Below are 55737 nucleotides of genomic sequence, written 5' to 3'. Positions count from 1 at the left end.
TTCCTCGGGCGCGAAATCCAGCAGCATCGACAGAGAGTTGATCAGAAGCTCGTCCTCGGCATCCTTCAGCGTGTCCCAGTCGGCCGAGAGCCCGCGCGCGTCGAAATAGCGGTCGAGGAGCTTCAGGAAGGCCCCGCGGTCAAAGCTGTCGTCGCTGTCGGCATGCGGATCGAGGTCCTGCTCGAACCCCGCCCAGCTGACCTTGCAGCGGCGGTAGGGGGTGAAGCCGTCGACTTCCTCCATCACCCGGAAGCGCGACAGGCCCGAGAGCGTGATCATGTAGCGCCCGTCCTCGGTCTCCGAGAACTGGGTGATCCGCCCGGCGCAGCCGATGCGTTGCAGCGAAGGCCGCTCGTCCGAGCCGTTGGCCGCCGGCTGCACCATGCCGATGAGCCGTGCGTCGGTCTTCAGCGCATCGTCGAGCATCGCCAGGTAGCGCGGCTCGAAGATGTGCAACGGTAGCCGCGAACGCGGCAGCAGCAGGGCTCCGGGCAGCGGAAAGACCGGGATCATTCCCGGAAGATCGGTTCGTCTCACCATGACCTGCGAGCTAGGGCGCATCGGCGTTCAGGCAAATATCATCGAGCTGAGTTTGCGGCGGCCATTGAGCACCACCGGGTCGTTTGGCTTGAGCGCCTCGAAGATGGTGAAGAGCTGGGTCTTTGCCGCCCCCTGGTTCCACTCGCGGTCGCGGCGGAAGAGGTCAAGAAGCTGGTTAACCGCCTCTTCGGTCTGGCCATTGGCGTAGAGCGCCTGCGCAAGATCGAAGCGCGCCTGCAGGTCCGACGGGTCGGCCTCGACCTTGGCGGTCAGCTCGGCGACGGGGCCGGCGTTGCTTGCCTGCTTGGCGAGCTCGATCTTGGCGTGGGCCGCTTCCAGCTCGGGCGCCCTGGAGATATCTGCCGGGACGCCGTTGAGCACCGCTTCGGCCTGCTCGATCTCGCCGAGCGCGAGGTAGCACGACACCATGCCCGCAAAGGCCTTGGCGTTCTTCGGATCCTCTTCGAGCACCGCCGCGAAGACCTGCGCCGCATCGGCGGCCGCGCCCTGCTCGAGCATCTCCTCGGCCGTGGCCACGGCCTCGTCTAGCCCGCCCGAGGCGTCGCCGCCCGAAGCCTGCACGACGCGGTCGATGAAGGCCTTCAGCTCCGAGGCCGGAAGCGCGCCCTGGAAGCCGTCGATCGGCTGGCCCTTGTAGAAGGCATAGACCGTCGGGATCGATTGGATGCGCAGCTGACCGGCGATCATCTGCGCCTCGTCGACGTTGACCTTGGCCATCTTCACCGCGCCGCGCGCCTCGGTCACCGCGGCCTCGAGGGCCGGGCCGAGTTGCTTGCAGGGGCCGCACCAAGGCGCCCAGAAATCGACGATGACCGGCACCTCCTGCGAGGCGTCGACCACCTCGGCCATGAAGTCGGCTTCGCTGACGTCCTTGATGAGATCGCCCTTGGGGGCCTCGGTCTTGCCCAGTTCCAGCATGTGATCCTCCGCTGCGGCGGTTAGCTTGGAGTGTTACATGGCGCAGGACATGGCGTGATGCAAGACCGCCCCCCGACGCGGGCCGTCACGGGATCAGCCGCGGCGCGAGAGCTGCGCCCAGATCGGCAGGTGATCCGAGGCGCGCCGTGCCGCGCCGCCCTCCTCGACCCCGGCGTCGTCGAGCGCCAGCGCGGAGCCGTAGGCGATGCCATCGAGCGCCACGAAGGGCCGCGAGGCGTGGTAGCTGCGGCCCGGCAGCGTGAGGGTGAAATCGCGCTCCCATGGCTCGTAGCCGCGCACGTCGGACCATTCGTTGAAATCGCCGAAGATCGCCGCCTCGGCGCGCAGCGCGCCAAGCTGGTCGCGGATCTCGGACATCTGCTTGAGCCGGTAGCGGCGCAGCAGCCCGAGGTGCGCGCCGACAACGTTCACTCCCTCGACCCGCGCCATTACCGCGCCGCGCGGCTCCAGCCCCGGGAGCTCGAAGCGCCGGGTCTCGGTCACCTCGAGCCCCTTGCGCACGAAGATCGCGTTGCCGTGCCAGCCGAGGCTGACGTCGTTCCGGGCCAGGTCGACAACATCGTAGTCGGTCTCCTGCGCAATCAGGAAACGCGGGATCGCGGCAGGCCGGGGCCCGAGCCGCAGGTCGGCCTCCTGCAACACCACCACGTCGGCGCCGATCTGGTTGACCACCTGCAGGATCCGCGCCGGATCGCGGCGGCGGTCGATACCCATGGCCTTGCGGATATTGTAGCTGGCAACCTTCAGCGCGGGCTTCGCGTCGCCGGTCACTGCAGGCTTGGGAGAGGCGGAGAGGGGCATAATGGCGGGCACCTTCACAGGATCGGAGCCATCAACCGCGCGAAGGGCGCGGCGGCACGCACCCACAACGGGTGCTCGTGCAGCGGCTTGTCCATCTTGTAGGCGCTGGTGAAATCGGCCTCCAGCATCTTCGCCACCCGCGACGCGAAGCCGCGGTCGAAAATCACCGCCATTGTCTCGAAATTGAGCCGGAACGAGCGATTGTCGAGGTTGGCCGAGCCCACCGCGGCCAGATCGTCGTCGACCAATACCACCTTCTGGTGCACGAAACCGCCCTCGTAGCGCAGCACCTCGACCCCGGCGGCGCGGACCTCGTCGAAGAATGCATGGGCGGCGAGCCAGGGCAGGTAGTGATCGATGGCATCGGGCACCAGCACCTTGACGTCGCAGCCGCGCAGCGCGGCGCTGACGAGGGCCGAGAGCACGTCCTGATCGGGCACGAAATAGGGCGTGGCGATCCACACCCGCTCGCGCGCCTCGGCCAGCGCCGAGATGAAGAAGAGCGCCCCGGTGTCCATGTCGTCGGCAGGTCCAGAGGGCAGCACCAGACCCGAGAGGTTCTCCTCGGCACTGTCGGGCCGCCAGTTGAGCCCGCCGCCGATGCTCTCGCCGGTGGCCCAGTGCCAGTCCTCGGCGAAGACCAGCTGCAGTTGCGCCACCATGGGTCCACGCAAGTGCAGGTGGGTGTCACGCCAGGGGCCGAAGGTGGGGTTCTTGCCGAGGTAGTCGTCCTTGACGTTATGACCGCCGATGAAGCCCTCCTGCCCGTCGATGATCACCGTCTTGCGGTGGTTGCGGAAGTTGATCTGGAAGCGCGAGGTCGGGCCCGGCGCATTCGCGGGATCGACCACTTGCACCCCGGCGTCGCGCAGGGCGTTGAGGTAATGCGCCGGCAGCCCGTAGCTGCCCACCCCGTCGAAGATCAGCCGCACCTCCACCCCGCGGGCCGAGGCGGCGATCATCCGCTCGGCCATCTGGTTGCCCACGCCGTCCTCGGCGATGGTGTAGAACTGCACCAGAAGGTAATGCTCCGCCCGGTCCATCGCCTCGAAGACCGCGTCGAAGGTCGCCTTGCCGTCAACCAGGAGATCTGCCGAATTGCCGCCCACCGTGGGCATCGCCGCCAGCCGCTCGAAGGCGCGGTAGCGGGCCTGGTCGGCGACGGCGGGAGGATAGTCGGCGCAAAATGCGTCCATCTCGCGCCGCACGAGACGGCTGCTGCGCCGGGTGACCCGGTAGCCCTTCAGCTTGTGTTGCCCGAAGAAGAGATAGGCCGGCAGTGCGAACCACGGCGCGGCAAGCAAAAAGACGGTCCAGGCCGCGGCCCCTTGCGGCGTGCGGGCGGTCGAGATCGCGCGCCAGACGGCAAAGGCCACCACAGCTGGCAGGACGACCGCCAGAAGGACGGCAAAGATCGTGGTATTCGAGCCCATGCGTGGCGCTCCGATGCTGCGTCCGGGAACCATGTCCGGGTCCCGCCTCAACCAGAGCGCATCGCGGATTGTTCCGCAAGCGCCCGGACTTGTCGCAAGACCGGGCGCCGCTGTGGCTTAGAGGTCGAAGCTCGCGAAAACCGGCACGTGGTCCGAGGGCTTCTCCCAGCCGCGCGCGCCCCGCAGGATGCGCGAGCCGTGCCCGGCGTTCGAGATGTCCGGCGTTGCCCAGACGTGGTCGAGCCGCCGGCCCTTGTCCGCCGCATCCCAGTCCCGCGCGCGGTAGGACCACCACGAGTAGAGCAGCCCCTCGGGAATGTCCTGGCGGGTGATGTCGACCCAGCCGCCGGCATCCTGGGTCTGCGCGAGGTGCTCGACCTCGATCGGCGTGTGCGAGACAATCTTCAGCAGCTTCTTGTGGCTCCAGACGTCATCCTCGCGCGGGGCGATGTTGAGATCGCCGACGAGGATCGACTTCTCGGGCTTGTTGGCGTGGAACCAGTCGCGCATCTCGGTGAGGAAATCGAGCTTCTGCCCGAACTTCTCGTTGATCTCGCGGTCCGGCTCGTCACCGCCCGCGGGCACATAGAAGTTGTGGATAGTGACGCCGTTCTCCAGCTTGGCCGCGACGTGGCGGGCATGGCCGAGCGCCGCGAAATCCTGGTCGCCGGCGTCGAGAAGCGGCAGTTTCGACAGGATGGCGACGCCGTTGTAGCCCTTCTGCCCGCGCGCCACGACATGGGTGTAGCCAAGCGCGGCGAACTGCTCGAGCGGGATCTTGTCGACCGGGCTCTTGGTCTCCTGCAGGCAGAGCACGTCAGGCCCCTCTTCGGCGAGCAGCTTGAGGACGATGGGCTCGCGCAGGCGGACCGAGTTGATGTTCCAGGTGGCAAGGGTGAAGGACATGAGGCGGGCTCCTTTTCTGGCGCGGAAAATGTCAGCCTCCCCCGCCGGGCGCAACCCGCATCCCGCGCAACCCGCGGCTCAGAGCACCAGCACGAGGATCAGCACCGACAGGCACAGAAAGCCGATGCCCGCCAGCTCGCGGCGAGTGATGCTCTCCTTGAACACCAGCACCGAGGCCATGAGCGAGAAGATCAACTCGACCTGCCCCAGCGCCTGCACATAAGCGGCGGTCTGCAGGGTGAAGGCGGTGAACCACGACAGGCTCCCGGCCATCGAGGTGAGGCCGAGCCAGATCGCGGTGCGGCGGGCGCCCCAGACGGCAGTGATCTGGCCGGGCTCGAAAAGGCGCAGCCAGAGCGCCATGCCGAGTGCCTGCGAGAGCACCACGCAGACCAGCGTCACCCCGGCGCGCAGGAAGGGCGCATCCGAGGCAATCTCGAGCGAGGCGCCGCGGTACCCGACGCCGGAGATGGCGAAGAAGAACCCCGAGGCGATGCCGAGCGCCACCGCCCGGCTGCCCATGCGGCGCAGCCAGTTGCCCGAGAGACCGGGCGTCTCGGAAAGCAGCAGCACCCCGACAAGGCCGATGAGGATCGCCCCCCAGCCCGGCGCCGAGATGTTCTCGCCCAGCACCGCAAGACCGACGAGCGCGGTCTGGATGACCTCGGTCTTCTTGAACGTGATGCCGACGGCGAAGTTGCGCTGCCGGAACAGCGCCACGACGAAGACCGTGGCGAGGATCTGCCCCAGCGCGCCGAAGAGCGCATAGGCCCAGAAAGCGAGGTTCAGCTCCGGCCAGCCCTGCCCCGTGGCGATGAGGTAGCTCGCCACCACCAGCACGGCGGCGGGCGCCGCATAGGCAAAGCGGGCGAAAGTCGAGGAGGTTGCGGTCAGGCCACCCGTGCTCAGCACCTTGTGCAGCATGAAGCGCAAGGTCTGGAAGAAGGCGGCGCAAAGGGTGACGGCAATCCACAAATCCATGGCAGTGCCATGGCATGAGGAATGAGGATTGACCATATGTCATCAGGGAAAAACAAAGCGGGCCGGAGGTTTCCCCCCGGCCCGCCGCTGGCTCGGCCAAATTCGTTCCGGTCGAACCTGCAAATCTCTTCGAAGAGATTTGCCCGACCTCAGATCTCGCGCTTCAGCGCCTCGGCGAGATCGGTGCGCTCCCAGGAGAAGCCGCCATCCGCCTCGGGCGCCCGGCCGAAGTGGCCATAGGCCGCGGTGCGCTGGTAGATCGGCTTGTTCAGCGCCAGGTGGGTGCGGATGCCGCGCGGGGTCAGGTCCATGACCTTGGGGATCGCACGTTCGATCGCCTCGGCCGCCAGATCGCCGGTGCCATGGGTGTCGACGTAGATCGACAGCGGCTTGGCAACGCCGATGGCGTAGGAGAGCTGCACGGTGCAGCGCTCGGCGAGGCCCGCCGCCACGACGTTCTTGGCAAGATAGCGCGCTGCATAGGCTGCCGAGCGGTCGACCTTGCTCGGGTCCTTGCCCGAGAAGGCACCGCCGCCATGCGGGGCCGCGCCGCCGTAGGTGTCGACGATGATCTTGCGCCCGGTGAGGCCCGCGTCGCCGTCCGGCCCGCCGATGACGAACTTGCCGGTGGGGTTCACCCACCATTCGGTCTCGGGGCTGATCCAGCCCTCGGGCAGCGTGCTGCGGATATAGGGCTCGATGATGGCGCGGATATCGTCCGAGCTCTGGCCCTCGTCGGTGTGCTGGGTGGACAACACGATCGAGGTCACGCCGACCGGCTTGCCGCCTTCGTAGCGCACCGAGATCTGCGACTTGGCGTCCGGCCCCAGCATCGGCTCGGCCCCGGACTTGCGCGCCTCGGCGAGCCGCTTGAGCACCGCGTGCGAGTAGAGGATCGGCGCCGGCATCAGCTCGGGCGTCTCGTTGGTGGCATAGCCGAACATGATGCCCTGGTCGCCCGCGCCCTCGTCGCGGTCGCCCTGCCCGGTCACGCCCTGCGCAATATGCGCCGACTGCTCGTGCAGCAGGTTGGTCACCTCGCAGGTGGCGTGGTGGAACTTGTCCTGCTCGTAGCCGATATCCTTGATGCAGGCGCGGGCGATATCGGGGATGCGCTCCATGTACTCATGCAGCTTGTCCTGGTCGGTCAGCCCGATCTCGCCGCCGATCACCACACGGTTGGTGGTGGCGAAGGTCTCGCAGGCGACGCGGGCCAGGGGGTCCTCGGCCAGCAGCGCGTCGAGCACGGCGTCGGAAATGCGGTCGCACACCTTGTCGGGGTGCCCCTCGGAGACGGATTCCGAGGTGAAGATATAGTTCTGTCGGGACATAAGCGCTCCATTAGGTACCAGCTGTCACGCCAGGAAGCCGTTGTGACAGGGATGTGAACCTTCTCGCTACGCGGCAACGAAAGCGGCGTCAATCCGAATTGCGCCGCGAATTGCGCAGGACCGGCCGGAAGACGAGCAGCATGAGCACGGCCAGCAGCCCGAGCAGGGGCAAATCGCCGGTCCGGCTGTAGAGCGTCACGCGCAGCGGCGGCGGCAGGCGGGTATCGATGAAGCCGGCTTCACCCAGCGGCAGCGACTTCAGTACACGCCCTGCCCCGTCGATCACCGCCGAAACCCCGGTGTTGGCGGCGCGGAGCATCGGCAGCCCCTGCTCGATCGCCCGGATCCGCGCCTGCGCGAGGTGCTGGTAGGGGCCCGAGAAATTGCCGAACCAAGCATCGTTGGTGATCTGCAAAAGCAGCTCGGGCCGCGGCGCGCCGCGCAGGTCCTGCGGGAAGACCGCCTCGTAGCAGATCAGCGGCAGCGCATAACCCATCTCCCCGCCCAGATCGAGCAGCTGCGGCCCCGGCCCGGCCGAGTAGCCGCCCTCGGCCCGCGCGGCGATGCCGCTGACATTGATGTGCCGGAAGAGCTCCTTGAAAGGCATGTACTCGCCGAAGGGCACGAGATGGTGCTTGTCGTAGACCGCCTCGACCTTCGGGCCATGCGCCACCAGCGCCAGCGAATTGTAGTAGTCGAACCCCTCGCTGCGCTGGATGCCGAGCACGACGCGGGCCGGCAGAGCGGCATCGGTGATCACCCGCAGCTCGCCCTCGGCATTCTCCAGCAGCCGCGGCACCGCGGTCTCCGGCCAGACAATGAGGTCGGGGCGTGGCAGCCCCTCCTGCGACGGGGCGGCGCTGAACTCGACCTGCCGCTCGAAGAATATCGGGATATAGGCGCGGTCCCATTTCTGGGTCTGCGGCGCGTTGGGCTGGACAAGGCGGACCACCGGGCGGCCATCAAGGTCCTGCAGAGGTGGCACCATCTGCGCTCCGCCCGCAAGCAGCCCGACCACAAGGACAAGCCCCAGCCCACCCGCCCGCCAGGAACCGCCCAGCCCGCGAGCCAGCAGCGCCGCCAACGCAAGGGTGACGAGCGTCAGCCCGAAAGAGCCGGTCCAGGCCACCCATTGGATCGCACCCGTCGGCTCCCAGAGGTAGCCGACGAGCCCCCAGGGAAATCCGGTGAAGAGATAGCCCCGCGCCAGCTCGGCCAGCGCCCAGGTGACGGCAAGAGCGAAGAGCCGCGCGCGCGGCGCCTGCGCGGCGCCCCAGAAGGCGAGCCCCCAGAAAAGCGCCAGCCCGGCCGCCATGAAGACCAGCGCGAAGGGCGCCATCCAGGCGGTGACTGCGGCATCGACCTGGAACGGCTCGGTGAGCCAGTTGAGCGCCAGGCCGAAGTAACCCGTGCCGACGCCGCAGCCGATGGCGAGCGCGGCGCGCGGCGTGCGCTGCAAAGCGAAGAGCGCCATGGAGAGCACGAGCCCAGCCAGCGCCACGTACCACAGGTTCCACGGCGCCTGGCCCAAGGCCATGAGCCCGCCGCAGGCGAGCGCCGGGAGAACCGCGGCACGCCCGGTCAGCAGGCGTACGGCCCGCGCGGCAAGGGGGGCCATCATCTCGCGATGGTCTCCCGCATGTCCCGCATCGGGCCGCACCTCCGGTTCAGCCACGCCCGACCCCGGTATCGCCGCTGCTCAGCTGGGCTGCGCTCTCGGGCTTCGCCGGGGGCAGCAGCGCGGGAGAGGCGATCGGCGCGTCGGTGGTCGGGGTAGAGGGGCGCACCCGCAGCCGCTTGATGCGGCGCGGATCGGCGTCCACCACCTCGAAGTCGATGCCGTCGGGATGCGGGATCACCTCGCCGCGCGCCGGCACGTGGCCGGCGAGCATGAAGACCAGGCCGCCGAGCGTGTCGATCTCCTCCTCGTCGATCTCGTCGGGGTCGGTGAGCGCGATGCCGGTCTCGGCCTCGAATTCCTCGAGCGGGGTCTTGGCCAGCGCCAGCCAGCTGCCCGATTTCTCGCGGAAGAAGTTGCGCCCTTCCTCGGTGTCGTGCTCGTCCTCGATCTCGCCGATGACCTGTTCGATCAGATCCTCGATGGTCACCAGGCCGTCGACGCCGCCGTATTCGTCGATCACCAGCGCCATGTGCCGGCGTTCGGTCTGCATCTTGGTGAGCAGCACGCCGATCGGCATCGAGGGCGGCACGAAGAGCAGCGGGCGCAGCATCTTCTTCATGTCGAACTCCTCGCCGTGGCCGTTGAAGCCATGCAGCAGGGCAAAGTCCTTGAGGTGCACCATGCCGACGGGCGTGTCGAGCGTGCCGGAATAGACCGGCAGGCGGGTCATGCCGCTGTCGCGGAAGACCGTCACAAGCTCATCCATGGCGAGTGTGTCGGGCACGGCAACGATCTCCGCCTTGGGAATCGCCACATCCTCCACCCGCATGCGGCGGAGGTTCATCATGCCATGTACCGGTCGCTCGTAAGCGGCCACGAGACCCTGCCCCGCTTCGGCTGCAGCCTCGGTTCCGTTCACACGGCCCGAGAAGATGCGTTTGAAGAAGCCCGGAGGCCGGTCAATCTGCTCGTTTTCCTGCGCGCCATGCGCTGCATTAGACGAGTCGTCGGTGTCTCCCATCGGTCCTTTTGATCCTGTGTCTCTCAGAGGTCAGTCGAATATGGGTCCGCGATACCCATCTTGCCAAGTATTTCCGTCTCTAAATTTTCCATGAGCGTCGCATCGCCGTCTCGCACGTGATCATAGCCCAGAAGATGCAAGGTTCCATGAACAACCAGATGGGTCACGTGGTCGGCAAACGCTTTGCCCGCCTCCTGCGCCTCGCGGGCGCAGGTCTCATAGGCGATGGCGAGATCGCCGAGTTCGGTGGCAAAGGGGCCGTCCTCGCTCTCGGGCAGTTCGGGCGCCTCTCCCTCGACCCCGGCGCCGCGTTCCTCGGAGGGCCAGGAGAGCACGTTGGTCGGCATCGGCTTTTCGCGGAACTCGGCGTTCAGCTCGGTGATGCGCGCATCGTTGCAGGCCAGGACGGCGATCTCGAAGCCCTCGGGGTCGAGGCCGAGATGCACCAGCGCGGCGCGGGCCGCGGTCTCGGCAAGCTCTTCAAGCCCGGCCTCCTCCCAACGGTCGTCCTCGATGATCGTGTCGGTGAGCTGAGCCATATGTGCAAGCCGGGGGCGCTGCCCCCGGACCCCCGGGATATTTGAACCTAGAAGAAGGAGCGGGGGCCGTCAGGCCCCGCGCTCCGCGTCCTTCTCGTAGGCCTCGATGATCTTCGCCACAAGGGGGTGCCTCACCACGTCGGCGGAGGTGAAGTAGTTGAAGCTGATCTTGTCGATGTGGTTGAGCAGGCGCTCGGCGTCCTGCAGGCCCGATTGCACACCGCGCGGCAGGTCGACCTGGCTGCGGTCACCGGTGATCACCATGCGCGAGCCCTCGCCGAGGCGGGTGAGGAACATCTTCATCTGCATGGACGTGGCGTTCTGCGCCTCGTCGAGCACCACGAAGGCGTTCGACAGCGTCCGCCCGCGCATGAAGGCGAGCGGTGCGATCTCGATGGTCTTTTCCTCCATCATCTTCGCCAGCTGCTTGCCGGGCAGGAAGTCGTTCAGCGCATCGTAGAGCGGCTGCATGTAGGGATCGACCTTGTCCTTCATGTCGCCGGGTAGGTAGCCGAGCTTCTCGCCCGCCTCGACCGCCGGGCGGGAGAGGATGATCTTGTCGACCTGCCCGGTGATGAAGAGGTTCACGCCGACGGCGACGGCGAGATAGGTCTTGCCGGTGCCAGCCGGGCCAATGCCGAAGGCCAGCTCATGCTCGAAGAGCGCGCGGACATAGGCCTTCTGCGCGTCGGTGCGCGGTTCGATGAGTTTCTTGCGGGTCTTGATCTCGACCTTGCCGCCCGAGAACATCTCGAGCTGGTCGCCCGGCTCCTGTTCCTCGGGGGCGAGTCGGAACTCGCGGTCGATGTCGCCGCGGCCGACGGTGCGGCCCTGCTCCAGCCGCTGGTAAAGGGCATTGAGCACCTCGCGCGCGGCCTCCTGCGCCTCGGCCGGGCCGTGCAGCGCCAATTGGTTGCCCCGGCGCAGGATCTGCACGCCGGTTCGGGCTTCGATGTCGGTGAGGTTGCGGTCGTATTCCCCGCACAGATCGATGAGGAGGCGGTTGTCCGGGAATTCCAGGATGGCTTCGGTCAGGATGCCTGTGTTCACGCATGTCTCCTGCGCTTGAGTGCAAGGTCATCGTGCCAAGCCGCAGGGGCTCAGGTCAAGCAGCTTCGGCCCGGCACCGGGATGAAAGAAGCAAAACGGCCGCGCGGTGGGCACCGCGCGGCCGTTGGCATCGGTATGTGGGAGCCCCGTTCAGAGCGGGTCCCCGATCACCGAGGTGGCGCCTTGCTTGAAGTCGCCGGTGGCCACCGTGGGCGGGGCAATGCCAGAGCAGACCGGCTTGCCGTACTTGTCGAGACGGCGGGCGAGGTAGCCCTCGACGCCGTCGTCGGCGATCCAGTTGTCGCAGCCGTCCGGGTCGACCCAGACACCCCAGCGGATCTGCGACAGGTCGTTGCGGTCGATCAGGTTGACGTCCTGGCTCTTGTCCTCGCCGATCGGCATGTCGCAGGCGGCGAGGCTCGAGGCAGCGGCAAGCACGAGGGCGAGTTTCGCGAGTTTCATCTGGCCGGTCCCCCTCAGCGCACGCACAGGATTTCGACACGGCGGTTCTTCGCCATGCCCTCGACGGTGCTGTTGGTCGCCACCGGGTAGGTCTCTCCGTAGCCGCGCACGTCAATGACGCGGGCGCCGCTGGCATGGGCCACCGCCGCCACCGAATTGGCGCGGTTGAGGCTCAGCCGGTCATTGTAGGCGTTGCTGGCGCGGGAGTCGGTGTGGCCGACGATGATGTAGCCGAACGCGGTGGAGTCGCGGAAGAACTCCTCGAGGCGGCCGCGGCTCTGCGGGTAGATCCTGTAGCTGTCGGTGGCGAAATACTGGTCCGCCTTCAGCGTGCCGCAGATGTTGATGTCGTGGCAGACCGGGCGCCCGTCGCGGGTGACGCGCGAGACGGCATAGCCCTCGGCGCCATCATCCATGACCCAGATCTCGCAGCCATCCGGCGAGAGCGAGATGCCCGGGATATAGCGCTCCCCGCGGATGGTGCGGGTGTTCTGCGTGGAAATGAGCGGTGTGTTCAGACCGTCAGCGGCGGCTGCCGCCGGAGCAGCGATGCCGGTCAGGGCAAGCGCGGAAACCGCCGCCACCCCCAGAACGCCGCGGAGGGCCTTGGAAAAGCGTGTCGCCACAGCCTCTGTCCCTTTCGATGTTGATACCATTGGCCGCCGAACGCGGAACGATCCGCACCGGGCCAAACCCCTTACGCGACGGGAGACTAGCAGCAATTTCCACTCTGTGAAGGGGGAACTACCACATATTGTGTCCATTCAGCGATCATCGGCGACGATGAGCGCGGATTGTCGCTACGTGCAGATCAATGCTCCGCGTTTTACCGGGACCTGTGGCAAAAATACGGCGCAGCGTCGCGGTCAGACCAGCTCGCCCATCAGCGAATTTGCACCGGACTCGAGGATGCGCACCCGGCGCAGCTCGCCCACCGAGAGCCCCTCGCCCATCACGTGCACGGCGTGCAGGTAGTCGGACTTGCCGCCCATCTGCCCCGGCCGCCGGCCGGGCTTCTCGAAGAGCACGCCGACCTCGCGACCGACCATGGCATCCTGCAGCGCGCGCTGCTGGCGCAGGAGCACGGCCTGAAGGCGCTGCAGCCGGTCGTCCTTTTCCGCCTCGGAGACCTGCGGGCGCTCGGCCGCCGGGGTGCCCGGGCGCTCGGAGTACTTGAACGAGAAGGCCGAGCCGTATTGCACTGCCTCGACGAGATCGAGCGTGGCCTGGAAATCCTCTTCGGTCTCTTCCGGGAAGCCGACGATGAAATCGCCCGAAAGGTGCAGGTCGGGCCGCGCCGCGCGCAGCCGCTCGACCACCCTCAGGTAACTCTCGGCGGTGTGCTGGCGGTTCATCCGCTTGAGGATCCTGTCCGAGCCCGCCTGCACCGGCAGGTGCAAGTAGGGCATCAGCTTCTCGACCTCGGCGTGCGCCGCGATCAGCGCGTCGTCCATGTCGTTAGGGTGCGAGGTGGTGAAGCGGATGCGCTCGAGCCCATCGATCTTCGCGAGGTCCCGGATGATCCCGGCAAGGCCCTGCGCGTGACCGTGGTAGGCGTTGACGTTCTGACCCAACAGGGTGAGTTCGCGCACGCCGCGCTCGACCAGGTCACGCGCCTCGGCTAGCACGCGCTCGGCCGGGCGCGAGACCTCGGCGCCGCGGGTGTAGGGCACCACGCAGAAGGCACAGAACTTGTCGCAGCCCTCCTGCACCGTCAGGAAGGCGGTCGGGCCGCGCCTGGCCTTGGGGCGCGATGTCAGCTTCTCGAACTTGTCCTCCTCGGGAAACTCCGTGTCGAGCGCCTTCACCCCCCCGCCCGGCCTTCGCCTCAAGCTCGGGCAGGCGGTGGTAGCTCTGCGGGCCGACCACCAGGTCGACCAAGGGCTGGCGGCGCATGATCTCCCGACCCTCGGCCTGCGCCACGCAGCCGGCGACACCGATCTTCAGATCGGGCTTCTCTTCCTTGAGATGACGGAGGCGCCCCAACTCGGAGTAGACCTTCTCGGCGGCCTTCTCGCGGATGTGGCAGGTGTTGAGCAGGATCATGTCGGCGTCGTCGGGACTCTGGGTCTCGACGTAGCCCCGTCCGCCAAGCGCCTCGACCATGCGCTCGCTGTCGTAGACGTTCATCTGGCACCCGTAGGTCTTGATGAAAAGCTTCTTCGGCTCGGTCTTCGACTGGGACATGTGAGGACTCCGGTGCGGCGGTTCAGGGCGTGCGCATAGCGCAAAACCGCCCCATCTTGCAATGCAGACGCTTTTCCCCGACTGTCCGGGCAAAACGCCGGGCGAAGAGCGGATGCAGTATAGCGGGTTGGACGAGTTCCTGAAACGGCAGGCGGCGGAGCTGGGCAAGGCGCCCGGCGACCGGCCGCTGGCGATGATCTTCTGCGAGGACCAGGCCGAGGTCGACACCACCGCGCGCCACCACATGCAGCTCGGCTTCGCCCCGGTTCTGCTGTTCATGCCGCGCCACCTGGAACTGGCCGCCGACGTGGCGGAACGCGCCCATCGCATCGACTTCGATCCCCATGCGCCCGGCGCGGTGCCGCGCGCGGTCTCGCGCATGGCCGGGGCGGTGCCGGGGCACTGGATGTACTATTGCTACAACGCCGAGTTCCTCTTCTTCCCCTTCTGCGAGACCCGCAGCATCGGCGAGATGCTGGCCTTCCACGCCGAGGAACGGCGCGACGCCATGCTGACCTACGTGATCGATCTCTACGCCGGGGATCTCGGCGCGGCGCCAAGCGCGGTGTCGCTGGACGACGCCTGGCTCGACCGCTCGGGCTACTACGCGCAGGCCCGGCCCGATCCGGCGAACCACGATCACCCGAAGGAGCGGCAACTCGATTTCTTCGGCGGCTTGCGCTGGCGCTTCGACGAGCACGTGCCGAAGGAGCGCCGCAAGATCGACCGCATCGCCCTCTTCCGCGCCGGGAAAGGCCTGATGCTGCGCGACGACCACACCTTCAGCGACGAGGAATACAACACCTACGCCTGCGCCTGGCACCACAATCTAACAGCGGCGATCGCCTCTTTCCGCGCCGCCAAGGCTCTGAAGCGCAACCCTGGCTCGAGTGACGGGATCGCGACATTCCGCTGGCACAACTCGACGCGCTTCGAATGGCACTCGCAGCAACTGTTGGATCTGGGGCTGATGGAGCCGGGGCAATGGTTCTGAGCACCCCTGCCGGGGGATCAATCAAACTCCTCGGTGACAATGCGCCCCTCGTCCACACCGATGCCGCGCAGCGCCTCGGCCATGTCGTCGAGCATCGCATCCGGCCCGCAGACGTAGCAGACGTCCCGCCCCGGCGTGACCACCTCGGCCAACAATGCGCCGTCGATCTTTTCACGGTGCAGCGGGCTCGCCGCCTCGTCGGTCACCACGAAGACCGTCTTCAGCCCTGGCATGCCCTCGAAACTGTCGCGCAGGATGATGTCGGCCTCGGTCTTGTTTGAGAAGACCAGCGTGTTGCCCTCGAGCGTGCCCGCCATCTCCAGCTTCTTGCGCAGGATGGCGATGAAGGGCGTGACCCCGGCGCCGCCGGCGATGAAGACTCCGTCGCCCTTGTCTTCGATCGCGCCCCAGGGCTCTTCCACCAGCACCGTGTCGCCGGGCATCATCCGGCCGATGCGCTCGGTCACCCCGTCATGACCCTCGGCGCTCTCGGGGTAGGACTTGATGACGAATTCCAGCCGGTCCTGGCCCGGCAGCGAGGTGAAGGTGAAGGGCCGACGTTCCTCGCGCCAGCCGTCGAGGTCGAGCGCCAGGTCGATCGCCTGCCCGGGCACGAAGTCGAGCCCCTCGGGCCGGTCGAACACCAGGTGGTGCACGTCATGGGTGAGCGGTTCGATGGATTGCAGGGTCAGCTTGCGGCTCATGGGAAGCTCCTATTCCGGTTTCCCGAAAAAACGCCGCCGCCGAGTGCAGGGTTCCAGCGCGCCCCTCGAGGCCGCCGCAAGTTCTTCTAGGTTAAAATATCCCGGGGAGTCTGCCGCAGGCAGACGGGGGCCGCGCCCCCTCGCAGGTCACCGGCAGCGCTGCATTACTTCTTGCGCAGGCGGATCACCACGTCGACCGAGGCGATCTCGGCCCCGTCGGGCGCATTTGGCAGCTTCGAGATCACCAGTTCCTCCGACGGAGCGTCGGTCAGGTGCCCCTCGTCCTCCCAGAAGAAATGCGGGTGGTCGTGGGTGTTGGTGTCAAAATAGCTGCGGCTGCCGTCAACCGTGACTTCCTGGATCAGGCCGACGTCGCAGAAGGCGCGCAGCGTGTTGTAGACCGTGGCCAGCGACACGCCCTCGCCCTCGGCCTGCGCCGCGGCGTAGAGGCTCTCGGCGGTGACGTGGCGGTGCTTGCCGTCGCCCACCAGCAGCGCCGCCAGCGCGACGCGCTGCCGCGTGGGTCTGAGCCCTGCCTGGTTCAACCAGTCGCTGCCTCTCTGAATGGGGTCGCTCGTCATTGCTCAGTCCAGTGCCCTAGCTCCATGAGATGTATATAATGGTGCACAGTCGCCCTTTTCAAATGGAAATCCGAGGCTGGCATGGTCCGCGCCGCAAGGTGACGCCGCAATGCGCAGGCTTGCATGGCGCGGTTTCGCGGTGATAGAGGGGGCGCAACCTGACACAAAGAACAAAGGGGCGCGCCTGCATGGCCGATTATCCCACCAGCTTCGGCAAGGAAGATCTTCTGAAATGCGCGCGCGGCGAGCTCTTCGGACCGGGCAATGCGCAGCTTCCGGCGCCGCCCATGCTGATGATGGATCGCATCACCGAGATCTCCTCGGACGGTGGCCTGCACGGCAAGGGGCACGTGGTCGCGGAATTCGACATCACCCCCGACCTGTGGTTCTTCGACTGCCACTTCCCGGGCAACCCGATCATGCCCGGCTGCCTCGGCCTTGACGGCCTGTGGCAGCTGACCGGCTTCAACCTCGGATGGCGCGGCTGGCTGGGCCGCGGCTACGCGCTCGGCGTGGGCGAGGTGAAGCTGACCGGCATGGTGCGCCCGGATCGCAAGATGCTGACCTACAAGGTCGATTTCACCAAGGCCGTGCAGACCCGCCGTCTGACCATGGGCGTCGCCGACGGCATCGTCGAGGCGGATGGCGAAGTCATCTACCAGGTCAAAGATATGAAAGTCGCTCTTTCCGAGAGCTGAGAGGGAGGTCTCCCATGCGTCGAGTCGTCGTCACGGGACTGGGCATCGTTTCGTCCATCGGCACCAATGCCGAAGAAGTACTCGCCTCGCTGAAAGCGGGCCGCTCCGGCATCACAGCCAACGAGCAGATGAAGGAACATGGCTTCCGCAGCCAGATCGCCGGGGCCATCGACCTCGACGTGTCCGAGCACGTGGACAAGCGCACGCTGCGCTTCATGGGCCCGGGCGCGGCCTATGCGCATATCGCCATGCAACAGGCGATCGCGGACTCGGGGCTCGAGGAGTCGGACGTCGTGAACCCGCGCACCGGCCTCGTCGCCGGTTCGGGCGGCCCGTCGACCTCGGCGCTGCTGACCGCGCATCAGACCGTGCTGAGCACTGGCGCCACCAAGCGCGTCGGCCCCTTCGCGGTGCCGAAGGCGATGTGCTCGACGATCTCCGCGAACCTCTCGACCGCCTTCAAGATCAAGGGCATCAACTACTCGATCACCTCGGCCTGCTCGACCTCGCTGCACTGCATCGGCAATGCTGCCGAGCAGATCATGATGGGCAAGCAGGACGTGATGTTCGCCGGTGGCGGCGAGGAACTCGACTGGACCCTGTCGTGCCTCTTCGACGCCATGGGAGCAATGAGCTCGAAGTACAACGACACCCCCGAGAAGGCCTCGCGTGCCTTCGACGCGGGCCGCGACGGCTTCGTCATCTCGGCAGGCGGCGGCATCGTCGTGCTGGAAGAGCTGGAGCACGCCAAGGCACGCGGCGCCAAGATCTACGCGGAAGTGACCGGCTATGCCGCCACCTCCGACGGGCATGACATGGTTGCCCCCTCGGGCGAGGGCGGGGAGCGCGCCATGCGCCTCGCGCTGCAGACCCTGCCCGAGCACCGCAAGGTCGGCTATATCAACGCGCATGGCACCTCGACCCCGGTCGGCGACGTCGGCGAGATCGAGGCGGTGCGCCGCGTCTTCGGCGCGGGCAGCACGCCGCTGGTCAGCTCGACCAAGTCGATGACCGGCCACAGCCAGGGCGCGACCGGCGCGCAGGAGGCAATCTACTGCCTGCTGATGCTGCAGAACGACTTCATCGCGCCGTCGATCAACGTCGAGACGCTGGACCCTGCGCTGAAACCCGAAGAGATTGCCACGAGCCTCGTCGAGAACGCAGGGCTTGATACGGTGATGACCAACTCCTTCGGCTTCGGCGGCACCAACGGGTCGATGCTGCTGAGCAAATACCAAGAATAACAAGCGAGAGACGGACATGGGCGAGCTTCTCAAGGGCAAGCGCGGGCTGATCATGGGGGTGGCGAACGACCGCTCCATCGCGTGGGGCATCGCCAAGGCGCTGCACGAGGCGGGGGCGGAGCTTGCCTTCACCTACCAGGGCGAGGCTTTCGGCAAGCGGCTCGAGCCGCTGGCCCAGAGCGTCGGCTCGGACTTCATGGTCGACGTGGACGTCACCGACGACGCCTCGCTCGACGCGGCGTTCGAACAGCTTGGTGCCCGTTGGCCGACCATCGACTTCGTGGTGCATGCCATCGCCTTCTCGGACAAGTCCGAGCTGACCGGCCGGTTCCTCAACACCAGCCGCTCGAACTTCAAGAACTCGATGGACATCTCCTGCTACTCGTTCATCGAAGTGGCGCGCCGCGCCCACCCGCTGATGACCCCGAACGGCGGCACGCTGATCACCCTGACTTACGACGGCTCGGTCAAGGTCGTGCCGAACTACAACGTCATGGGCGTTGCCAAGGCGGCGCTGGAAGCGGCGACCCGCTATCTGGCGAACGACCTCGGCCCGGATGGCATCCGCGTCAACGCGATCTCGCCCGGCCCGATGAAGACCCTTGCCGGCGCGGCCATCGGCGGTGCGCGCAAGACCTACAAGTTTACCGAGCAGAACGCCCCGCTGCGCTCCAACGCGACGCTCGAGGCCGTAGGCGGCACCGCCGCCTACCTGGTGTCCGACGCGGGCGCCTTCACCACCGGCGAGGTCATCCACGTCGATGGCGGCTTCCACGTGCTCGGCATGCCGCAGGCCGAGAACATCTGAGGCCCCTGCCCCGGCGAGATGCAAAAAGCCCGGCCTTTCGGCCGGGCTTTTTCTTTCTGCGCGGAGAGCGGGCCCGCGGTCCTACTTCATCGTGCCGGACTCGACGTAGCGCTGGTGCCAGCTCAGCGCCTCGTTCAGCAGCGTCGGGGCATGCTTGCCGAACGACCCCTGCAGCGCCCGCGCGTAGTAGTCGCGCAGCATCGGCTTGTAGTCCGGATGGGCGCAACGGTCGATGATCACCCCGGCGCGCTGGCGCGGTGCCAGCCCGCGCAGGTCCGCCAGCCCATGCTCGGTGACGATCACCTGCACGTCCTGCGAGATGTGGTCCACATGCGCCACCTGCGGCACGATGGCCGAGATCTTGCCGCCCTTGGCCGTTGAAGGCGTCATGAAGATCGACAGGTACGCGTTGCGTGCGAAATCGCCCGAGCCGCCGATGCCGTTCTGGATGCGCGAGCCCATCACGTGGGTCGAGTTCACGTTGCCGTAGATGTCCGCCTCGATCAGCCCGTTCATCGCGATGCAGCCGAGGCGGCGCACCAGTTCGGGATGGTTCGAGATCTCCTGCGGGCGCAGGATCAGCTTGTCGCGGTAGCTCAGCGCGTCGCGGTTGAACCGCTCCGCCGCCTCGGGGCTGAGCGAGAAGGCCGTCGCCGAGGCCATCCGCAGCTTGCCCGCGTCAAGAAGGTCCAGCATCCCGTCCTGCACCACCTCGGTGAAGGCGGTCATGCCATGATACGGCGCGTCCATCAGCCCAGAGAGCACTGCGTTGGTAACATTGCCGACGCCCGACTGCAGCGGAAGCAGGTTGGCCGGGAGGCGCCCGCGCGCGACCTCGTGGGCGAGGAATTCGAGCAGGTGCCCGGCGATGGCCTCGGCCACCGCGTCAGGCTTGGCGAAGGGCAGGTTGCGGTCCGGCGCCTCGGTCTCGACCACCGCGACCACCTTCGACGGATCGATGCGGAAACGCGTCTGGCCGATGCGGTCGTCGGGGCGCACCAGCGGGATCGGCACGCGGTTCGGCGGCAGCGCCGTGCCGTAGTAGATGTCGTGCATCCCGTCGAGCGCGTGGCTCTGCCAGTGGTTGACCTCGAGGATCACCTTCTCGGCCTGATCGAGCCAGGTCTTGTTGTTGCCGATCGAGGTCGAGGGGATCAGCGCCCCCTCCGGGGTGATGCCCGAGACCTCGACCACCGCCATGTCGAGCGTGCCGAGGAAGCCCTCCCAGACCACCGGCGCGACCTGGCTGAGGTGCATGTCGACGTAGTTCATCTCGCCCGAATTGATCTGCTCGCGGGCGATGGGATCGGAGTTGTAGGGCAGGCGGAACTCGATGCCATTCGCCTTGGCCAGCGCGCCGTCGAGCTCGGGCCCTGTGGAAGCCCCGGTGAAGACCTTGACCCGGAAGGGATCGCCCGCCGCATGCGCCGCCTCGATCTGCGCCGCCAGCGCCACCGGCACCGACTTCGGATAGCCCGAGCCGGTGAAGCCGCTCATGCCGATGGTCATGCCGTCGTGGATCAGCGCGGCGGCATCCTCGGCGCTCATCGTCTTCGACTGCAACTCCGGGAAGGCGATGCGGGCGTGGGTGTTCATGCGGGGGTCCTCCTGTGGCGCGCCGCGGCACGCGGGCGGTCCTTGCCACCATCTACGCAAGACTCGGGTACAGCGGCCAGACGGAGATCCCTGCCGCAAATCAGGTATGCACCTTGCGCATATCTAATTCGCCTAGATACGCGCTCAACGCATACCTCTGGCATACCCCCGCCGCCGCGCCCGCACTGTGGGCAGGGAAGGCGCTTGCCGGCCCGGCCCGCCGCCTGTCTCAATGCCCGCCCGAGAAGACCAGCGTCTGCACCGGAAGGAAGAGCATGCGCAGCCGCAGCCCCGCCGCATGGACCACCCCGATGGTGTCGACCACATGCAGGAAGATGCGCTTGCCGGTGCCCATTTCCTCGTGTTCGAGCCGGTGGTGATTGTCGGTGTAAAGCATGACGGTGCAGCTGCTGCCCGGAGGCACGTTGGTCGGCTGACCGGTATAGAGCGGCTCGAGATACACCAGCACGCTTCCCGGGCGCACGTCGTCCTGCGGGTCGACCAGCCGGTCCGAGGGGCGCAGCTGGCCCGAGGGGATCACGTCCTGCACCTCGGTCACAACCATGGGGATGATGTCGAGCGGCTTGCTCATGCAACCCATCTCGCCGACCATGCCGGGGTGGATCACCTGCGCGGCGATCTGGTTAAACCCGGCCTGGAAACGCTCGGCCCCGGCCCCGGTGGGCACGAAGATGCCCGCGGGCCGCGCGAGTGGGCTGATGAAATCGCCCACCTGCAACGCGAGTTGCTCGATCCGCCCATCGACCCCGGCAGAGATCAGGGTCTTGTCCAGCTCTGCCTTGGCCAGCGCGAGTTGCGCGCGGGCGCTTTCCAGCTTGGCGGGCAGCACCTCGTCGATCTGCTGCTGGGCACCTTCCCTCTGCAGCTCGGCAGCGCGGAGCTGCGCCTTGCGCTGGTCGACAACATTTCCGTAGCGCTCGATATCGACGAGGCGCACGGCGCTCGAGCCCTGGTCGCGCAACTGCTCGTTGCGCCGCAGCTCATCCTCCGAGAGCGCCAACGCGGCATGCGCCTGCGCGATGCCCGCCTCGGCCTGGGCGAGGTCCGTCTGCGCCAGCTTTGCGGCAGCCTCGGTCTCGGCCACCAGCGCCAGCGCTGCATCCACCTGCGCCTCCTGCGAGAGCCCGTCGAGTCGCACCAGCGGATCGCCGGCCGAGACCTTCTGGTTGTTCTCCACGTAGATCTCGGACACCCGCCCGCTCACCTGCGGCAGGATCGTCACGGTGCGGAAATAGGAGGACACCGAGAGACTCGCCGGGTGGTAGTAGAACAGCACGGTGATCAGCGAGACCGTCAGGAAGATCCAGAGCGTCAGCCCCCAGCGCAGCTCGTACCAGACCGAGAAGAGCGTCAGCTCGTGGCCGAACCGCTTGCCCTGCGCGTAGCGACGATAGAGGTAGTCCGGCAGCAGCGAGACCAGCGAGCAGAGGATGGCTTCGAGCATGCTCAGCCCTCCCCGTCGCGGTGGTGGAAGGTCGGGGATGGCGCGTCGGCCTCGGGGATGTCCTCCTCGACCGGCCGGCCCGCGAGGCTGGCGAGCGAACGCGCGATGGATTGCAATGGCGAGAGCATGTCGGGGAACTGGAAGCCCGCCACCAGCACCGCTGCGACCCAGAAGAGGTTGTTGTGGGTGAACAGCGCCAGCAGCGCCAGAATGCCGACGATCTGCAACTGCGGGTGGCTCGACTTATGGGCCATGCGCTCGGGTATCGCGTGCAACGTCAGGTAGAGAACGCCGAGACCGATGATCAGCGCGATTCCGAAAATCGTCATCGCCGTGAACAATACATCACTGCCATCGGCACCGGCCACGTATCCTGGAATGTGGTCCGGGGCCAACGGGTGGACCGCCTGTGTTTCCACCGCCACCTCCCTGATCCTCAATCAATGACTCCAGGATAGGCGGATTCGCGCGCTCCGGGTTAATGTTTTTTCACAATAGCTTACCGATTCTTTCCCCGGCCCCTTGGCATGGCTTGTGACATCCCGGTGAACACGTCTGGAATTACCCTGAGCACCACTTACCTAAGGTCAGCCTCCGCGGGCTCCACAGCGTCCCTGTGCCGGCCCGGAGGCGCTCGGGACACAGGCCGTTCCCCTAGCGAGTATCCGGCGTCCGACAAGCGCCGGGCGGTTTGAGTGATCGCATGCGCTCTACCCGAGCCCACAGTCATGCTCCTTGAAAGGGAGGTTTCCATGAAACGTTTTGTTGCAGCCCTCCTCGTTTCCGGCATCGCCGCAGGCGCAGCGCTCGCCGAAGCGACCCCGGAACAAACCAGCGCGATCAATCAATACGCACCGGACATCGATGTCTCGATGCTGAGCGATGCGCAGGTGGACGCGGCCTTCGCCGCCGCCAACGGCAAGGACTCCGACGCCGAGAAGCGCACCCAGATCGAGTTCATCGCCAACGGCGGAGGGTCCCGCCCCATGACCTTCTCGGAAGAGCAGATTGCGCTTATCGAGGAATACGTCTCGCCCGAAGAGGTGGCCAAGATGACCGGCCAGCAGATGGGGGATGCGCTGTCTATCATCAGCACCAGCGAAAACGACGACCAAAAGGCCGCCCGGATCAAGGCGCTGATCGGTTACTGAAATACCGGCCTGACAGCCAAAACTGCGCGCCACGGCCCCGCTCGCGGCGCGCAGGCCGATAGGGATCAAGAGAGAGGAAGGTCGGGCGTCAGCATGCCCTGGCGGATCGGATGTCCGCCGGTGCTGACCTGGTACCCGCGGCCGGACTCGAACCGGCACGCCATACGGCTAGGGATTTTAAGTCCCCTGTGTCTACCATTCCACCACGCGGGCCCATGCCCTGTCTGCCGTATCCCGGCGCGGTTGACCAGTCCCTGATGTCAGTGCCTTGCAACCAGGCGCGCCACGTCACCCGAGCGTAGTTCCAGCGCGCCGTCCGAGGTGAAACCGAGCCCGGTCACCGCGCGCAGCGCCGCGATCAGAGTCTCCTGACGGGCGGCTTCTTCGGGCGAGCAACTCTCGCCGCCGTCCGCGGTAACCTCTATGCGGAACGTGCCATCGTCCCCGGCACTCCAGTCCCCGGCGAGATCGCCGCAGCCGATGTCGCCCGAGACCGCGCCGTCCGCCCCGAAGATCAGCTCGACAGGCTTGCCGTCGAGAGCTTCGCCATCGAGCAGCGCGACCCGCCACGGGCCCTCGGTAGCGCGGGAGACGTGGTTCACCTTGCAAGCGTCCAGATCCTGCCCGGCGATGCGCACCGTGGCCTCGTCTCCCTTGGTCCAGATGTAGGTCTCGGGGTCGTCGACGGAGTCGAATTTCACCCCCGAGGCGCTGCGCGCGCGGGCCATGGGCATCTCGGCGCCGCTGTAGAAGAGCCGGCCGCTGTCCCCCTCGAGGACCAGCGCCAGCGCCGCGCCCCCGCAGTCGAGACCGACGTGCACCGGCAACCTGTGCGCGGCGTCCTGCGCCGAGACCGGGCCGGTCGCCAACAAGAGCGCCGCGACCATCCAACGAAACACCATACCAACACTCCTTCTCCTCCCGGCGCGCCCGGGTCCAAGGCGGCGCGGCTTGCGTCAGTCGGCGATCTCCGCCAGCCCGTCCTCCTTGACGGCCTGCATGGCGACATAGGTCGACGTGGTCGAGACATGCGGCAAGGTCGAGAGCTTTTCGGCCAGAACCCGCCGGTAGCTGCGCATGTCCGAGGTCCTCACCTTCAGAAGATAGTCGAAACTGCCGGCAATCAAATGCACTTGCTCAATCTCGGGGATCGCCGTAACCGCCTTGTTGAAGGCCTCGAGCGACGACTCCCGGGTGTCGGACATGCGCACCTCGACGAAGGCGACGTGATCGAGCCCGAGCTGGATGGGGTCGAGAATGGCCCGATAGCCGCGGATCACGCCAAGATCCTCGAGCCGCCGCAGACGCGCCTGCGTGGGGCTTTTCGACAGGCCGATGCGCTTGGCCAGCTCGGTGATCGACAGCCGCCCTTCCTCGGCGAGGGTGGTGAGAATCGCGCGGTCGAACCGGTCAAAGTCATCCGTGACGTTTTGCATCGTGACTTCCATCATTTTCGGAGAACCTACCTTTCAGAAATACCATCTTCGGGAAAATCGACTTTCGAACCTGCAGTATCATAGGGCAAACGTCTGGAGATCACCATGCCCTACGACCCCCTGTCCGACCTGCGCGCCGAGATGGACGCCGCAACCTACGCCGATGAGGCCCAGACCATCGCCCGCCTGCGCGATCTCGCCGCGCTGAGCGAAGGGGACCGTGCGAAGATCAACGCCAAAGGCGCCGATCTGGTCCGCGCCATCCGCTCCAGCGCCAAGCCCGGGCTGATGGAGGTCTTCCTCGCCGAATACGGTCTCTCGACCGACGAGGGCATCGCGCTGATGTGCCTTGCCGAGGCGCTGCTGCGCGTTCCGGATGCCGAGACCATCGATGCGCTGATCGAGGACAAGATCGCTCCCTCGGACTGGGGCAAGCACATGGGGCGCTCGACCTCGCCGCTGGTCAACGCCTCGACTTGGGCGCTGCTGCTGACCGGCAAGGTGCTCGACCCGAACCAACGCCCCGGCCCCGTCGGCCACCTGCGCTCGGCCGTGCGCCGTCTCGGTGAGCCTGTGATCCGCAAGGCGGTGAGCCGCGCGATGAAGGAGATGGGCGCGCAGTTCGTGCTGGGTGAGACCATCCAGGGTGCGATGAAGCGCGGCGCGCAGCAGGAGGCCAAGGGCTACACCTACAGCTACGACATGCTGGGCGAAGCTGCCCGCACCGAGCCCGACGCCCTGCGCTACTTCAAGGCCTATGCCGACGCGATCAATGCCATCGGCAAGGCGGCGGCGACCGACGACCTGCGCGACAACCCCGGCATTTCGGTGAAGCTCTCGGCGCTCTACGCGCGCTACGAGGAAGGCCAGCATGACGACGTCATGCGCGTGCTCGTCCCGCGCCTCGTCGAACTCTGCGAGATGGCCGCCAAGGCGAAGATTGGCCTCAACATCGACGCAGAGGAGGCCGACCGCCTCGCCATCTCGCTCGACGTGATCGAGGCTGCGCTGGCCGCGCCCTCGCTCGCCGGCTGGGACGGCTTCGGCGTAGTTGTGCAGGCCTACGGCAAGCGCGCCAGCCAGACGCTCGACTGGCTCTACCAGACCGCCATGCGGCTCGACCGCAAGATCATGGTGCGCCTGGTGAAGGGCGCCTACTGGGACAGCGAGATCAAGCGCGCGCAGGTCATGGGCCTGACCGACTTCCCGGTCTTCACCGCCAAGCACAACACCGACATTTCCTACATCGCCAATGCCCGCAAGCTGCTGGGCATGACCGACCGCATCTACCCGCAGTTCGCCGGGCACAATGCACATACGGTGGCGGCAATCCTCGAGATGGCCGGCGATGACCGCGACAGCTTCGAGTTCCAGCGCCTGCACGGCATGGGCGAGCGGCTGCACGAGATCGTCCACGAGCAGGAAAAGACCCGCTGCCGCATCTACGCCCCCGTCGGCGCACACCGCGACCTCCTGGCCTATCTCGTCCGCCGCCTGCTGGAGAACGGCGCCAACAGCTCCTTCGTCAACCAGATCGTCGACGAAAGCGTGCCGCCCGAGACCGTTGCCGCCGATCCCTTCGCTGCCGAAGACTCCCGCGGTCTCACCCGCGGCCCCGAGCTGTTCCAGCCCGAGCGCGCCAACTCCGAGGGCTTCGATCTGACCGACCGTCCGACGATCGCCCGCGTCGAGGCCGCCCGTGCGCCCTTCGAGGCGACGATCTGGACGGCCGGCCCGCTGCTCGCCGCCCCTGCCCCGGTGGGCGCGACCGAGGACGTGCTGAACCCCGCGACACTTGCCAAGACCGGCGAGATCACCTGGGCCAGCGCCGAGACCGTGGCCACCGCCGCTGCCGCCGCCGAGCCGTGGAGCGCCGCGCCGCAGGAGCGCGCCGCGATCCTGAACAAGGCTGCCGACCTCTACGAGGCACACTTCGGCGAATTCTTCGCCCTGCTCGCCCGAGAGGCCGGCAAGACCCAACTCGACGCCGTCGCCGAACTGCGCGAGGCGGTGGACTTCCTGCGCTACTACGCTGCCCGCACGGATGGCGCCGCGCCGCAGGGCGTCTTCGCCTGCATCAGCCCGTGGAACTTCCCGCTGGCGATCTTCACCGGCCAGCTCTCCGCGGCGCTGGCGGCCGGCAACGCCGTGCTCGCCAAGCCCGCCGAGCAGACCTCGCTGATCGCCTACCGCGCGACCCGGCTGCTGCATGAAGCCGGCGTGCCCGCCTCCGCCCTGCAGCTTCTGCCGGGTGCCGGGGACGTCGGCGCCGCGCTGACCTCGAACCCGGCTGTCAAGGGCATCGCCTTCACCGGCTCCACCGAGACCGCGCAGATCATCCACCGCTCGATCGCCAAGCACCTCGCACCGGGCACGCCCTTCATCGCCGAGACCGGCGGTCTCAACGCGATGATCGTCGACAGCACCGCCCTGCCCGAACAGGCCGTGCGCGCCATCGTCGAATCGGCCTTCCAGTCTGCCGGCCAACGCTGTTCGGCCCTGCGCTGCCTCTACGTGCAGGAAGACATCGCCCCGCATTTCACCGAGATGCTCAAGGGCGCGATGGACGTGCTGAAGCCCGGTGCCCCCTGGCACCTCTCGACCGACCTCGGCCCGGTGATCGACGCCGAGGCAAAGGAGGGCATCCTCGCCCATGTCGAGACCGCCCGCGGCGAAGGCCGCCTGCTGCACGAGATCGCCGTCCCTGCCGAGGGCCATTTCGTCGCGCCGACGCTGATCAAGGTCGGCGGCATCGACGATCTGGAGCGCGAGATTTTCGGCCCAGTCCTGCACATCGCCACCTTCCGGGCTTTCGAGCTGGACGCGGTGATCGACGCGATCAACGAGCGCGGCTACGGGCTGACCTTCGGCCTGCAGACCCGCATCGACGACCGCGTGCAGCACGTCACCGAGCGGGTCCACGCCGGCAACATCTACGTCAACCGCAACCAGATCGGCGCCATCGTCGGCAGCCAGCCCTTCGGCGGCGAGGGGCTCTCGGGCACCGGACCCAAGGCGGGCGGCCCGCTCTACGTCGACCGCTTCCGCGCCCACCCGGCGCCGCAGGCGGGCACGAGCTGGGGCACCGACGAGGTTCCGGCGCGGCTCGAAGAGGCGCTGCGCGGCGCCGGCTGCGCGCCGCAGCCCGAGCGAAAGGACCTGCCCGGCCCGACCGGCGAGGCCAACCAGTACATGACGCTGGCGCGCGAGCCCGTGCTCTGCATGGGTCCGGGGCAGGAGGCCGCCGCGGCGCAGGCCGAGGCAATCCGCGCCTTCGGCGGCGTGGCGATCACCGCCCACGGCAAGGTCGCGCCGCAGGTGCTGGCCATGCTCGAGGGCATCTCGGCGGCGCTCTGGTGGGGCGAGGACGGCGAAGCCACGGCCTACCGCCAGGCGCTGGCCGGGCGCGAGGGGCCGATCCTGACGCTGATTACCGGCGCGCCGGACAAGGGCCATGCCCGCGCCGAGCGCCACGTCTGCATCGACACCACCGCCTCCGGCGGCAACGCCGCCCTGCTCGGCGGCAATATGTAAAAGCACTCCGGCAGGCCTTCCTGCAAGTGCACTGTGACCTCGGCGCCCCCGCAGATCCCTGCGGGGGCGCCCGTCTTTCCGAAGAGACCCTGCGGGAAACGGATCGAATTCGCGACGATCCGCGGCCGCACGAAGGGTTTGTTTACCCCCCGCTGCTAGCCAAGACATGTCCGGCGCGCCGAGCGCCATGTCTCAAGCAGGAATGGGTCATGAGCAGGTTCACCATCCGCGTACAATTGCTGATCCTCGGATCGGTCTTCATGCTGCTGACGCTGGCGCTCGCCCTGGCATCGGGCTTCATCCAGATGCGCATGTCAGACAGTCTCGACTTCGGCAGCGATCTGCGACGTCAGAGCGCCGTGCTGACCACCGTGCAATCGCAGATCGACCACTCCGGCCTGGCGATCCTGCATTACGAACATGGCGGCACCGAACCGCTCGACGAGCTCCGCAAGAACCTTCTCTCGATACAGACCCTGGTGGACCAAAACGCCGATGCCTTCATGGCCCCCCTGTCGCCCGACGCGCGGCGCCCCGAAATCCAGACCCGCCTTCAGGCGGTCGCCTCCCTGGCCAAGGGCCTGGTCCCGCAGATCGACACGCTAACCATCCCCGGCTTCACCATCTTCGAGCGTGATGCCCACATCAGCAAGGTCCTGCTGCCCGCGATCGACAAGGCGCGCAGCGAGGTTTCCGCCATGCGCACCGAGCTTCAGCTTCATGCCAAGCGCGCCGAGCAAAGCGCCGCTGAGGCTGTCGACACGGGTCGCGTCATGCTGATCGGTGCCAATACTGTGGCCGTGGCCCTCTCGCTCGTTTGCATCATCGGCTTCGGCAAGCTGCTGGCGCGCCCGTTCCAGACCGCCGCCGCCGCGGTCCAGCGCATCGCCAAGGGCGACTACGCGTCCGAGATCGAGGGTCAGCACCGCGGCGATGAGGCCGGCTCAATCGCCCGCAACCTCGAAGAGCTGCGTGGCCGCCTGCTGCAGGCTGACCAGAGCACGGCGCAGGAACGCGCCGCAAACGATCGGCGCCTGACCCTCTTCCAGTCCCTCGGCAGCGCCATGGGGACACTGTCGCGCGGGGATGCCAGCCACCGCCTCGACGCGGAAGACTGGCGTAGCCTCGATCACAGCGCGGTCCAACTCTGCGAGGATTTCAACGCCCTCTCCGAGGGGATCGGCACGTTGGTCAGCTCGCTGCGGGTCTCCGCCGACACGGTTCAGCGTAACTCCAAGGAACTCTCCTCCATGTCCCGCGACATGTCGCGGCGCTCCGAGGTGCAGGCCGCCACACTCGAGGAATCCGCCGCCGCGCTGGAGCAGCTCTCTTCCAGCGTCCGCGCCGCCGCCGAGCGCGCTGAGGACGCCGACCGCCGCGTCGGCGAGGGTCGCCGCCGCGCCGAAGAGGGCGGCGCAGTGATGGAAAAGGCACTCGCGGCCATGGGCTCCATCGCAGCCTCCTCCGATCAGATCACCCAGATCATCGGCGTCATCGACGACATCGCCTTCCAGACCAACCTCCTCGCGCTGAACGCCGGGGTCGAGGCGGCGCGCGCCGGCGAATCGGGCAAGGGCTTCTCGGTGGTCGCCTCGGAAGTCCGATCCCTGGCGCAGCGCGCCTCGGAATCCGCGCGGGAAATCAAGGCGCTTGTGTCCAACAGCTCGCAACAGGTCAAGGATGGCGGCCAACTGGTGGAACAGACGGGAACCGCGCTCTCGGACATCGTGCGCAACGTCAGCGAAGTTTCCGACCTGGTCGCCGAGATCGCCACCGCCGCCAAGGAGCAGGCCGCCGGCCTGCAGGAAATCAACGTCGGGGTCGCGGAGCTCGACAAGGTCACCCAGCAGAACGCCGCCATGGTCGGCGAAACAAGCACCGCCAGCGATCAACTCAACAGCGAAGCCGATCGCCTCCTGTCGCAGCTCAACCGGTTTTCCGGCGCCGATGTCTCCGAAGGTTCCGAAGTCACCCCGCTCGCGGTGCCGATCGAGGATTTCGAACCCGCGCCGCCGAGCGTGCGCGCATCCCCGCCCGCGCCCGCCCGGGCCGCCGCCGTCGGGGATGACGTCAGCTGGGAAGAGTTCTGAGCCACGCCCCTCCGCCGCGAGCGCGCCCTGCCCCGTCGGCCTGAGGCTTCTCGTTCAATCGGTTGGCGTCACAGGCCCAGAGGCGCACCTCCGTGACAGCGCGTGTCAGCCGCGGGACGGCAAAGCCTGCCGCCCGGGCCGGACCGCAAAACCGGATCGTTGGCCGCCCGAGCTCAGCCGATGTGTCCGCGGTTCGCGCCGATCTGACCGCGATGCAGCAGCAGGTGATCGAGGATCACGCAGGCCATCATTGCCTCACCCACCGGCACCGCGCGAATGCCGACGCAGGGGTCATGCCTCCCCTTGGTGACGATCTCCGTCTCCTCGCCGCGCACGGTCACCGTCCGGCGCGGGGTGAGGATCGACGAGGTCGGCTTCACCGCGAAACGCACCACCACGTCCTGTCCGGTGGAGATCCCGCCAAGGATACCGCCCGCGTGGTTCGAGCTGTAGACAGGCCCGTCCGGCCCCATGGTGATCTCGTCTGCGTTCTCGGACCCGGTAAGGGTTGCCGCGGCCATACCCTCGCCGATCTCCACCGCCTTGACCGCGTTGATCGACATCATCGCCGCCGCAAGATCGGTATCGAGCTTTCCGTAAATCGGCGCGCCCAGCCCCGCGGGCACACCGCGCGCAGTCACCTCGATCACCGCACCGACGCTGTCGCCGGACTTGCGCAGCCCGTCGAGGTAATCCGCCCAGCCCTCGGCCGCATCGGCGTCAGGGCACCAGAAGGGGTTGCGCGCGATCTCCTCCCAGTCGAAGCGCGACCGGTCGATGGCCTGCGCGCCCATCTGCACCATGTAGCCGGTGATCTGCAGCCCCGGCGCCAGCTCGGCCAGCGCCGCACGCGCGAGGCCACCCGCCGCCACCCGAGCCGCCGTCTCGCGCGCCGAGGAGCGGCCGCCACCGCGGAAGTCGCGCAGGCCATATTTCTGGAAATAGGTGATGTCGGCATGGCCCGGACGGAACTTCGCGGCGATCTCGGAATAATCCTTCGAGCGCTGGTCGGTGTTCTCGATCATCAACTGCACCGGTGTGCCGGTGGTCTGCCCCTCGAAGACGCCCGAAAGAATCTTCACCGCGTCGGGCTCGCGCCGCTGGGTGGTGTATTTGTTCTGCCCCGGCTTGCGCAGGTCGAGCCATTGCTGCAGCGCCGCCTCATCGATCGGCACGCCCGGCGGGCAGCCGTCCACCGTGGCGCCAAGCGCCGGACCGTGGCTCTCGCCCCAGGTGGTCACGCGGAAGAGATGGCCGAAGGTGTTGAGGCTCATGGTCGGGTCTCCTGTGTCGTGCCGTCGGGGCGCATGGCTGCCGGGGCCCGTCGAACAGGCCCGCCTTTCAGGCCAGTCTGTTAGGCCAGTGCGGCCCACGCCTCAAGGGAATTGTCTCGCCCCGCGCGCGTGCCGCAAGACCGGGCCCGGGGCAAATCACCTTGCCAGGCGCCCCTGCCCCGGCTAGGTCTTGCGCTACCTCGGGGTGCCGTCCGCGCAAGCGCCGGCTGAGATGCATTTCGCGAACCCGTTGAACCTGACCCGGTTAACACCGGCGGAGGGAAGGTCACGGCCCCGGGCGCAGCGCCCTTCGGCCCATCTTACCCTCTCGCCGCAAATTTGGAGGATGCCATGAAGGCCATCAGTTTTGCAGCGGGATGTCTTTTTGCCAGCACGGCGCTGGCGCAGGAACCCGTTCTGACCGTCTACGCCGGCGACTATGTCGTCTCGGAGTGGGGCCCCGGCCCGAAGATCGAGGAAATGTTCGAGGCGCGCTGCGGCTGCGACCTGCAGTTCAAGCCCGGAGACCTGCTGCCGCGACTGCTGCTCGAGGGGGAGCGGACCGAGGCCGACGTGGTCTTCGGCCTCAACACCGACGTGACCAAGAGGGCGCGCGAGAGCGGCCTCTTCGCGCCGCATGGCGTGGACCTCTCGCCGCTCACCCTGCCGATCGACTGGACCGACGACACCTTTCTTCCCTACAACTACGGCGAGACAGCCTTCGTCTACGACAGCACCCGCCTGCCTGAACCTCCCACGAGCTTCGCCGAACTGCTCGACGCGCCGGATGACCTGAAGATCGTCATCCAGGACCCACGCAGCTCGATTTCGGGTCTCGCGATGGCGCTCTGGGTCGAGGCGGTCTACGGCGACAAGGCCGAGGACGCCTGGCGCAAGCTGGCACCGAAGATCCTGACGGTCACCAAGGGCTGGTCGGAAAGCTACGGGCTCTTCACCGACGGCGAGGCCGACATGGTGCTGAGCTACACCACCTCTCCCGCCTATCACATCATCGCCGAGGACGATCACAGCAAGAAGGCCCTGATCTTCCCCGAGGGGAACTACTTCATGGTCGAGCTGGCCGCGAAACTCGCCACCACCGACCAGCCCGAGCTGGCGCAGCAGTTCATGGAGTTCCTCCTGACCGCCGAGTTCCAGCAGATGATCGCCACCGGCAACTGGTCCTTCCCCGCGGCCCTGCCGCACGACCAGTGGCCCGAGGGTTTCAAGGAGCTCGAGCTGCCAAGCAAGGTGCTGTTCTACTCCGAGGACGAGGCCGCCGCACTGCGCGACGAGGCCATCGAGGCATGGCGTCGCGGCCTCTCGCAATAGGCGCCGCGCTGATCGCGGCAGGGTTGGTGCTGGCCCTGGTGCTCGGCCCGGTCGCCGCGGTGCTGGCCCGTGCCGGAGGCTGGGGCGCGCTCGGCCCCGGCGACTGGCAGGCGCTGCGCTTCACGCTCTGGCAATCGCTGCTCTCGGCGACCTTCTCGGTGGCGCTGGCGATCCCGGTCGCCCGCGCGCTGGCACGGCGGCGCTTCCCGGGACGCGGGCTGTTGATCTCGCTGCTGGGCGCGCCCTTCATCCTGCCGACAATCGTCGCGGTGTTGGGGCTGATCGCGGTCTTCGGCCAGAACGGCCTGATCAACGGCAGCCTGCGGGCGCTCGGCCTGCCGGGCTTCAGCGTCTACGGGCTGCACGGCGTGGTGCTGGCGCATGTCTTCTTCAACCTGCCGCTGGCGACGAGACTGCTGCTTCAGGGCTGGCTGGCGATCCCCGCCGAGCGCTTCCGGCTTGCCGTCTCGCTCGGGCTTTCGCCCCGGGCCATGTTCCGTACGCTTGAACTGCCGATGCTGCTGCGGATCGCGCCCGGCGCGGGCGCGGTGATCTTCGTCATCTGCCTCTCGAGCTTTGCCGTGGCGCTGACACTGGGCGGCGGGCCGCGTGCCACCACGGTGGAGCTGGCGATCTACCAGGCGGTGCGCTTCGACTTCGACCTCGGCCGGGCGGCGCTGCTCTCGATGATCCAGCTCGGCCTTGCGCTTGCGGCGGGGCTGGTGGCGCTGCGGCTCGGCACCGGCGGCGGCTTTGGCGCGGGGCTCGACCGGCTGGTCACGCGTTGGGACGGGCGCGCGGGTCTGCCGCGGGTGATGGACGCGGTGTGGATCGGCCTCGCAGCGCTTTTCCTGCTGACCCCGCTCGGCATGGTCGTGGCGCGCGGCCTGCCGGGGCTGGCGCAGCTTGGCGCGGGCTCATGGGCGGCGGCGTGGAACTCGCTCACGGTGGCGCTGGCCTCGACGCTGCTCTGCCTGGCCTGGGCGCTGCCCCTCTCGAGCCGCTGGGGCGAATGGGTGGGGCTCGTCGGCCTCGCGGTCTCGCCGCTGGTTCTCGGCACCGGGCTCTTCCTCATCGTGCGCCCTTTCGCCAACCCCCTGTCGCTGGCGCTGCCGGTGACCACGCTGGTCAACGCGCTTGTCGCCCTGCCCTTCGCCCTGCGCATCCTGCGCCCCGAGGCCGAGGCGGTGCGCGCCGACTACGCGCGGCTGGCGCAGGCGCTGGGGCTGACACCGCTGGCCTGGGTCCGGTTGGTGCTGCTGCCCCGCCTGCGCCGCCCGCTGGGCTTCGCCGCAGGGCTGACGGCGGCGCTGTCGATCGGCGATCTCGGCGTCATCGCGCTTTTTGCCGATCCCGAACGCGCGACCCTGCCCTTGCAGGTCTACCGGCTGATGGGCTCTTACCAGATGGAGGCAGCGGCGGGGGCGGCGCTGCTGCTCCTGATCTTCAGCTTCGGGGCCTTCTGGCTCTGCGACCGGGGAGGCCGTGCCAATGCTGACGCTTGAAAATATGCGCTACACCGATGGCGACTACAGCCTCTCGGCAGACCTCTGTCTCGCTCCCGGGCGCCGGGTGGCGATCATCGGCCCCTCTGGCGCGGGCAAGTCGACTTTGCTCGACCTGATCGCCGGGTTCCTCACGCCAAAGGCCGGCCGTCTGCTCTGGCAGGGACAGGACATCACCGCCACCCCGCCCGACCGGCGCCCCGTGGCGATGCTCTTCCAGGAGAACAACCTCTTCCCGCACCTGAGCCTCGCCCGGAACCTAGGTCTGGCCCTGCGCCCGGGCGGCGGGCGGCTGACGGCGGCGGAGGGGCGCAAGCTCGAGTCGGCGCTGGAGCGCGTGGGGCTCGGCGGCCTCTCGTCACGCAAGCCGGGCGCGCTCTCGGGCGGGCAGCAAAGCCGCGCGGCGCTGGCACGGGTGCTGCTGCAGGCCCGACCCATCCTCGCGCTCGACGAGCCCTTTGCGGCGCTGGGACCGGCGCTGAAGGTGCAGATGCTCGATCTGGTGCAAGAGGTGGCCGGTGAGCTGGGCGCGCTGGTGCTGCTGGTCAGCCACGACCCGCAGGACGCGCGCCGTTTTGCCGAGGAGACGGTGCTGGTCGCCGAGGGTCTCGCCCATCCCCCGGTCGAGACGCGGGCGCTATTCGACGCCCCTCCCGAGGCGCTGCGGGCGTACCTGGGGCAGTAGCGCGACGGCGCAGCCCTCCCTCCAAACGCAAAAGGCCCCGCCAAACGGCGGGGCCTTCTGTTTCGCGTCAGCCAAAGATCACTCCGGCTTGTACTTGATCGGGCGCCAGATGCGCTTGTTGGTCAGGTACAGCAGCACCGACAGCAGCGTCAGGAAGAGCACCCCGACGAAGCCCGCGTGCTTGCGCGCCATCATCTTCGGCTCGGCGGTCCACATCAGGAAGGCCGCGATGTCCTGCGCCTCGTGATGCAGCTCGTTCGAGTGACCGTCGGCGAATTCCACGTCCTCGCCCGAAAGCGGCGGGGCCATGGCGATCCAGCCTGTCGAGAAGGCGTGGTTCTCGTAGAAGGTGGTGCCCGCTTCGACCTTGGTCTCGCCAGTGTAGCCGGTGAGGATCGAGGCGATGTACTCGGCGCCGCCCATGCCGTTGAACAGCTGCGACAGGCCGGTGCCATAAGGGCCGTGGAAGCCCGCGCGTGCCTTGGCCATCAGCGATAGGTCGGGCGCGCCGACGCCGTTATTGGCCGGGAAGTGGTCGGTCGGGGTCGCCGGACGGGTGTCGTCCAGCTCGGCGTCGAAGACCTCGAAGTTCTGAGCGGCGTAGGCGCGCACCTGGTCCTCGGGCAGGCCGGGGCCGCCCTCGTCACCAAGGGTGCGCAGCGGCACGAACTTCAGACCGTGGCAGGCCGAGCAGACCTCGGTGAAGATTTGCAGGCCGCGCTGCAGCTGTGCCTGGTCGTAGGCCCCGAAGGGACCTTCGAAGGAAAAGGCGAAGTCCTCGACATGGCCCCCCTCGCCGGCAGCAAAGGCGCCGCCGGTGAAGAGACCCAGGGCCGCGACGGCGGAAAGGGTGAGTTTCTTGAACATGGTCCTCAGATCCTTTCTCTCACTCGGCCGGGTGCGACGCGGTCGCGCCGGTGTCCGAGGTCTTGCCGTAATGCGCCTCGAAGTCTTCCTCGATGGTCGCGGGGATCGGCAGCGGCTTTTCGATCACGCCGAGCAGCGGCAGGATCACGAAGAAGTAGCCGAACCAGTAGGCCGCGCCGATCAGCGAGAAGCTGGCATAGGGCTCTTCCGCCGGCATGGCACCGAGCCACATCAGCGCGATGAAGTCGATCACCAGCAGCCAGAACCACCACTTGAATTGCGGACGGTACTTGCCCGAGCGCACCGACGAGGTGTCGAGCCAGGGCGCCAGCGCCATGGCGATGATCGCGCCGAACATCGCGAGCACGCCGAAGAACTTCGCGTCGACGATGCCGCCCGTCAGGAACGAGGCGATCTGCACGACCCAGACTTCCGAGGTGAAGGCACGCAGGATCGCGTAGAACGGCAGGAAGTACCATTCGGGCACGATGTGCGCCGGCGTCGCCAGCGGGTTCGCCTCGACGTAGTTGTCGGGGTGGCCGAGGTAGTTCGGCATGAAGCCGACGATGGCGAAGAACACGGCAAGGATCACCGCCAGGGCGAAGAGGTCCTTGATCACGTAGTAGGGCCAGAAGGGAACGGTGTCCTTTTCGGCATCCGCCTTCGAGGTCCGGCGAACCTCAACACCGGTGGGGTTGTTGTTGCCCGTGGTGTGGAAGGCCCAGATGTGCACGGCAACCAGTGCTGCGATCACGAAGGGCAGCAGGTAGTGCAGCGAGAAGAAGCGGTTCAGCGTGGCGTTGTCCACCGCCGGTCCGCCCAGCAGCCAGGTCTGGATCGGCTCGCCGATGAACGGGATCGCGCCGAACAGGCCGGTGATCACCGTCGCACCCCAGAAGGACATCTGCCCCCAGGGAAGCACGTAGCCCATGAAGGCGGTGCCCATCATCGCGAGGTAGATCAGCATGCCGATGATCCAGGTGATCTCGCGCGGTGCCTTGTACGAGCCGTAGTAGAGGCCGCGGAAGATATGCGCGTAGACCGCCACGAAGAACAGCGAGGCGCCGTTGGCGTGCAGGTAGCGCAGCATGAAGCCGCCATTCACGTCACGCATGATGTGCTCGACCGAGGCGAAGGCCATGTCGACATGCGGCGTGTAGTGCATGACCAGCACAATGCCGGTGATGATCTGCAGCGCGAGGCAGAAGGTCAGGACGATGCCCCAGATCCACATCCAGTTCAGGTTCTTGGGCGTGGGGATCATGATGGTGTCATAAAGAAGACCGACGATCGGCAGGCGCTTGTGCACCCAGGTCTCGATCCCCGTCTTCGGTTCGTAATGGTCGTGCGGAATACCAGCCATGGACGCCTCCCCTTAGCCCAGCAGGACCGTGGTTTCTTCCACGAAGGAAGCCACGGGAACGTGAAGGTTCTGCGGCGCCGGACCCTTGCGGATGCGACCTGCGGTATCGTAGTGCGACCCGTGGCAGGGGCAGAACCAGCCCCCGACGCCGCCCGCAGTGAAATCACCGGCATTGCCCAAAGGCACGCAGCCCAGATGCGTACAGACGCCCATCATCACCAGCCATTCGCCGGCCTCGTCGAGGGTCCGGTTCTGGTCGATGGCGTCGGACCCGGCGGGAACGTTCTCGTTCCGGGCCTGGGTGTCGACGAGCTGATCCATCGTGACCGCGCGGGCTTCCTCGATTTCGGCTTCGGTACGGCGACGGATGAACACCGGCTTGCCCAGCCATTTCACCGTGAGCTGGGTGCCGGTCTCCACTCCGGACACGTCAACTCGAATGGTGCTCAGGGCCCGGACGTCGGCCGACGGGTTCATCTGGTTGACCAGCGGCCAGACGGCCGCGCCAGTGGCGACTACGCCGGCACCGCCGGTGGCGTAGAAGAGAAAATCTCTTCGGGTGCCTTCGTGATCTTCTGCTTGTGACACGGGGTCTTCTCCATTCCTCATTGGCCGGGTTCGCGGCCGGCCGACACGCAGATAAAGCCGCGCAAGAACGCAGCATTTCCGTCCGTTGTATTACCGACCCACCCTACGTCCGTAAAGCAAACATAACAGCTACATTGACGGGAGTGCCGATGTGTCGCGGTTGAAACGCGGTGCAGACGGAAGATATTAGGCAGTTAAGACGTAAAACCTTGAACGAAGTTTACCCGAGGGAGCCCCGGCCATGAGAGCCCTGATTCTGCCAACCGCGCTGTTTGTGACCGGGCTCGCCGCCCCCGCCTTCGCGCAAGATTTCGAAGCATCGGTCTACACGGGCTGGCAGACCGCCCCGCACAGCCGCATCTCGGGCGACATGCCCGGCACCGGCGAGAGCTTCGACGAGCTGATCGGCTGGGAAGGCAAGTCCTTCGAGATGCCGCCCTACTGGGGTATCCGCGGCACCTGGTGGCAGAGCGACACCTTCGGCTGGGCGCTCGAGTTCACCCACGCCAAGGTCTATGCCAACGAGGACGACCGCGACGACGCCGGCTTCGAGACGCTGGAGTTCACCGACGGGATCAACATCCTGACCGTCAACGCCATGCAGCGCTGGCCCGAGCACTGGGGCAAGCTGACCCCCTTCGTGGGCGCCGGTCTCGGCATCGCGGTGCCGCACGTCGAGGTGGCCACCACTGGCGGCACGGATGACACCTTCGAGTACCAGTACACCGGCCCCGCCGCGCGCCTTCTTGCGGGCGTCAGCTACCCGATCAACGACACCTGGTCGGTCTACGGCGAATACCAGTTCACCTACTCGTGGAACGAGGCCGATCTCGACGAGGGCGGCACGCTCGAGACCGACATCAAAACCAACGCGCTGAACGTCGGCGTCTCGATGAAGTTCTGAGGCGGCCCCTTCTGCGAAACGACAAAGCGCTCCTCTCGGGGAGCGCTTTTCTTTTGCGGCCGCCGCCAGCGCGTCAGCGCTTCTTGACGAATTCGGTGCGCAACACCAAGCCCTTGATCGTCTCGTGCCGGCAGTCGATCTCTTCGGGGTTGGCGGTCAGCCGGATCGAGCGGATCACCGTGCCCTGCTTCAGCGTCTGCCCGGCGCCCTTCACCTTGAGGTCCTTGATCAGCACGACCTGGTCGCCATCCGCCAGCAGGTTACCCGCTGCGTCGCGCACCTCGACCGCGCTCTCGGCAGCAACCTCCGAGGCCGGTTTCCATTCGCCGCTGGCCTCGTCGTAAACCCACTCTTCGTCCGACATCGCGGCTCTCCTCAGCTCGTGCGCCGCTTGCGCGGCAGCATGATGATCACCGCCGCCACATAGGCGACGCAGACCAGCGCGAGGCTGATCCAGGCGTAGGTCAGCACGGCAGCGCCGACGAAGGCGACCCCGACCAGCACGTATTTCACGTTCTGCCGCGAGATGCGGGTGGTCTTGAAGGACCAGGTGGGGATGCGGCTGATCATCGCCAGCCCCGCCAGCACCAGCCAGGCAGCCAGCACGAGATCCGGGAACAGCGGCCCTGCCCCGAGCCCGAAGCTGAGGTACATCGGCAGCATCGCCAGCAGCGCCCCCGCCGGAGACGGCACGCCGGTGAAATAGGCGTTGTCATGCGCCTTGTCCTCGGACTTGCGCATGACGTTGAACCGGGCGAGGCGCACCACCGCGCAAACGGCGAAGACCAGCACCGCGATCCAGCCGAAGTTGCGGCTGTCCTCGAGCGCCCAGTTGTAGATCAGCAATCCCGGCGCAACGCCGAAGTTGAGGAAATCCGCGAGGCTGTCGAGCTCTGCGCCCATGCCGCTCTCGGACTTCAGCGCGCGGGCAAGGCGGCCGTCGAGCCCGTCGAGCACCGCCGCAAGCAGGATCAGCTGCACCGCGAGCTCATACGATCCCTGCAGGCCGAAGCGGATCGCCGTCAGGCCGGCGCAGATCGCCACCACGGTCAGCACGTTGGGCAGAAGCTGGATCAGCGTCACCTTCTCGGCGGCGCGGGCCTTCGGATCCTCGATCGGCTGCTCGTCATTCATTCGGCGGGCTCCCCAGATCAGTGGTCAGGTTGGCGATGATGCTCTCGCCCGCGACCATGGTCTGGCCGATCGAGACCAGCGGCTCCACTCCCGCGGGCAGGTAGACATCGAGACGCGATCCGAAGCGGATCAGGCCGAAGCGATCACCGCGGTTCAGCCGGTCGCCTTCCTTGACCCACCACATGATGCGGCGCGCCACGAGACCCGCGATCTGCACCACGGCGATCTCGCGCCCGTCCTCGAGGCGGATGCGCAGCGCGTTGCGCTCGTTGTCCACCGAAGCCTTGTCGAGCGAGGCGTTGAAGAACTTGCCCGGGCGGTAGGCGACAGAGACGATTTCGCCGGTCACCGGGGTGCGGTTCACGTGGCAGTTGAAGACCGACATGAAGACCGACACGCGGGTCATCGGCACGTCGGGCATGCCGAGCTCGGCCGGCGGCACCGCGGGCTCGATCAGCGAGACCACGCCGTCGGCGGGCGAGACCAGCAGGCCGGGGCGCTGCGGTACGATGCGCTCGGGGTCGCGGAAGAAGTAGTAGCACCAGATCGTCAGGCCGACGCCGATCCAGCCCAGCGGCTCGCAGATCAGGAAGAGCACGACAGTGATCGCGGCAAAGATGCCGACGAACTTGCGCCCTTCGGGGTGCATCGGCTTGATGAAAGTGTCGCGCATCCGCATGGAAAATCCTTCCGGGCTTGGAACTCGTGGGGTGCTCGCAGCTAAGCCGAAGCGGCCCCACGTGCAAGGGTTTTGGGCTTCCGGCCGGGCAAAGCGGCTCAGGACGTCGGGTCGGTGGCCTTCATCGAGTCGCGTTCGGCAAAGGCCTCGAACCAGGCGGCCAGCGCCGGGCGCCCGATCCGCCACTTGCGCGCATCGTGGCGGAAATCGAGATATCCCAGCGCGCAGGCCACGGCGATATGCCCCATGTCCATGCGCCCGGCGAGATGGCTCATCCAGCGCGTCTCGAGCGCATCGAGCGCCCGTGCCGCCTTGCCCCACTGGCCTTCGATCCAGTCCATCGAGACCATCTCGCGGGCACGGAAGCGCTCTTCGTAGACGATCAGCACGGCAGCATCCATGATCCCGTCCGCCGTGGCCTCGAGCACCAGCGTGTCCCAGACCCGGCTTTCGGGATAGAGCCCGCCTTCCGCGCGCGCGTCGAGGAAGCGGCAGATCACCCGGCTGTCATAGAGCGTCGGCCCGTCCGGACGCACCAGCGCCGGGATCTTCCCCACGGGGTTGGCGGCGATCAGCGCCGGGTCGGGCGCTACCGGCGAGGCCGCGACCTGCACTTGCTCCACCTGATCGATCTGGCCGGTCTCATGCAGGGTGACGAGCACCTTGCGGACGAAGGGCGACGGCCCGGCCTGCAGAAGTTTCATCGCGGCTCTCCTTGCGCGGTTGTCGCGGGGAGCCTAGCGCGCTGGCCCGGAAAGGAAAACAGGCAGCCGCAGGGGTGGCGAACCCCGGCCCACCCCGCGATTTTCCAGGGCGCGCTCCTGCCCAAGAACGCAAAACGGGGGGCCGAAGCCCCCCGCCTGCTGCCCGAAGGCAGACGTCCATATGGACCGGCAGATTACATCATGCCGCCCATGCCGCCCATGCCGCCCATGTCGGGCATCGCGGGCGCGTCTTTTTGCGGCTTGTCGGCCACCATCGCTTCGGTGGTGATCAGCAGGCCAGCAACCGAAGCTGCGTCTTCCAGTGCGGTACGCACGACCTTCGCGGGGTCGATCACGCCGAACTTGAACATGTCGCCATATTCATCGGTCTGCGCGTTGTAGCCGAACTTCAGGTCGTCCGATTCACGCACCTTGCCTGCGACGACCGAGCCGTCCACGCCTGCGTTCTCGGCGATCTGGCGCAGCGGAGCTTCCAGGGCCTTGCGCACGATGGCGATACCGGCGTTCTGGTCGGAGTTCATGCCGGTCAGACCTTCGAGGGTCTTGGCGCCCTGCACCAGAGCGGTGCCGCCGCCGACGACGATGCCTTCCTGCACGGCTGCGCGGGTTGCGTTCAGAGCGTCGTCCACACGGTCCTTGCGCTCTTTCACTTCAACCTCGGTCATGCCGCCGACGCGGATGACGGCCACGCCGCCAGCCAGCTTGGCAACACGTTCCTGCAGCTTCTCGCGGTCGTAGTCCGAGGTGGTTTCCTCGATCTGCGTGCGGATCTGAGCCACGCGTGCTTCGATCTCGGCCTTGTCGCCGTGACCGTCGACGATGGTGGTCTCGTCCTTGGAGATGTTGATGGTCTTGGCGGTGCCGAGCATGTCCATGGTGACATTCTCGAGCTTCATGCCCAGATCTTCCGAGATCACCTGGCCGCCGGTCAGGATCGCGATGTCCTGCAGCATGGCCTTGCGGCGGTCGCCGAAGCCCGGTGCCTTGACAGCTGCGATCTTCAGGCCGCCGCGCAGCTTGTTGACCACGAGGGTCGCCAGCGCTTCGCCTTCGACGTCTTCCGCGATGATCAGCAGCGGCTTCTGCGACTGGATGACCTGCTCGAGCAGCGGGACCAGCGGCTGCAGCGACGAGAGTTTCTTCTCGTGCAGCAGGACGAGGCAGTCGTCGAGCTCTGCGATCATCTTGTCGGCGTTGGTCACGAAGTAGGGCGACAGGTAGCCGCGGTCGAACTGCATGCCTTCGACGACGGTGGTCTCGGTCTCGAGGCCCTTGTTCTCTTCGACGGTGATGACACCCTCGTTGCCGACCTTCTGCATCGCGTCAGCGATCTGACGGCCGATTTCGGCTTCGCCGTTCGCCGAGATGGTGCCGACCTGAGCAACTTCGTTGCTGTCGTTGACCGGGCGGGCCGCTGCTTTGATCGCTTCGACGACCTTGGCGGTTGCCAGGTCGATGCCGCGCTTCAGGTCCATCGGGTTCATGCCGGCCGCAACGGCCTTCATGCCCTCTTTGACGATCGCCTGAGCGAGAACGGTCGCGGTGGTGGTGCCGTCACCGGCTTCGTCGTTGGTGCGGGAAGCAACTTCCTTCACCATCTGCGCGCCCATGTTCTCGAACTTGTCTTCCAGTTCGATTTCCTTGGCGACAGAGACACCGTCCTTGGTGATGCGCGGTGCGCCGAACGACTTGTCGAGCACGACGTTGCGGCCTTTCGGGCCGAGGGTCACCTTCACCGCGTCGGCGAGGATGTTGACGCCCTTGAGCATGCGTGCACGGGCGTCGCTGTTGAATTTCACGTCCTTGGCAGCCATCTGCAAGTACTCCTGAAATTTGAATGAATGTCTGGCGTAGCGGGGCGCGAGGCCCCTGGGCGATCAAAGGATCAGGCCGCCTCGGTGATGCCGAGGATGTCCGATTCCTTCATGATCAGCAGCTCTTCGCCGTCGATCGTCACTTCGGTGCCGGACCATTTGCCGAACAGCACGCGGTCGCCGGCTTTGACAGCCATTGCGATCAGCTCGCCGGAGTCCTTGCGGGCGCCTTCGCCGCAGGCCACGATCAGGCCCTCAGCGGGCTTTTCTTTCGCGCTGTCGGGGATGATCAGACCACCCTTGGTCTTTTCGTCGCTCTCAACGCGGCGAACCAGCACGCGGTCGTGAAGCGGTTTGAATGCCATCTTCGAGTCTCCATAGCTCAAAGGTTGTCCCTGTAGGCCCCCCGTGACATCCCGGACACCGCCGGGATCGAGGGCCGTTAGCACTCACCCTTGTGGAGTGCTAACGGCAGCATAGCTAGGCAGCCGCACGATTTGAGTCAACACTCCCCTCCGAGAAAATTTCGTGACACCCCGGCGGAGTCGGCGAACCCATGCCCGGCACATGTGCAGCCGCGGCTTTGTGTTCAAGATCTTCCGGAAGACCGTGGCATCTCTTCGCCGAATGTGATGACCTTACTGAGATCACAGACTCGAGACCTCCCATGGCAATCCCCTACACGCCGATCTCGGCGCCCTCGCCCCTGCAGGCGCCGCCGCATGACAACGCGCGCGGCTTCCTGTTCATGACGCTCGGCTTCTGCTTCTTCGGCCTGACCGACATGCTGGCCAAGCTGCTGACCGAGCATCTGCCGCTCATGCAGGTCGTCTGGTTCCGCCAGTCGGGGCTGTTCCTCGGCGTGGTGACGCTGCTGGCGCTGCGCGGCAGCCATGTCCTGCGCACCCCGCACCCGCTGCTGCAGGTCATGCGCGGGGTGATCGCGCTCGGCTCGGCCGCCTGCTTCATCATGGCGCTGCGCCACGTCGGGCTCGCCGATGCCACGGCGGTGACCTTCACCGCGCCCTTCCTCGTGACGATCTTCGGAGCGCTGCTGCTGAAAGAGCCGGTCGGGCCGCGCCGCTGGGCCGCGGTGGTCACCGGCTTTATCGGCATGCTGGTGGTGATCCGCCCCGGCATGGGGGTCTTTCACCCAGCCATCGGCTTCGCCTTCGTCTCGGCGGTCTGCTTCGCCGCACGGCAACTCCTGTCGCGCTATCTGAGCGGCGCGGACAGCATCGCCACCACGGTCAGCTACACCTCGCTGACATCCTTCCTGCTGTGCTCGATCCCACTCGCCGTCGTCTGGCAGACCCCGGAGAGCGGCTGGGTCCTGCTGCTCTGCCTGATGATCGCCGCCGCGGCCGGGCTGGGCGAGTTCCTCCTGATCCGCGGGCTGGATCTCGGCCAGGCCGTGGTCATGGCCCCGGTGCAATACACGATGATCATCTGGAGCACGCTCTACGGCTTCCTCGTCTTTGCCGACCTGCCAGATGCCTGGACCTTCGTCGGCTGCGGGATCATCATCGCCTCGGGGCTCTACACGCTCTACCGCGAACGCGTTCTGGCCAAGCGAGCCCGGCGGGTGACAGAGGACGCGCTGCGCACAGCCCCGAGCGAGGCCTGACAGCGGCACCGGAGCGAGGTCACTCCGCTGCCTCATCCTCCCAGCTTCCGGCCCAATGCACCAGTGCCGCGCGCCCCGGCTCGGTCAGCGCGTAGACCCCGACCCGCACCCGGGTGAACCAGCCATAGTGGTTGTCCGCCATCAGCCGGGTCGCCACCTTCACCCCGGTCGCCTCGGCCACGTCGCGCCCCCGGCTCTCGCCCGCCTCCACGAGGAAGGCAGCGCAGCGCAGGGCGTCCTGCCGGTAGCCGGTGACGATGCCGTGGCGGGTCGCGCCGCCGTCGTTGGGATCACCGGTGATCCGCCTAAACTCGCGCAGCAGCTTGGCCTGCCCGGCCTTGGTCTTGCGCGGTGCATAGGGGCCGGGATCGCACTGCACTTCGGCGCGCCCGTCCTTGACGGTGATGAACCCCAGCCCCAGCCGCCGGCACATTGCACGGTTGTCCTTCAGCGCCCGCCGCGCGGTGCGCCCGCTGGGTTTCGGCACGGCGATGTAGACAAGGTCGGACACCCGCAGCCGCGCCAGCGCCTGGTGGAACAGCGCCAGCGAGATCTTCAGCTTCAGCTCGACGATGACCGGCTCTTCCGCGCCGCGTATCGCCACGAGGTCGGCCGCGCCCACCTCGCCCTTCACCTCGTATCCCTGCGCCTGCAGAAGCGCCTTCACCGGCGCATAGAGTTCACTTTCCCGCAACATGGGCGCCACCATCGCCGCACGGCTTGTCGCTGGCAAGCCGCTGCCCTAGCCTGAGGCGAATATCCCTCCCAGTCAGGTTGTCAGCATGGTTCGCCCGTTCCTCGTTTCGCTTTTCCTGCTCCTGCCTGCCGCGCTGCACGCCGCCTGCGAAGGCAGCGACCTGCGCCCCGCGCTCACACCGGCGGAACAGGCCGAGCGCAGCCGAATGCTGGCTGCGATCCCCTTCCCCGAAGGCAATCGCTGGCGCGCCGAGCGGGATGGCAAGGTGATCCACCTCGTCGGGACCATGCACCTCGGCGACGCGCGGCTGGACGCACCCGTGACCCGGCTGACGCCGCTGGTGGAAAATGCCGGCCTGCTGCTGCTCGAGATGACCCGCGCCGAGGAAAAGCACCTGCAGAAGGCCATTGCCGAGGACCCGACGATGCTCACCCTCTCGGGCCCGACACTTCCCGAACTGCTGCCCGAAGCGGCCTGGCAGGCGCTGGCGGCGGCGGCGAAGGACCGGGGCATTCCCGCCGTCATGGCCGCCAAGTTCCAGCCCTGGTACCTGTCGATGATGCTCGCCACCCCGCCCTGTGCCATGGCGCAGCTCAAGGGCAAGAGCGGGCTCGACATGAAGCTGCAGGACATCGCCGACGCGGCCGAGGTGCCGACGCGCGCGCTCGAACCCTTCGACACCGTCTTTCGCCTGTTCAACGCCGAGCCGATCGAGGACCAACTCGAGATGCTGCGCACCGGGGTGCTCGACACCGACACCGCCGAAGACCAGTTCGCCACGCTCTTCGACGCCTATTTCGAAGAGGCCCATGCCGACACCTGGGTGATCTCGCGGCTGATCGCCCGCCGCGCCTTGCCCGAGGCACCCGAGGAGGTCGATGCGATGATGGAGGAGACCGAGGCGCAGCTCCTCACCGCCCGCAACAAGGCGTGGATCCCGGTGCTGATGCAGGCCTCGGCAGAGACCGAAGCCCCCGTGGTGGCCGCCTTCGGCGCCGCCCACCTGAGCGGCACCGATGGCATCCTGAACCTGCTCGCGGACGAGGGATACACCCTCACCCGCGAGACCTTCTGAGGGGTTGGGCCGAGCGGTCAGGCCGCCAGCCCGCGCCCCTTGAGCAGCGCCTCGACGCCCGGCATGCGGCCGCGGAACGAGGTGTAGAGCTCCTCGGCCTCGACCGAGCCGCCCTTCGAGAGGATGAATTCCTCGAGTCTCGACGCGGTGGCCGGATCGAAGGCCCCGCCCGCCTCCTCGAAGGCGGCGAAAGCATCGGCGTCCATCACCTCGGACCACATGTAGCTGTAATAGCCCGAGGAATAGCCGTCGCCCGCAAAGACATGGGCGAAATGCGGCGTGGCGTGGCGCATGGTGATCGCCGAGGGCATGCCGATCTCGGTCAGCACCTCGGCCTGTTTCGCCATCGGATCGTCGCTGGACAGGCCGCTGTGGAACTCGAGGTCGACCAGCGCCGAGGCCACGTATTCCACCGTCTGGAAGCCCATGTCGAAGGTCGCCGCCGCCAGCACCTTGACCAGCAGGTCTTCAGGCATGGCCGCGCCAGTCTCGGCATGGGTGGCGAACTCGGACAAAACCTCGGGCACTTCGAGCCAGTGCTCGTAGAGCTGGCTCGGCAGTTCCACGAAGTCGCGGGCCACCGAAGTGCCCGAAACCGAGCCGAACTCCACGTCCGAGAGCATCTGGTGCAGCGCGTGGCCGAACTCGTGGAACAGCGTGCGCGCGTCGTCGTAAGAGAGCAGCGCCGGCTTGCCCTTGGGCGGCTTGGCGAAGTTGCAGACGTTGATGACGATGGGGGCCTTCCGGGCCGGTCGCTTGGCCTGACTCTGCATCGCCGAGCACCAGGCGCCGGAGCGCTTCGAGGCGCGGGCGAAATAATCGCCGATGAAGACCGCGACATGCTCGCCGTTCCGTGTCACCTCCCAGGCCCGGCAATCGGGGTGGTAGAGCGGCTGATCCAGCTCACGGAACTCCAGCCCGAACAGGCGATTGGAGCAGGTGAAGGCCGCCTCGATCATCCGCTCGAGCTGCAGGTAGGGCTTCAACTCGGCCTCATCGAGATCGTGCAGCGCCTTGCGCCGCTTCTCGGCATAGTAACGCCAATCCCAGGCGCGGAAGTCGTCGTTGATCCCGTCGGCGCGCAGCATCTCTTCCATCTGCGCCTGGTCGGCCATGGCGGCGGCGCGGGCCGGCACCCAGACCTGCATCAGCAGATCGCGCACCCGTTCCGGCGTGCCGGCCATCTCGGTCTCGAGCTTGTAACTGGCAAAGTCCGGGTAGCCGAGCAGTGCCGCCCGTTCCTCGCGCAGGCCGAGGATCTCCGCCGCGATGCCCCGGTTGTCTGTCTCGCCGCCGTTCTCGCCGCGCGAGGTCCAGGCGCGCCAGGCCTTCTCGCGCAGGTCGCGCCGGGGCGAGAACTGCAGGAAGGGCACGATCAGCGAGCGCGAGAGGGTAATCACCGGACCATCGTGACCTCCGGCCTCACCCGCCGAGCGGGCACCGTCGACGACGAAGCTCGGCAGCCCCTCGAGATCCGCCTCGGAGAGCGGCATGACCCAGTCGGCCTCGTCCTTCAGCAGGTTCTGGGTGAACTGCGTGCCAAGCACCGCAAGGCGCGATTTCACCGCCTTCATGCGCTCCGCCTCCTCCCCGGTCAGCGCCGCGCCCGCGCGCAGGAAACCGCGGTGTGTCAGCATGAGCACCCGCGCTTCCTCCTCCGACAGTCCGAGGGCATCGCGCCGCTCCCAGAGATCGCGCACCCGCGCAAAGAGCCTCTCGTTGGAGTAGATCGCCGAGCTGTGCGCCGCGAGCCTGGGCGAGAAGTCGCGCTGCAGCGCCTGCCGCGCCTCGTTGCTGTCCGCCCCGGCCACCGTGAAGAACACCGAGAGCACCTTGTCGAGCGCCTCGCCCGCGCCCTCCATCGCCTCGATGGTATTGGCAAAGCTCGGCGCCTCGGGATTGTCGGCAATCGCCTCGATCTCGGCCAGATGCGCCGCCAGCGCCTGCTCGAAGGCGGGGGCGAAATCATCGTCGGAAATGCGCTCGAAGGGGGCGAGGCCGAAGGGCGTGTCCCAATCGGCGAGAAGCGGGTTGGTCATAGGCGGACTCCTTTTGCAGGCAACGTAGGTCGCCCCCGCGGCGCCCGCAATCCCGCCCGACCGCCTTCTTCAGACGCCAGCCCCGGACGCGCCGCGCCCGGCCCTTCTTCTAGGCAGAAATATCCCCGCCGGAGGCTCCCGCCCCCACCACCCGCGCCGCCCTCAGGGCCTGTCGCGCAGCCGTGCCTCGAGCCGCCGCAGGAGCAGCGACAGGGTGATGGTCATCGTGAGGTAAACGAGCGCCACCACGTTGTAGGTCTCGAAATAGCGGAAATTTCCCGCCGCCGTGACCTTGCCGAGCTGCGTCACATCGAGCACCCCCAGGACCGAGACCAGGGAGCTGTCCTTGACCATGGCGACGAAATCGTTCCCCAGAGGCGGCAGGATGGTGCGGATCGCCTGCGGCAGCACGATCAGCCGGAACACCTGGTAGCGGCTCAGACCCAGCGCCTCGGCGGCCTCGATCTGCCCCTCGTCGACCGACAGGAGCCCGGCCCGGAACACCTCGGCGATGAAGGCCGAATAGCCAATAGTCAGCGCGAGGATCGCCCGCCAGAGCAGCGAGAAATCCCGCACCCGCACCGGCTCGATCCCGAGGTGTCCGGCGATCCAGTTCCAGCCCGCCACGATCCCCGGCGCCAGCACGAAGGCAACGTAGAGCAGCAGCACGAGGATCGGGATGCCGCGCAGGATCTCGGTGTAGAAGCGCGCGATCTGGCGCAGCACCAGGCTGCGCGAGAGCGACATGAGCGCCACTCCCATGCCGATGAGCGAGGCCAGCACGAACCCCACCAGGGTCACGAAGACGGTGATCTGCACGCCCTTGAGCAGGGTGCGCAGCACCTGCGCCTGCACCTCGTCGGTCAGCACCGCGCCATAGGCCATCAGGCCGAGCACCCCGGTGGCGACGAGCCACCAGGGGAAGTCCTTCTTGGTCTGCGGTTTCATGCGCGGCGGGCGGGGCTCATTCGCCCATCTTGTAGTCGAGGAACCACGTCTTGTTCAGCGCGTCCAGCGTGCCGTCGGCCCGCATGCTCTCGATCGCAGCATCGATCGGTGCCACGAGGTCCGACCCCTTGGGAAAGATGAAGCCGAAGTCCTCGGAGCCGAGTTTTTCACCGACGATCTTCAGCGCCCCCTCCGAGGAGGCCACGTAGCCCTCGCCTGCGGTGCCATCGGTCAGCACGAGGTCGATGTCACCCGTGCGCAGCGCCTGCACACTGGCGCCGAAGGTCTCGAATAGGGTGATGCGCGGGGTCTGCTCGTTGCCATCAAGGACGTCGTAGACGCCGACGTAGAAGGGCGTTGTGCCGGGCTGGGCGCCCATCAGCAGGTCCTCGTCGGCGGCAAAGGAGGCCGCATCGGTGAAGCGATCCTCGTCGCCGCGCACCAGCATGACCATTTCCGAGCGCATGTAGGGCTCGGAGAAGTCGACCATCTCGGCGCGATCCTCGCGGATGGTGATGCCGGTCATGCCGATGTCGAACTGCCCCTCGCTCACCGCCGGGATCATCGCGTCCCAGGATATGTTCTCGTAGGAGACGGTCATGTTCAGGCGCTTGGCGATCTCGGCCATGGCGTCATATTCCCAGCCGATCGCCTCGCCGCTCTTGGGATCGACAAACTGCAGCGGCGGGTAGGCATTCTCGGTGACCACCACCACTTCGCGCCCCTGCAGGTCGGGCAGATCCTGCGCCAGAAGCGGGGTGGCAGCGAGCAGCGCGGCGGCGACCGCCGGGGCAGCTAGGGGCTTGAACATCAGGGAACCTCTCCGGAATTTTGTTGTGGCGCCAGTATGGCGAGCCGGGATGACTTGGCAAGATCGCGGCAAAGGGGTGGCCGCTGGGTCAGGCCGCGGTGCCGCAGACCGGGCAGTCGTCCTTGCGCTTGAGGGTGATCTTGCGGGTCTCGCCCCAGAGCGCGTCGTAGATCAGCATCTCGCCGAGCAGCGGCTGGCCGGCCCCGGCGATCACCTTCACCGCCTCGACCGCCATCATCGCGCCCACCACGCCGGGCAGCGGGCCAAGCACCCCCGCCTGCGCGCAGCTCGGCGCCATCCCCGGCGCGGCGGCAACCGGGAAGAGGCACTGGTAGCAGGGCGTGCCCCGCGCCGGATCGAAGACCGAGACCTGCCCCTCCCACTGGCTGAGCGCGCCCGAGACCAGCGGTTTGCCCTGCGCGACCGCCATGCGGTTGACGAGATAGCGGGTGTCTGTGTCGTCGGTGCCGTCGAGGATCAGGTCATACTCACCGATCAGCGCCTCGGCGATCTCCGGGTCCATCCGCCGGTGATAGGGCTTCACCGTCACGTAGGGGTTCTGCGCCTCCATGGCGGCCTGCGCCGAGAAGACCTTGGGCATGCCGATGCGGGCGTCGGTGTGGATCACCTGCCGCTGCAGGTTGGCGTTCTCGACCACGTCGTCGTCGATCACCCCGAGGGTGCCGACACCCGCCGCCGCGAGATACTGCAGCGCCGGTGCGCCAAGCCCGCCCGCGCCGACCACCAGCACCTTTGCATTGCGCAGTTTCTTCTGCCCCGGCCCGCCCAGCTCGCGCAGGACGATGTGCCGGGCATAACGCTCTAGCTCGCTGTCCGACATGCGGCCGGGTCCCGAGGGCGCCTCGGCGGCGCGCGCCGCCTCGCCCGCCAGCGCCCGCGCCTTCACCCGGCGCAGCACCAGCGCATAGGCCAGCCCCAGCGCCACGAAGCCGCCGAGGATCAGCCAGAGCGCCGGGCTGCCGCCGGTCAGTTCGCGCAGCCCGTGCCCGTGGGGCAGGGCGACCTGGATCATCAGCACGATCACGTAGAGCAGCCCCAGCAGGTAGAGCCGCGCCACCTTCGAGGCGCCGAGCAAATGCCCGAGCCCCCAGATCGCCGCGCCGAGACCCAGAACCAGCAGCATCAGCGGGTGCCCGTCGAGCCAAAGCCCCCCTCGCCGCGCACGGTCTCGGGCAGGCTCTCGACCAGCTCGAAGGCGCTTTGCACGACGGGGGCGACGATCATCTGCGCAATGCGCTCACCATGGGCGACTGTGAAGCTCTCCTGCCCGGCGTTCATCACGATCACCCCGAGCGGGCCGCGGTAGTCGGAATCGATGGTGCCGGGCGTGTTCGGCAGGGTGATGCCGTGTTTCAGCGCCAACCCCGAGCGGGGACGGATCTGCACCTCGTAGCCCTCGGGGATCGCCATGCGCAGGCCGGTGGGGATCAGCGCCCGCGCGCCCGGCGCCAGGTCGACCGCGCCCCGGTCGGGGAAGTTCGCCCGCAGGTCCGCCCCCGCCGCCCCGGCGCTCGCATAATGCGGCAGCCCCAGCTCCCGGTCCGCACCTTCGTCCCACATCATCGCCACAGAAACCACGGCTCGTCCTTTCCTTGTCGCGCGCCGTGCCTCAGCGGACCGGCGCTGTCATCTGAGAGTGAATGTCCCGATCAGCCGCCAAGCGCCACGGCGATGCGCTCCGCCAGTTGCGCGGCGACCGCCCGCTTGCCCATGCGCGGCCACTCCTCGGCGCCGTCCTCGGAGATCAGCACCACCGCGTTCTCGCTGCCGCCCATGATGCCGGTCGCCGGGGACACATCGTTGGCGACGATCCAGTCGCAGCCCTTGCGCGCCCGCTTGGCGGTGGCATTGGCGAGCACATCGTCTGTCTCGGCGGCAAAGCCCACGACCAGCTCCGGCCGCCCCTCGCTCATCTGAGAGACCTCGGCGAGGATGTCGGGGTTCTCGGCGAATTCCAACGTCGGCAACTTGCCCGCCTGCTTCTTGATCTTCGAGCCATTCTCGGCGGCCATGCGCCAGTCGGCCACGGCGGCGGCGAAGACCGCCGCCTCGACCGGCAGCGCGGCAAGCACGGCGGCGCGCATCTCGCGCGCGGTCTCGACCTCGATCACCTCGACCCCGGTGGGACGCGGCGCATCGGCGGGACCGGTGACAAAGACCACTTCGGCCCCGAGATCGCGCAGCGCCTCGGCGATCGCCGTGCCCTGCGCGCCCGAAGAGCGGTTGGCAATGTAGCGCACCGGGTCGATCGGCTCATGCGTCGGGCCTGAGGTGACCAGCACCCGCCGCCCCTTCAAGGGGCCATCCGCCAGCGCCACCTCGATCGCCGCGAGGATTTCCATAGGCTCTGCCAGCCGCCCCGGGCCGAATTCGCCGCAGGCCATGTCGCCGTCGTTGGGGCCGACCACCCGCAGGCCGTCGCCTTCCAGCAACCTGAGGTTCCGCTGCGTGGCTGGGTGCTGCCACATGCGCACGTTCATCGCGGGGGCAATCAACACCGGCGTGTCGGTGGCCAGAAGCAGCGTCGAGGCCAGATCCCCCGCCAGACCCTGCGCCATCTTCGCCATGAGATCCGCCGTCGCCGGCGAGACCACCACCAGGTCGGCCACGCGGCTGAGCTGGATGTGGCCCATCTCCGCCTCTTTCGTCAGGTCGAAGAGATCGCGGTGGACCTCCTCCCCGGCCAGCGCCGAGACCGAGAGCGGCGTGACGAATTCCTCCGCCGCGCGGGTCATCACCGGAGTCACCGCGGCGCCGCGCTCGCGCAGCCGCCGGATCAGCTCCAGCGACTTGTAGGCCGCGATGCCGCCGCCGATAATCAGAAGTATCCGTTTTCCGGAAAGCATGGTGCCGCGCCCCTCGCCCATCGGGGCCGCCTGCCCCGCCTTCGGCCCCAAGTGTTAGAGGCCGCGCCGGGAAAACTCAATCCGCCCCGCCACGTCGTGGCAAGGCGGATCAGTTGCTCTGCGGCATCTGGAAGTCTTCGCAGGGATCGCCGCGCTCGGCGGGCGCGCTGTCCTCGACCAGATCGAAGCCGCCGTCCGGCGTCCCCTGCCCGGCCTCGCCCTGCCCAAGCGCCGCCACCGAGACCTCGCCCGCTGCCCGTGCCAACAGTGCCGGGGCCCCCCAGTCCTTGCGGGCGTGGCCATTGCCGGTGATCACCACCACCGGCCCGCCCAGCTCGGCGTAGGCCTCGAGCGCGGTCTCGGCGAGCCGCGCGTCGCGCAGACGCTGGATGCCCACCATGGTCGGCAGCATCTCGAGCGGCAGGGCGTTGCAATGGGCCGCCATCTGCAGTTGCTGTCGCGCTGCGTCCTCCTCGCGGTCGAGTGGCTCGTCCAGCCCGTAGAAGCCGGCGCTGGGGCCAAAGACCTTGCCCAGTTCACCCTTGCCAAGCGCCTGCGCTTCCTCGCGCGCGAGTTCCGCGCCGAAGACCTTGGCCTCGGGTGCCGCAGCGAAGATCGGGTAGTACATGGAGAAATCCGGCCAGCCGCTGTCGTTCCAGTCGAGCGCCGCCTCCAGCGCGGTCTGGTCCTTCACCAGTTCGGGCGTCACCCGCCCGGCCTGCTCGGGCGAGAGCATCTCGAAGACCAGCGCCACCGGCTTGATCTGTGACACCAACTCGGCCTGCCGCGCATGGTGGGCGGGGTTGTCATGGACTTCTCCAAGAAACGCCACATCCGCCCCCATGAGGGCGGATGTGCCATCCTGCGGAGAGACAGGACTTTGCTGCGCGAGAGAGGGCACAGCGAGAGACATCAGGGTCAGGGCAAGGGCTCGCATCATGCGAGGAAGTGTTGCACCTCGGTCGACTGCGCTTCAAGCGACTTGCGCATCTTGGCGAAGGCCGCGGCCTCGAGCTGGCGCACCCGCTCCTTGGACAAACCCAGTTCCTGTCCAAGGCTTTCCAGCGTCCGGGTCTCGTCACGCAGCTTGCGTTCGCGCACGATGAACCTTTCGCGATCGTTGAGCGAGGTCATCGCGGTGACCAGCCATTCGCGCAGCTGGGCGTTGTCGAGCTTGCCTTCGACGAGCATCGAGCTCTGCTCGCCCTCGTCTTCCAGCGTGTCGATCCATTCGCGACCGTCCTCGTCGGTGCTCTGCGTGGCGTTAAGCGAGTAGTCCGAACCCGACAGCCGGCCTTCCATCATCTCGACATCATGCAGCGGCACGCCGATCTCGGTCGCGATCATCTCGCGCAGCACGTTGCGGTTCAGCATCTCGCCGCGCGAAGAGGCCTCGCGCTCGAGCCGGGCCTGGACGCGGCGCATGTTGAAGAACAGCGATTTCTGGGAGGAGGTGGAGCCGGTGCGCACCATCGACCAGTTGCGCATCACGTAATCCTGGATCGATGCCTTGATCCACCAGACCGCGTAGGTCGAAAAGCGCACGCCGCGGTCGGGGTCGAACTTGTCGGCCGCCTTCATCAGGCCGAGCCCCGCTTCCTGGACCAGATCGTTCATCGGCGCCCCGTAGCGCTTGAACTTCGCGGCCATGGAAATCGCAAGCCGCATGTAGGCATTGATGAGCCGGTGCAGAGCCTGTTCGTCGCGCTGGTCGCGCCAGGCGTAGGCCAGACGCAGTTCGGTTTCCGCATCGAGCAGTTCCGCCTTCATCGCCCGGCGCGAGAGGGTCTGATCGTTGAAAGTCGAATCCAAAGCCATGCAAGGCCCCCGTTGGCTGGGCCGGGCGCGCCGGCCTCGTTACTCTTTGGTATAGTAACGACGCGTCACGCGATTTGGTTTCCGAGAAATTTTCACAAGCGGAGATCCGCGCCCCACCGGAGGTGGTCGAGCGGGCCGAATACGCCCTCAGCAACGAGGGTAAGGAGCGGAAGACGCGCATCACCCGTGAGCCTGCACCCGTCCCAAACCATTGTTTTCGCGCGTCTATCAAGAACTGCTCGCGACGCTCCTCCGCATCGCCTCTTGCGACTTGGACTTTATTTAGGGTGCCGCGATAAATTTTCCATGCACCGGCAGATTCCCACGCAGCTGTTAACCGATCATCAAGATCGATGCCCTCATCTTGGCGAACGCTGGCAGGAGGGGATCGCGGAGCATGGGGGCCTGCGCCTATACCGTCGCCTTTGACGGGGTCGAGGCACGCCTCGTCGAGGTGCAATGCGCCGTCACCCCGGGCGTGCCTGGCTTTGCCGTGGTCGGCCTGCCGGACAAGGCGGTCTCCGAGGCGCGCGAGCGCATCCGTGCGGCGCTGCAGGCGCTGGCCATCGCCCTGCCGTCGAAACGCATCACGGTGAACCTTTCGCCGGCCGACCTGCCCAAGGAAGGTTCGCATTTCGACCTGCCCATCGCGCTCGGCCTGCTGGCCGCGCTCGAGGTGATCCCGGCGGACGCGGTGGCCGAGACCGTCGCGCTCGGCGAGCTAACGCTCGAGGGCGCGCTGGTCGCGGTGCCCGGCGCCCTGCCCGCCGCGCTCACCGCCGCCAGCGAAGCGCGCAGCTTGCTCTGCCCCGCCGCCTGCGGCCCCGAGGCCGCCTGGGTCGCCTCCTGCCG

At 67.2% G+C, this 55737-nt stretch carries 53 protein-coding genes, 1 tRNA gene, 1 pseudogene and 2 riboswitches (1 of these 57 only partly in view); of the genes and pseudogenes, 14 read left to right on the top strand and 41 right to left on the bottom strand.

The features are described 5' to 3' along the window. The 14 genes and pseudogenes from CLG85_RS13000 to miaB form a co-directional block, all read right to left on the bottom strand. Positions 1-540 carry the 5' portion of an LON peptidase substrate-binding domain-containing protein gene (locus tag CLG85_RS13000; protein ID WP_095880638.1) on the bottom strand. The gene continues 105 nt to the left of window position 1, outside the view, so only the first 540 of its 645 coding nucleotides appear in the window; it begins with the start codon at positions 538-540; its stop codon lies beyond the left edge, outside the window. A 27-nt stretch (positions 541-567) separates the two neighbouring features. Beyond that, a complete protein-coding gene (locus CLG85_RS12995; RefSeq protein ID WP_095880632.1) occupies positions 568-1479 on the bottom strand; it encodes a thioredoxin family protein in 912 nt (303 codons plus the stop codon). A gap of 93 nt (positions 1480-1572) precedes the next feature. After that, positions 1573-2301, bottom strand: coding sequence for an endonuclease/exonuclease/phosphatase family protein (locus tag CLG85_RS12990; protein WP_235865283.1), 729 nt, complete (start codon positions 2299-2301; stop codon positions 1573-1575). Between the two features lie 14 nt (positions 2302-2315). After that, positions 2316-3734, bottom strand: a complete 1419-nt coding sequence (gene cls / locus CLG85_RS12985; protein WP_176476459.1) for a cardiolipin synthase — start codon at positions 3732-3734, stop codon at positions 2316-2318. A gap of 117 nt (positions 3735-3851) precedes the next feature. Further along, complete coding sequence (locus CLG85_RS12980; RefSeq protein ID WP_095880633.1) at positions 3852-4640, bottom strand: exodeoxyribonuclease III; 789 nt, start codon at positions 4638-4640, stop codon at positions 3852-3854. A gap of 78 nt (positions 4641-4718) precedes the next feature. Further along, the gene (locus tag CLG85_RS12975; RefSeq protein WP_095880634.1) at positions 4719-5621 is read right to left on the bottom strand and encodes an EamA family transporter; all 903 of its coding nucleotides are present in this window, start codon (positions 5619-5621) and stop codon (positions 4719-4721) included. A 149-nt stretch (positions 5622-5770) separates the two neighbouring features. Further along, entirely contained in the window at positions 5771-6952 is a 1182-nt protein-coding gene (gene metK / locus CLG85_RS12970; protein WP_095880635.1) for a methionine adenosyltransferase, read from the bottom strand. Positions 6953-6955: 3 nt separating this feature from the next. Further along, a riboswitch (SAM-SAH riboswitch) is annotated at positions 6956-7004 on the bottom strand. Between the two features lie 36 nt (positions 7005-7040). Continuing rightward, positions 7041-8570 (bottom strand): apolipoprotein N-acyltransferase, encoded by a 1530-nt coding sequence (lnt, locus tag CLG85_RS12965; protein WP_260349056.1) that lies wholly within the window; start codon positions 8568-8570, stop codon positions 7041-7043. A 49-nt stretch (positions 8571-8619) separates the two neighbouring features. Next, the gene (locus tag CLG85_RS12960; protein WP_224844095.1) at positions 8620-9594 is read right to left on the bottom strand and encodes a hemolysin family protein; all 975 of its coding nucleotides are present in this window, start codon (positions 9592-9594) and stop codon (positions 8620-8622) included. A gap of 23 nt (positions 9595-9617) precedes the next feature. After that, positions 9618-10133: an rRNA maturation RNase YbeY gene (ybeY, locus tag CLG85_RS12955; RefSeq protein ID WP_260349045.1), complete on the bottom strand. Its 516-nt coding sequence runs from the start codon at positions 10131-10133 to the stop codon at positions 9618-9620. A 69-nt stretch (positions 10134-10202) separates the two neighbouring features. Beyond that, on the bottom strand, positions 10203-11183 hold the full coding sequence (locus CLG85_RS12950) for a PhoH family protein (protein WP_095882315.1): 981 nt from the start codon (positions 11181-11183) through the stop codon (positions 10203-10205). A gap of 150 nt (positions 11184-11333) precedes the next feature. Next, positions 11334-11645: a hypothetical protein gene (locus CLG85_RS12945; RefSeq protein WP_095882314.1), complete on the bottom strand. Its 312-nt coding sequence runs from the start codon at positions 11643-11645 to the stop codon at positions 11334-11336. 14 nt (positions 11646-11659) lie between these two features. After that, positions 11660-12271 (bottom strand): OmpA family protein, encoded by a 612-nt coding sequence (locus CLG85_RS12940; RefSeq protein ID WP_224844100.1) that lies wholly within the window; start codon positions 12269-12271, stop codon positions 11660-11662. A gap of 240 nt (positions 12272-12511) precedes the next feature. Then, a pseudogene (miaB, locus tag CLG85_RS12935) lies at positions 12512-13832 on the bottom strand (tRNA (N6-isopentenyl adenosine(37)-C2)-methylthiotransferase MiaB). Positions 13833-13944: 112 nt separating this feature from the next. Between miaB and CLG85_RS12930 the strand changes: the two are divergent. Continuing rightward, positions 13945-14826, top strand: coding sequence for a hypothetical protein (locus CLG85_RS12930; RefSeq protein WP_176476592.1), 882 nt, complete (start codon positions 13945-13947; stop codon positions 14824-14826). 17 nt (positions 14827-14843) lie between these two features. On the opposite strand, the gene CLG85_RS12925 is transcribed toward CLG85_RS12930, so the two are convergent. Both CLG85_RS12925 and irrA read right to left on the bottom strand, forming a co-directional pair. After that, positions 14844-15530 carry an FAD-binding oxidoreductase gene (locus CLG85_RS12925; protein ID WP_095882310.1) on the bottom strand — a complete coding sequence of 229 codons (687 nt, stop codon included), beginning with the start codon at positions 15528-15530 and terminating at the stop codon, positions 14844-14846. Positions 15531-15694: 164 nt separating this feature from the next. Beyond that, the gene (gene irrA, locus CLG85_RS12920; RefSeq protein ID WP_095882309.1) at positions 15695-16111 is read right to left on the bottom strand and encodes an iron response transcriptional regulator IrrA; all 417 of its coding nucleotides are present in this window, start codon (positions 16109-16111) and stop codon (positions 15695-15697) included. 188 nt (positions 16112-16299) lie between these two features. Here irrA and fabA point away from each other — a divergent pair, with 188 nt between their 5' ends. The 3 genes from fabA to CLG85_RS12905 are packed head-to-tail and all read left to right on the top strand — an operon-like array spanning position 16300 to position 18861. Continuing rightward, positions 16300-16809 (top strand): bifunctional 3-hydroxydecanoyl-ACP dehydratase/trans-2-decenoyl-ACP isomerase, encoded by a 510-nt coding sequence (fabA, locus tag CLG85_RS12915; RefSeq protein ID WP_095882308.1) that lies wholly within the window; start codon positions 16300-16302, stop codon positions 16807-16809. Positions 16810-16823: 14 nt separating this feature from the next. Continuing rightward, a complete protein-coding gene (gene fabB, locus CLG85_RS12910) occupies positions 16824-18053 on the top strand; it encodes a beta-ketoacyl-ACP synthase I (protein ID WP_095882307.1) in 1230 nt (409 codons plus the stop codon). Positions 18054-18069: 16 nt separating this feature from the next. Continuing rightward, the gene (locus CLG85_RS12905; RefSeq protein WP_095882306.1) at positions 18070-18861 is read left to right on the top strand and encodes an enoyl-ACP reductase FabI; all 792 of its coding nucleotides are present in this window, start codon (positions 18070-18072) and stop codon (positions 18859-18861) included. Positions 18862-18942: 81 nt separating this feature from the next. On the opposite strand, the gene scpC is transcribed toward CLG85_RS12905, so the two are convergent. The 3 genes from scpC to CLG85_RS12890 all read right to left on the bottom strand — a co-directional run bounded on the left by scpC (position 18943) and on the right by CLG85_RS12890 (position 22362). Beyond that, positions 18943-20457 (bottom strand): succinyl-CoA:acetate CoA-transferase ScpC, encoded by a 1515-nt coding sequence (gene scpC / locus CLG85_RS12900; RefSeq protein WP_095882305.1) that lies wholly within the window; start codon positions 20455-20457, stop codon positions 18943-18945. 229 nt (positions 20458-20686) lie between these two features. Continuing rightward, positions 20687-21922: an HlyD family secretion protein gene (locus tag CLG85_RS12895; protein ID WP_095882304.1), complete on the bottom strand. Its 1236-nt coding sequence runs from the start codon at positions 21920-21922 to the stop codon at positions 20687-20689. Between the two features lie 2 nt (positions 21923-21924). Further along, a complete protein-coding gene (locus CLG85_RS12890; protein WP_260349042.1) occupies positions 21925-22362 on the bottom strand; it encodes a hypothetical protein in 438 nt (145 codons plus the stop codon). 288 nt (positions 22363-22650) lie between these two features. Between CLG85_RS12890 and CLG85_RS12885 the strand changes: the two genes are divergently transcribed. Continuing rightward, positions 22651-23073 (top strand): hypothetical protein, encoded by a 423-nt coding sequence (locus tag CLG85_RS12885; protein ID WP_260349041.1) that lies wholly within the window; start codon positions 22651-22653, stop codon positions 23071-23073. Between the two features lie 129 nt (positions 23074-23202). Here the strand turns inward: CLG85_RS12885 and CLG85_RS12880 are convergent. From CLG85_RS12880 to CLG85_RS12870, 3 genes are all read right to left on the bottom strand, one after another. Further along, positions 23203-23286, bottom strand: a tRNA-Leu gene (locus CLG85_RS12880). 47 nt (positions 23287-23333) lie between these two features. Beyond that, positions 23334-23975 (bottom strand): META domain-containing protein, encoded by a 642-nt coding sequence (locus CLG85_RS12875; protein ID WP_095882302.1) that lies wholly within the window; start codon positions 23973-23975, stop codon positions 23334-23336. Between the two features lie 54 nt (positions 23976-24029). Next, complete coding sequence (locus tag CLG85_RS12870; protein ID WP_095882301.1) at positions 24030-24509, bottom strand: Lrp/AsnC family transcriptional regulator; 480 nt, start codon at positions 24507-24509, stop codon at positions 24030-24032. Between the two features lie 105 nt (positions 24510-24614). On the opposite strand from CLG85_RS12870, the gene putA reads away from it, so the two are divergent. Next, the gene (putA, locus tag CLG85_RS12865) at positions 24615-28043 is read left to right on the top strand and encodes a bifunctional proline dehydrogenase/L-glutamate gamma-semialdehyde dehydrogenase PutA (protein WP_260349040.1); all 3429 of its coding nucleotides are present in this window, start codon (positions 24615-24617) and stop codon (positions 28041-28043) included. A 209-nt stretch (positions 28044-28252) separates the two neighbouring features. Continuing rightward, entirely contained in the window at positions 28253-30133 is a 1881-nt protein-coding gene (locus tag CLG85_RS12860) for a methyl-accepting chemotaxis protein (protein ID WP_095883337.1), read from the top strand. A 173-nt stretch (positions 30134-30306) separates the two neighbouring features. Here CLG85_RS12860 and aroC read toward each other — a convergent pair whose 3' ends face one another. After that, entirely contained in the window at positions 30307-31407 is a 1101-nt protein-coding gene (gene aroC, locus CLG85_RS12855) for a chorismate synthase (protein ID WP_260349039.1), read from the bottom strand. 191 nt (positions 31408-31598) lie between these two features. Beyond that, positions 31599-31707: riboswitch (TPP riboswitch) on the top strand. Between the two features lie 51 nt (positions 31708-31758). On the opposite strand from aroC, the gene CLG85_RS12850 reads away from it, so the two are divergent. The 3 genes from CLG85_RS12850 to CLG85_RS12840 are packed head-to-tail and all read left to right on the top strand — an operon-like array spanning position 31759 to position 34929. Next, positions 31759-32739: a thiamine ABC transporter substrate-binding protein gene (locus CLG85_RS12850; RefSeq protein WP_095883371.1), complete on the top strand. Its 981-nt coding sequence runs from the start codon at positions 31759-31761 to the stop codon at positions 32737-32739. Next, positions 32715-34244, top strand: coding sequence for a thiamine/thiamine pyrophosphate ABC transporter permease ThiP (locus tag CLG85_RS12845; RefSeq protein ID WP_260349037.1), 1530 nt, complete (start codon positions 32715-32717; stop codon positions 34242-34244). Before CLG85_RS12850 ends, CLG85_RS12845 begins: the two co-directional genes overlap by 25 nt. Beyond that, positions 34231-34929: a thiamine ABC transporter ATP-binding protein gene (locus tag CLG85_RS12840; protein ID WP_260349036.1), complete on the top strand. Its 699-nt coding sequence runs from the start codon at positions 34231-34233 to the stop codon at positions 34927-34929. The genes CLG85_RS12845 and CLG85_RS12840 overlap by 14 nt, the downstream gene beginning before the upstream one ends. A gap of 78 nt (positions 34930-35007) precedes the next feature. Here the strand turns inward: CLG85_RS12840 and CLG85_RS12835 are convergent, their stop codons facing one another. Genes CLG85_RS12835 through petA form a run of 3 tightly spaced genes read right to left on the bottom strand, consistent with a single transcriptional unit; the run spans position 35008 to position 37747 of the window. Continuing rightward, positions 35008-35796: a cytochrome c1 gene (locus tag CLG85_RS12835; protein ID WP_095880547.1), complete on the bottom strand. Its 789-nt coding sequence runs from the start codon at positions 35794-35796 to the stop codon at positions 35008-35010. 19 nt (positions 35797-35815) lie between these two features. Continuing rightward, the gene (petB, locus tag CLG85_RS12830; RefSeq protein WP_095880548.1) at positions 35816-37159 is read right to left on the bottom strand and encodes a cytochrome b; all 1344 of its coding nucleotides are present in this window, start codon (positions 37157-37159) and stop codon (positions 35816-35818) included. Between the two features lie 12 nt (positions 37160-37171). Next, the gene (gene petA, locus CLG85_RS12825; protein ID WP_095880549.1) at positions 37172-37747 is read right to left on the bottom strand and encodes a ubiquinol-cytochrome c reductase iron-sulfur subunit; all 576 of its coding nucleotides are present in this window, start codon (positions 37745-37747) and stop codon (positions 37172-37174) included. 241 nt (positions 37748-37988) lie between these two features. Here petA and CLG85_RS12820 point away from each other — a divergent pair, with 241 nt between their 5' ends. Next, on the top strand, positions 37989-38651 hold the full coding sequence (locus CLG85_RS12820; RefSeq protein WP_095880550.1) for an outer membrane protein: 663 nt from the start codon (positions 37989-37991) through the stop codon (positions 38649-38651). A gap of 73 nt (positions 38652-38724) precedes the next feature. Here CLG85_RS12820 and CLG85_RS12815 read toward each other — a convergent pair whose 3' ends face one another. The 6 genes from CLG85_RS12815 to CLG85_RS12790 form a co-directional block, all read right to left on the bottom strand. Next, a complete protein-coding gene (locus tag CLG85_RS12815) occupies positions 38725-39015 on the bottom strand; it encodes an alkylphosphonate utilization protein (protein WP_095880551.1) in 291 nt (96 codons plus the stop codon). Positions 39016-39026: 11 nt separating this feature from the next. Continuing rightward, positions 39027-39785 (bottom strand): CDP-diacylglycerol--serine O-phosphatidyltransferase, encoded by a 759-nt coding sequence (gene pssA, locus CLG85_RS12810; RefSeq protein ID WP_095880552.1) that lies wholly within the window; start codon positions 39783-39785, stop codon positions 39027-39029. After that, positions 39778-40464, bottom strand: coding sequence for a phosphatidylserine decarboxylase (locus CLG85_RS12805; protein WP_095880553.1), 687 nt, complete (start codon positions 40462-40464; stop codon positions 39778-39780). The genes pssA and CLG85_RS12805 overlap by 8 nt, the downstream gene beginning before the upstream one ends. 98 nt (positions 40465-40562) lie before the next feature. Next, the gene (locus tag CLG85_RS12800; RefSeq protein ID WP_095880554.1) at positions 40563-41168 is read right to left on the bottom strand and encodes a glutathione S-transferase; all 606 of its coding nucleotides are present in this window, start codon (positions 41166-41168) and stop codon (positions 40563-40565) included. Between the two features lie 194 nt (positions 41169-41362). After that, complete coding sequence (groL, locus tag CLG85_RS12795; protein WP_095880555.1) at positions 41363-43003, bottom strand: chaperonin GroEL; 1641 nt, start codon at positions 43001-43003, stop codon at positions 41363-41365. A 71-nt stretch (positions 43004-43074) separates the two neighbouring features. After that, positions 43075-43368: a co-chaperone GroES gene (locus CLG85_RS12790; RefSeq protein ID WP_092424824.1), complete on the bottom strand. Its 294-nt coding sequence runs from the start codon at positions 43366-43368 to the stop codon at positions 43075-43077. Between the two features lie 302 nt (positions 43369-43670). Between CLG85_RS12790 and CLG85_RS12785 the strand changes: the two genes are divergently transcribed. Continuing rightward, complete coding sequence (locus tag CLG85_RS12785; RefSeq protein ID WP_095880556.1) at positions 43671-44630, top strand: DMT family transporter; 960 nt, start codon at positions 43671-43673, stop codon at positions 44628-44630. A gap of 19 nt (positions 44631-44649) precedes the next feature. Here the strand turns inward: CLG85_RS12785 and CLG85_RS12780 are convergent, their stop codons facing one another. Continuing rightward, complete coding sequence (locus tag CLG85_RS12780; RefSeq protein ID WP_095880561.1) at positions 44650-45327, bottom strand: DUF2161 domain-containing phosphodiesterase; 678 nt, start codon at positions 45325-45327, stop codon at positions 44650-44652. An 85-nt stretch (positions 45328-45412) separates the two neighbouring features. Between CLG85_RS12780 and CLG85_RS12775 the strand changes: the two genes are divergently transcribed. Beyond that, positions 45413-46402 (top strand): TraB/GumN family protein, encoded by a 990-nt coding sequence (locus tag CLG85_RS12775; protein ID WP_095880557.1) that lies wholly within the window; start codon positions 45413-45415, stop codon positions 46400-46402. Positions 46403-46419: 17 nt separating this feature from the next. On the opposite strand, the gene CLG85_RS12770 is transcribed toward CLG85_RS12775, so the two are convergent. The 8 genes from CLG85_RS12770 to CLG85_RS12735 all read right to left on the bottom strand — a co-directional run bounded on the left by CLG85_RS12770 (position 46420) and on the right by CLG85_RS12735 (position 54885). Further along, on the bottom strand, positions 46420-48441 hold the full coding sequence (locus CLG85_RS12770) for a M3 family metallopeptidase (RefSeq protein WP_095880558.1): 2022 nt from the start codon (positions 48439-48441) through the stop codon (positions 46420-46422). Between the two features lie 162 nt (positions 48442-48603). Further along, a complete protein-coding gene (locus tag CLG85_RS12765; RefSeq protein ID WP_095880559.1) occupies positions 48604-49389 on the bottom strand; it encodes an amino acid ABC transporter permease in 786 nt (261 codons plus the stop codon). Between the two features lie 16 nt (positions 49390-49405). After that, entirely contained in the window at positions 49406-50200 is a 795-nt protein-coding gene (locus tag CLG85_RS12760; protein WP_260349031.1) for a transporter substrate-binding domain-containing protein, read from the bottom strand. Positions 50201-50288: 88 nt separating this feature from the next. Then, positions 50289-51344 carry a HesA/MoeB/ThiF family protein gene (locus tag CLG85_RS12755; protein ID WP_260349030.1) on the bottom strand — a complete coding sequence of 352 codons (1056 nt, stop codon included), beginning with the start codon at positions 51342-51344 and terminating at the stop codon, positions 50289-50291. Further along, entirely contained in the window at positions 51344-51781 is a 438-nt protein-coding gene (gene dut / locus CLG85_RS12750; protein ID WP_375796921.1) for a dUTP diphosphatase, read from the bottom strand. Before dut ends, CLG85_RS12755 begins: the two co-directional genes overlap by 1 nt. An 89-nt stretch (positions 51782-51870) precedes the next feature. After that, on the bottom strand, positions 51871-53067 hold the full coding sequence (gene coaBC / locus CLG85_RS12745; RefSeq protein ID WP_260349028.1) for a bifunctional phosphopantothenoylcysteine decarboxylase/phosphopantothenate--cysteine ligase CoaBC: 1197 nt from the start codon (positions 53065-53067) through the stop codon (positions 51871-51873). A 109-nt stretch (positions 53068-53176) separates the two neighbouring features. Further along, positions 53177-54007: a ChaN family lipoprotein gene (locus CLG85_RS12740; protein WP_260349027.1), complete on the bottom strand. Its 831-nt coding sequence runs from the start codon at positions 54005-54007 to the stop codon at positions 53177-53179. Then, complete coding sequence (locus CLG85_RS12735) at positions 54004-54885, bottom strand: RNA polymerase factor sigma-32 (protein WP_095884324.1); 882 nt, start codon at positions 54883-54885, stop codon at positions 54004-54006. Before CLG85_RS12735 ends, CLG85_RS12740 begins: the two co-directional genes overlap by 4 nt. A 397-nt stretch (positions 54886-55282) precedes the next feature. Here CLG85_RS12735 and CLG85_RS12730 point away from each other — a divergent pair. Further along, positions 55283-55737: magnesium chelatase domain-containing protein (locus tag CLG85_RS12730; protein ID WP_311734994.1), on the top strand; the 455-nt coding region annotated here is incomplete at its 3' end.

It is taken from the genome of Alloyangia mangrovi (assembly GCF_002300555.2).
In the GTDB taxonomy this organism is placed as follows: Bacteria; Pseudomonadota; Alphaproteobacteria; order Rhodobacterales; family Rhodobacteraceae; genus Salipiger; species Salipiger mangrovi.
The sequence above is the reverse complement of the archived record's forward strand: the minus strand, read 5'-3'. Positions and strand labels throughout refer to the sequence as shown.

Bases quoted from the DNA above. Each gene is read 5' to 3' on its own strand.
- CLG85_RS12995 (WP_095880632.1), bottom strand. From the start codon at position 1,479: ATGCTGGAACTGGGCAAGACCGAGGCCCCCAAGGGCGATCTCATCAAG.
- CLG85_RS12990 (WP_235865283.1), bottom strand. From the start codon at position 2,301: ATGCCCCTCTCCGCCTCTCCCAAGCCTGCAGTGACCGGCGACGCGAAG.
- cls (WP_176476459.1), bottom strand. From the start codon at position 3,734: ATGGGCTCGAATACCACGATCTTTGCCGTCCTTCTGGCGGTCGTCCTG.
- CLG85_RS12980 (WP_095880633.1), bottom strand. From the start codon at position 4,640: ATGTCCTTCACCCTTGCCACCTGGAACATCAACTCGGTCCGCCTGCGC.
- CLG85_RS12975 (WP_095880634.1), bottom strand. From the start codon at position 5,621: ATGGATTTGTGGATTGCCGTCACCCTTTGCGCCGCCTTCTTCCAGACC.
- metK (WP_095880635.1), bottom strand. From the start codon at position 6,952: ATGTCCCGACAGAACTATATCTTCACCTCGGAATCCGTCTCCGAGGGG.
- lnt (WP_260349056.1), bottom strand. From the start codon at position 8,570: ATGGCCCCCCTTGCCGCGCGGGCCGTACGCCTGCTGACCGGGCGTGCC.
- CLG85_RS12960 (WP_224844095.1), bottom strand. From the start codon at position 9,594: ATGGGAGACACCGACGACTCGTCTAATGCAGCGCATGGCGCGCAGGAA.
- ybeY (WP_260349045.1), bottom strand. From the start codon at position 10,133: ATGGCTCAGCTCACCGACACGATCATCGAGGACGACCGTTGGGAGGAG.
- CLG85_RS12945 (WP_095882314.1), bottom strand. From the start codon at position 11,645: ATGAAACTCGCGAAACTCGCCCTCGTGCTTGCCGCTGCCTCGAGCCTC.
- CLG85_RS12930 (WP_176476592.1), top strand. From the start codon at position 13,945: ATGCAGTATAGCGGGTTGGACGAGTTCCTGAAACGGCAGGCGGCGGAG.
- CLG85_RS12925 (WP_095882310.1), bottom strand. From the start codon at position 15,530: ATGAGCCGCAAGCTGACCCTGCAATCCATCGAACCGCTCACCCATGAC.
- irrA (WP_095882309.1), bottom strand. From the start codon at position 16,111: ATGACGAGCGACCCCATTCAGAGAGGCAGCGACTGGTTGAACCAGGCA.
- fabA (WP_095882308.1), top strand. From the start codon at position 16,300: ATGGCCGATTATCCCACCAGCTTCGGCAAGGAAGATCTTCTGAAATGC.
- fabB (WP_095882307.1), top strand. From the start codon at position 16,824: ATGCGTCGAGTCGTCGTCACGGGACTGGGCATCGTTTCGTCCATCGGC.
- CLG85_RS12905 (WP_095882306.1), top strand. From the start codon at position 18,070: ATGGGCGAGCTTCTCAAGGGCAAGCGCGGGCTGATCATGGGGGTGGCG.
- scpC (WP_095882305.1), bottom strand. From the start codon at position 20,457: ATGAACACCCACGCCCGCATCGCCTTCCCGGAGTTGCAGTCGAAGACG.
- CLG85_RS12895 (WP_095882304.1), bottom strand. From the start codon at position 21,922: ATGCTCGAAGCCATCCTCTGCTCGCTGGTCTCGCTGCTGCCGGACTAC.
- CLG85_RS12885 (WP_260349041.1), top strand. From the start codon at position 22,651: ATGCTCCTTGAAAGGGAGGTTTCCATGAAACGTTTTGTTGCAGCCCTC.
- CLG85_RS12875 (WP_095882302.1), bottom strand. From the start codon at position 23,975: ATGGTGTTTCGTTGGATGGTCGCGGCGCTCTTGTTGGCGACCGGCCCG.
- CLG85_RS12870 (WP_095882301.1), bottom strand. From the start codon at position 24,509: ATGCAAAACGTCACGGATGACTTTGACCGGTTCGACCGCGCGATTCTC.
- putA (WP_260349040.1), top strand. From the start codon at position 24,615: ATGCCCTACGACCCCCTGTCCGACCTGCGCGCCGAGATGGACGCCGCA.
- CLG85_RS12860 (WP_095883337.1), top strand. From the start codon at position 28,253: ATGAGCAGGTTCACCATCCGCGTACAATTGCTGATCCTCGGATCGGTC.
- aroC (WP_260349039.1), bottom strand. From the start codon at position 31,407: ATGAGCCTCAACACCTTCGGCCATCTCTTCCGCGTGACCACCTGGGGC.
- CLG85_RS12850 (WP_095883371.1), top strand. From the start codon at position 31,759: ATGAAGGCCATCAGTTTTGCAGCGGGATGTCTTTTTGCCAGCACGGCG.
- CLG85_RS12845 (WP_260349037.1), top strand. From the start codon at position 32,715: ATGGCGTCGCGGCCTCTCGCAATAGGCGCCGCGCTGATCGCGGCAGGG.
- CLG85_RS12840 (WP_260349036.1), top strand. From the start codon at position 34,231: ATGCTGACGCTTGAAAATATGCGCTACACCGATGGCGACTACAGCCTC.
- CLG85_RS12835 (WP_095880547.1), bottom strand. From the start codon at position 35,796: ATGTTCAAGAAACTCACCCTTTCCGCCGTCGCGGCCCTGGGTCTCTTC.
- petB (WP_095880548.1), bottom strand. From the start codon at position 37,159: ATGGCTGGTATTCCGCACGACCATTACGAACCGAAGACGGGGATCGAG.
- CLG85_RS12820 (WP_095880550.1), top strand. From the start codon at position 37,989: ATGAGAGCCCTGATTCTGCCAACCGCGCTGTTTGTGACCGGGCTCGCC.
- CLG85_RS12815 (WP_095880551.1), bottom strand. From the start codon at position 39,015: ATGTCGGACGAAGAGTGGGTTTACGACGAGGCCAGCGGCGAATGGAAA.
- pssA (WP_095880552.1), bottom strand. From the start codon at position 39,785: ATGAATGACGAGCAGCCGATCGAGGATCCGAAGGCCCGCGCCGCCGAG.
- CLG85_RS12805 (WP_095880553.1), bottom strand. From the start codon at position 40,464: ATGCGGATGCGCGACACTTTCATCAAGCCGATGCACCCCGAAGGGCGC.
- CLG85_RS12800 (WP_095880554.1), bottom strand. From the start codon at position 41,168: ATGAAACTTCTGCAGGCCGGGCCGTCGCCCTTCGTCCGCAAGGTGCTC.
- groL (WP_095880555.1), bottom strand. From the start codon at position 43,003: ATGGCTGCCAAGGACGTGAAATTCAACAGCGACGCCCGTGCACGCATG.
- CLG85_RS12790 (WP_092424824.1), bottom strand. From the start codon at position 43,368: ATGGCATTCAAACCGCTTCACGACCGCGTGCTGGTTCGCCGCGTTGAG.
- CLG85_RS12785 (WP_095880556.1), top strand. From the start codon at position 43,671: ATGGCAATCCCCTACACGCCGATCTCGGCGCCCTCGCCCCTGCAGGCG.
- CLG85_RS12780 (WP_095880561.1), bottom strand. From the start codon at position 45,327: ATGTTGCGGGAAAGTGAACTCTATGCGCCGGTGAAGGCGCTTCTGCAG.
- CLG85_RS12775 (WP_095880557.1), top strand. From the start codon at position 45,413: ATGGTTCGCCCGTTCCTCGTTTCGCTTTTCCTGCTCCTGCCTGCCGCG.
- CLG85_RS12770 (WP_095880558.1), bottom strand. From the start codon at position 48,441: ATGACCAACCCGCTTCTCGCCGATTGGGACACGCCCTTCGGCCTCGCC.
- CLG85_RS12765 (WP_095880559.1), bottom strand. From the start codon at position 49,389: ATGAAACCGCAGACCAAGAAGGACTTCCCCTGGTGGCTCGTCGCCACC.
- CLG85_RS12760 (WP_260349031.1), bottom strand. From the start codon at position 50,200: ATGTTCAAGCCCCTAGCTGCCCCGGCGGTCGCCGCCGCGCTGCTCGCT.
- CLG85_RS12755 (WP_260349030.1), bottom strand. From the start codon at position 51,344: ATGCTGCTGGTTCTGGGTCTCGGCGCGGCGATCTGGGGGCTCGGGCAT.
- dut (WP_375796921.1), bottom strand. From the start codon at position 51,781: ATGTGGGACGAAGGTGCGGACCGGGAGCTGGGGCTGCCGCATTATGCG.
- coaBC (WP_260349028.1), bottom strand. From the start codon at position 53,067: ATGCTTTCCGGAAAACGGATACTTCTGATTATCGGCGGCGGCATCGCG.
- CLG85_RS12740 (WP_260349027.1), bottom strand. From the start codon at position 54,007: ATGATGCGAGCCCTTGCCCTGACCCTGATGTCTCTCGCTGTGCCCTCT.
- CLG85_RS12735 (WP_095884324.1), bottom strand. From the start codon at position 54,885: ATGGCTTTGGATTCGACTTTCAACGATCAGACCCTCTCGCGCCGGGCG.